The 47,366-nt window shown below is 64.7% G+C and carries 39 protein-coding genes and 1 pseudogene; 18 read left to right on the top strand and 22 right to left on the bottom strand.

Going from position 1 to position 47,366, the window contains the following annotated elements; all coding sequences use genetic code 11:
* The 12 genes from Q0D45_RS04105 to ndhC form a co-directional block, all read right to left on the bottom strand.
* Nucleotides 1–876 (bottom strand): NADH-quinone oxidoreductase subunit M (locus Q0D45_RS04105; RefSeq protein ID WP_293388917.1); only part of this gene is annotated, 876 nt, incomplete at its 3' end.
* Nucleotides 873–2,726 (bottom strand): NADH-quinone oxidoreductase subunit L, encoded by a 1,854-nt coding sequence (gene nuoL / locus Q0D45_RS04100; RefSeq protein WP_293388914.1) that lies wholly within the window; start codon nt 2,724–2,726, stop codon nt 873–875. The genes nuoL and Q0D45_RS04105, both read right to left, overlap by 4 nt.
* 139 nt (nt 2,727–2,865) lie before the next feature.
* Nucleotides 2,866–3,201 (bottom strand): NADH-quinone oxidoreductase subunit NuoK, encoded by a 336-nt coding sequence (gene nuoK, locus Q0D45_RS04095; RefSeq protein WP_022975638.1) that lies wholly within the window; start codon nt 3,199–3,201, stop codon nt 2,866–2,868.
* Nucleotides 3,202–3,237: 36 nt separating this feature from the next.
* Nucleotides 3,238–3,726, bottom strand: a complete 489-nt coding sequence (gene nuoJ / locus Q0D45_RS04090) for an NADH-quinone oxidoreductase subunit J (protein WP_293388909.1) — start codon at nt 3,724–3,726, stop codon at nt 3,238–3,240.
* A 15-nt stretch (nt 3,727–3,741) separates the two neighbouring features.
* Nucleotides 3,742–4,278 (bottom strand): NADH-quinone oxidoreductase subunit NuoI, encoded by a 537-nt coding sequence (nuoI, locus tag Q0D45_RS04085; RefSeq protein WP_293388906.1) that lies wholly within the window; start codon nt 4,276–4,278, stop codon nt 3,742–3,744.
* A 6-nt stretch (nt 4,279–4,284) separates the two neighbouring features.
* A complete protein-coding gene (gene nuoH / locus Q0D45_RS04080; protein WP_366946344.1) occupies nt 4,285–5,283 on the bottom strand; it encodes an NADH-quinone oxidoreductase subunit NuoH in 999 nt (332 codons plus the stop codon).
* Nucleotides 5,284–5,291: 8 nt separating this feature from the next.
* Nucleotides 5,292–8,042: an NADH-quinone oxidoreductase subunit NuoG gene (gene nuoG / locus Q0D45_RS04075; protein WP_293388901.1), complete on the bottom strand. Its 2,751-nt coding sequence runs from the start codon at nt 8,040–8,042 to the stop codon at nt 5,292–5,294.
* A gap of 121 nt (nt 8,043–8,163) precedes the next feature.
* Entirely contained in the window at nt 8,164–9,477 is a 1,314-nt protein-coding gene (nuoF, locus tag Q0D45_RS04070; protein WP_293388899.1) for an NADH-quinone oxidoreductase subunit NuoF, read from the bottom strand.
* Nucleotides 9,474–9,992 carry an NADH-quinone oxidoreductase subunit NuoE gene (nuoE, locus tag Q0D45_RS04065; protein WP_022975644.1) on the bottom strand — a complete coding sequence of 173 codons (519 nt, stop codon included), beginning with the start codon at nt 9,990–9,992 and terminating at the stop codon, nt 9,474–9,476. The genes nuoF and nuoE overlap by 4 nt, the downstream gene beginning before the upstream one ends.
* Before the next feature lie 28 nt (nt 9,993–10,020).
* The gene (gene nuoC / locus Q0D45_RS04060; protein WP_293388895.1) at nt 10,021–11,811 is read right to left on the bottom strand and encodes an NADH-quinone oxidoreductase subunit C/D; all 1,791 of its coding nucleotides are present in this window, start codon (nt 11,809–11,811) and stop codon (nt 10,021–10,023) included.
* Nucleotides 11,812–11,823: 12 nt separating this feature from the next.
* Nucleotides 11,824–12,486 carry an NADH-quinone oxidoreductase subunit B family protein gene (locus Q0D45_RS04055; RefSeq protein ID WP_366946342.1) on the bottom strand — a complete coding sequence of 221 codons (663 nt, stop codon included), beginning with the start codon at nt 12,484–12,486 and terminating at the stop codon, nt 11,824–11,826.
* Nucleotides 12,487–12,511: 25 nt separating this feature from the next.
* Nucleotides 12,512–12,961 (bottom strand): NADH-quinone oxidoreductase subunit A, encoded by a 450-nt coding sequence (gene ndhC, locus Q0D45_RS04050; protein ID WP_366946343.1) that lies wholly within the window; start codon nt 12,959–12,961, stop codon nt 12,512–12,514.
* 168 nt (nt 12,962–13,129) lie between these two features.
* Between ndhC and Q0D45_RS04045 the strand changes: the two genes are divergently transcribed.
* The 6 genes from Q0D45_RS04045 (at nt 13,130) to Q0D45_RS04020 (ending at nt 17,643) form a co-directional block, all read left to right on the top strand.
* Nucleotides 13,130–14,326 (top strand): class I SAM-dependent rRNA methyltransferase, encoded by a 1,197-nt coding sequence (locus Q0D45_RS04045; RefSeq protein WP_293388891.1) that lies wholly within the window; start codon nt 13,130–13,132, stop codon nt 14,324–14,326.
* Nucleotides 14,327–14,358: 32 nt separating this feature from the next.
* On the top strand, nt 14,359–15,168 hold the full coding sequence (lgt, locus tag Q0D45_RS04040) for a prolipoprotein diacylglyceryl transferase (protein WP_293388888.1): 810 nt from the start codon (nt 14,359–14,361) through the stop codon (nt 15,166–15,168).
* 4 nt (nt 15,169–15,172) lie between these two features.
* Complete coding sequence (locus Q0D45_RS04035; RefSeq protein WP_293388885.1) at nt 15,173–15,967, top strand: thymidylate synthase; 795 nt, start codon at nt 15,173–15,175, stop codon at nt 15,965–15,967.
* A 10-nt stretch (nt 15,968–15,977) separates the two neighbouring features.
* Nucleotides 15,978–16,823, top strand: a complete 846-nt coding sequence (locus Q0D45_RS04030) for an alpha/beta hydrolase (RefSeq protein ID WP_293388883.1) — start codon at nt 15,978–15,980, stop codon at nt 16,821–16,823.
* Nucleotides 16,820–17,317 (top strand): dihydrofolate reductase, encoded by a 498-nt coding sequence (locus Q0D45_RS04025; protein ID WP_293388880.1) that lies wholly within the window; start codon nt 16,820–16,822, stop codon nt 17,315–17,317. The genes Q0D45_RS04030 and Q0D45_RS04025 overlap by 4 nt, the downstream gene beginning before the upstream one ends.
* Nucleotides 17,318–17,385: 68 nt before the next feature.
* Entirely contained in the window at nt 17,386–17,643 is a 258-nt protein-coding gene (locus tag Q0D45_RS04020; RefSeq protein WP_293388877.1) for an acyl-CoA-binding protein, read from the top strand.
* A gap of 52 nt (nt 17,644–17,695) precedes the next feature.
* On the opposite strand, the gene Q0D45_RS04015 is transcribed toward Q0D45_RS04020, so the two are convergent.
* Together Q0D45_RS04015 and ilvB are read right to left on the bottom strand one after the other, a co-directional pair.
* Nucleotides 17,696–18,451 (bottom strand): ATP-binding protein, encoded by a 756-nt coding sequence (locus Q0D45_RS04015; RefSeq protein ID WP_293388874.1) that lies wholly within the window; start codon nt 18,449–18,451, stop codon nt 17,696–17,698.
* 13 nt (nt 18,452–18,464) lie between these two features.
* A complete protein-coding gene (gene ilvB / locus Q0D45_RS04010; protein ID WP_293388871.1) occupies nt 18,465–20,318 on the bottom strand; it encodes a biosynthetic-type acetolactate synthase large subunit in 1,854 nt (617 codons plus the stop codon).
* Nucleotides 20,319–20,475: 157 nt separating this feature from the next.
* Between ilvB and ilvN the strand changes: the two genes are divergently transcribed.
* From ilvN to Q0D45_RS03995, 3 genes are all read left to right on the top strand, one after another.
* Nucleotides 20,476–20,988: an acetolactate synthase small subunit gene (ilvN, locus tag Q0D45_RS04005; protein WP_293388868.1), complete on the top strand. Its 513-nt coding sequence runs from the start codon at nt 20,476–20,478 to the stop codon at nt 20,986–20,988.
* Between the two features lie 97 nt (nt 20,989–21,085).
* Nucleotides 21,086–22,102, top strand: coding sequence for a ketol-acid reductoisomerase (ilvC, locus tag Q0D45_RS04000; RefSeq protein WP_293388920.1), 1,017 nt, complete (start codon nt 21,086–21,088; stop codon nt 22,100–22,102).
* A gap of 131 nt (nt 22,103–22,233) precedes the next feature.
* Nucleotides 22,234–24,270: a hypothetical protein gene (locus tag Q0D45_RS03995; protein WP_293388865.1), complete on the top strand. Its 2,037-nt coding sequence runs from the start codon at nt 22,234–22,236 to the stop codon at nt 24,268–24,270.
* Between the two features lie 12 nt (nt 24,271–24,282).
* On the opposite strand, the gene Q0D45_RS03990 is transcribed toward Q0D45_RS03995, so the two are convergent.
* Nucleotides 24,283–24,987, bottom strand: coding sequence for a FadR/GntR family transcriptional regulator (locus tag Q0D45_RS03990; RefSeq protein WP_293388862.1), 705 nt, complete (start codon nt 24,985–24,987; stop codon nt 24,283–24,285).
* 118 nt (nt 24,988–25,105) lie between these two features.
* Between Q0D45_RS03990 and Q0D45_RS03985 the strand changes: the two genes are divergently transcribed.
* The 4 genes from Q0D45_RS03985 to Q0D45_RS03970 are packed head-to-tail and all read left to right on the top strand — an operon-like array spanning nt 25,106 to nt 30,080.
* Nucleotides 25,106–25,900 (top strand): (Fe-S)-binding protein, encoded by a 795-nt coding sequence (locus Q0D45_RS03985; RefSeq protein ID WP_293388859.1) that lies wholly within the window; start codon nt 25,106–25,108, stop codon nt 25,898–25,900.
* The gene (locus Q0D45_RS03980; protein WP_293388857.1) at nt 25,897–26,583 is read left to right on the top strand and encodes an LUD domain-containing protein; all 687 of its coding nucleotides are present in this window, start codon (nt 25,897–25,899) and stop codon (nt 26,581–26,583) included. Before Q0D45_RS03985 ends, Q0D45_RS03980 begins: the two co-directional genes overlap by 4 nt.
* Nucleotides 26,580–28,031: a LutB/LldF family L-lactate oxidation iron-sulfur protein gene (locus Q0D45_RS03975; RefSeq protein WP_293388854.1), complete on the top strand. Its 1,452-nt coding sequence runs from the start codon at nt 26,580–26,582 to the stop codon at nt 28,029–28,031. The genes Q0D45_RS03980 and Q0D45_RS03975 overlap by 4 nt, the downstream gene beginning before the upstream one ends.
* Nucleotides 28,032–28,091: 60 nt before the next feature.
* Nucleotides 28,092–30,080 (top strand): sigma-54-dependent Fis family transcriptional regulator, encoded by a 1,989-nt coding sequence (locus Q0D45_RS03970; protein WP_293388851.1) that lies wholly within the window; start codon nt 28,092–28,094, stop codon nt 30,078–30,080.
* 215 nt (nt 30,081–30,295) lie between these two features.
* On the opposite strand, the gene Q0D45_RS03965 is transcribed toward Q0D45_RS03970, so the two are convergent.
* Both Q0D45_RS03965 and Q0D45_RS03960 read right to left on the bottom strand, forming a co-directional pair.
* On the bottom strand, nt 30,296–30,958 hold the full coding sequence (locus Q0D45_RS03965) for a glutathione S-transferase family protein (RefSeq protein WP_293388848.1): 663 nt from the start codon (nt 30,956–30,958) through the stop codon (nt 30,296–30,298).
* 217 nt (nt 30,959–31,175) lie between these two features.
* On the bottom strand, nt 31,176–32,216 hold the full coding sequence (locus tag Q0D45_RS03960) for an AraC family transcriptional regulator (RefSeq protein WP_293388845.1): 1,041 nt from the start codon (nt 32,214–32,216) through the stop codon (nt 31,176–31,178).
* A 133-nt stretch (nt 32,217–32,349) separates the two neighbouring features.
* On the opposite strand from Q0D45_RS03960, the gene Q0D45_RS03955 reads away from it, so the two are divergent.
* Nucleotides 32,350–34,956: an alpha/beta hydrolase fold domain-containing protein gene (locus Q0D45_RS03955; protein WP_293388842.1), complete on the top strand. Its 2,607-nt coding sequence runs from the start codon at nt 32,350–32,352 to the stop codon at nt 34,954–34,956.
* Nucleotides 34,957–34,987: 31 nt separating this feature from the next.
* Nucleotides 34,988–35,476: a nuclear transport factor 2 family protein gene (locus Q0D45_RS03950; RefSeq protein ID WP_293388839.1), complete on the top strand. Its 489-nt coding sequence runs from the start codon at nt 34,988–34,990 to the stop codon at nt 35,474–35,476.
* A 185-nt stretch (nt 35,477–35,661) separates the two neighbouring features.
* Here the strand turns inward: Q0D45_RS03950 and Q0D45_RS03945 are convergent, their stop codons facing one another.
* From Q0D45_RS03945 to Q0D45_RS03925, 5 genes are all read right to left on the bottom strand, one after another.
* A complete protein-coding gene (locus Q0D45_RS03945) occupies nt 35,662–36,315 on the bottom strand; it encodes a heme-binding protein (protein ID WP_293388836.1) in 654 nt (217 codons plus the stop codon).
* A gap of 12 nt (nt 36,316–36,327) precedes the next feature.
* Nucleotides 36,328–38,073: a PQQ-dependent dehydrogenase, methanol/ethanol family gene (locus Q0D45_RS03940; protein ID WP_293388833.1), complete on the bottom strand. Its 1,746-nt coding sequence runs from the start codon at nt 38,071–38,073 to the stop codon at nt 36,328–36,330.
* Between the two features lie 56 nt (nt 38,074–38,129).
* Complete coding sequence (locus tag Q0D45_RS03935) at nt 38,130–38,744, bottom strand: Rieske (2Fe-2S) protein (protein WP_293388830.1); 615 nt, start codon at nt 38,742–38,744, stop codon at nt 38,130–38,132.
* A gap of 17 nt (nt 38,745–38,761) precedes the next feature.
* The gene (gene aldA, locus Q0D45_RS03930) at nt 38,762–40,198 is read right to left on the bottom strand and encodes an aldehyde dehydrogenase (RefSeq protein ID WP_293388827.1); all 1,437 of its coding nucleotides are present in this window, start codon (nt 40,196–40,198) and stop codon (nt 38,762–38,764) included.
* 130 nt (nt 40,199–40,328) lie between these two features.
* On the bottom strand, nt 40,329–41,180 hold the full coding sequence (locus tag Q0D45_RS03925; protein WP_293388824.1) for a transporter: 852 nt from the start codon (nt 41,178–41,180) through the stop codon (nt 40,329–40,331).
* A gap of 463 nt (nt 41,181–41,643) precedes the next feature.
* On the opposite strand from Q0D45_RS03925, the gene Q0D45_RS03920 reads away from it, so the two are divergent.
* The 3 genes and pseudogenes from Q0D45_RS03920 to Q0D45_RS03910 all read left to right on the top strand — a co-directional run.
* A complete protein-coding gene (locus Q0D45_RS03920; RefSeq protein WP_293388821.1) occupies nt 41,644–43,812 on the top strand; it encodes a TonB-dependent receptor in 2,169 nt (722 codons plus the stop codon).
* A 180-nt stretch (nt 43,813–43,992) separates the two neighbouring features.
* Nucleotides 43,993–45,801, top strand: coding sequence for a hypothetical protein (locus Q0D45_RS03915; RefSeq protein ID WP_293388817.1), 1,809 nt, complete (start codon nt 43,993–43,995; stop codon nt 45,799–45,801).
* Nucleotides 45,798–47,366: pseudogene (locus tag Q0D45_RS03910) on the top strand (hypothetical protein); the annotation flags it as partial. The gene Q0D45_RS03915 and the pseudogene Q0D45_RS03910, both read left to right, overlap by 4 nt.

Below are 47,366 nucleotides of genomic sequence, written 5' to 3'. Positions count from 1 at the left end.
GGCGATCTCGTGGGACGCATTCGGGAAGAACGGCACGGCGAAACGCAGCATGCCGTAGGCGGCGGTTTTCAGCAGGATGCCGGCGAGGTCGACCGAGCCGGCGGTCGGCGCCTGCGAATGAGCGTCCGGCAGCCAGGAATGGAAGGGCACCACCGGCATCTTCACCGCGAAGGCGACGAAGAAGCCGAGCATCAGCCACCACTCGAGCCGGGCCGACATCGCGCCGCTGCGCGTCCAGGTCAGCAGCTCCGGATAGCCGAAGGTGAGCACGTCTGTCGCGGCGTAGTGGGCGAACACCAGCGCCAGGATCGACAGCAGCATCAGCAGGCCGGAAGCCTGGGTGAACAGGAAGAACTTGGTCGCCGCGAATACGCGTCCCTTGCCGCCCGGGACGTTGTGGCCCCAGAGCGAGATCAGGAAGTACATCGGCACCAGCATCATTTCCCAGAAGAAGAAGAACAGGAAAAGATCCATGGCGAGGAACACGCCGATGACGCCGGCCAGATTCCACAACAGGTTCAGGTGGAAGAAGCCGACATTGCGCTGTACTTCATTCCAGGAGCAGGCGATCGCCAGTACGCCGATCAGGCCGGTGAGCGCGATCAGCACCAGCGACAGGCCATCGAGCGCCAGATGGAAGCTGATGCCGAGGCGCGGAATCCAGTTGGCCCGGAACTCCTCGACCCAATGCGGATTGCTGGTGCTCAGCAAGGTCTGCGAGTAGTCGCCGGTGACCCACAGATAGAGCGAGATGCCGAGCACCGTCGACATCGTGATCAGGCCGACCCAGCGCGGGAAGCCGCGACCGAAGCGTTCGCCCTGCCAGCACAGGAAGCCGCCGATGAACGGAATCGCCATCAACCAGACGAGGATCATGACAGCACCACCAGGGCGATGATCAACACCGCGCCGCCGGCCATGCTGGCGGCGTACCAGCGGATCTGGCCGGTCTGGGTGCGCGAGAACAGGCCATTGAGGGCGATCAGCGGAATGGTGACGCTCATGACGGCAATGTCGAAGATATCGTTACGAGTGATGTGGACGAAGTACTTGAAGGGTTTCACGAACAGCTGGTCGTACAGCCAGTCGAAGCCGAAGGCGCTGAACCAGAACCTGGCGATCATCGCGGCGGTCGGTTTCTTGCCGAGCCGGGTCACGAAGCGGCGCTCGCCGAAGAACAGCGCATAGCCGATGGCAACGCCCAGCAGCGCCACCGCGCCGGACACCAGCGCGATGTTGGTATGCACGCTGTGCTCGGCGTGATGGGTTGCCGGCAGCACCGCCTCGACTGGCGGATGGATGAAGCCGCCGACCAGGGTCGACAGCACGATCAGCACCATCAGCGGGATGTTGTAAGCCAGGCCGTGACCGGCATGGACATCGGCATGGCCGTGGTACTTGCCGAAGAAGGTGATGAAGATCAGCCGCGAGGTGTAGATCGAGGTCAGGAAGGCGCCAAACAGGGCAGCGAAGAACAGGCCCTGATGGCCACCAGCCCAGGCGCCGATCAGGATCTCGTCCTTCGAGTAGAAGCCGGCGGTCAGATAGGGCAGGGCGGCGAGCGCCGAGCCACCGATCACGAAGCTCCAGAAGGCCAGCGGCAGTTTTTTGCGCAGGCCGCCCATGTGGAAGATGTTCTGCTCGTGGTGGCAGCCGAGGATCACCGCGCCGGACGCCAGGAACAGCAGCGCCTTGAAGAACGCGTGGGTCATCAGATGGAAGATCGCCGCCGACCAGGCGCCGACGCCGACGCCGATGAACATGAAGCCGAGCTGGCTCACCGTCGAGTAGGCGAGCACCTTCTTGATGTCGTACTGGAAGAGGCCGATGGTCGCCGCGAACAGCGCGGTGAGCGCGCCGACGGTGGCCACGATCGTCATCGCGCCCGGCGACAGGATGAAGAGGACGTGGCTCCGCGCCACCATGTAGACGCCGGCGGTGACCATGGTGGCGGCGTGGATCAGCGCCGAGACCGGCGTCGGGCCGGCCATCGCGTCCGGCAGCCAGGTCTGCAATGGCAGCTGCGCCGACTTGCCGACCGCACCGCCGAGCATCAGCAGCGCGATCGCGGTGATCAGGCTCGGCTTGTCGGCGTAGTAGGCCGGTGCCGCCGCGAGGATCTGCTGGATATCCAGGGTGCCGAGATCGCGGAACAGCAGAAACAGGCCGATCGCCATGAAGGTGTCGCCGACACGGGTGACGACGAAGGCCTTGCGGGCCGCGGCACCGTTGGCGGCATCGGTGTACCAGAAGCCGATCAGCAGGTAGGAGGCCAGACCCACACCTTCCCAGCCCAGGTACAGGAACAGCAGGTTGTCGCCGAGCACCAGGAACACCATGCTCATCACGAACAGGTTCATGTACGAGAAGAAGCGGCCGTAGCCCTTGTCCTCGCGCATGTACCAGGACGCGAACAGGTGGATCAGAAAGCCGACGCCGCAGATCACCGAGATCATCGTCAGGCTCAGGCCATCGAGCCGCAGCTGCAGCTCAGGCTTGAAGCTGCCGACCGCGAACCAGGTCCACAGATGCTGGCTGTACACACCGCCTTCCGGCGGATGGGTCATGAACTGGAACACGCACAGTGCGGTGACCAGCGCCGAGATGCCGACCGAGCCGACGCCGATCACGGCGGCGGCGTTCTCGCTCCACTTGTCGCGTCCGAAGGACAGCAACAGGAAGCCGATCATCGGCGCGAGGAAAACCAGGAACAGGAGATCGAACATCAGCAGGTTTCCGCTTGTTTGTCAGACGGCGGCTTTGCCGTCCCTGGCGAGACGGCGGCCTCTTTCTGCGAGCACTGTCCGGCCATCCATGGCCGGGCGTTCGCAGCCACAGCGAGCAGTGCTCGCAAAGCGTGGCCGCTCACCCTTTCATCTCGGAAGCAGCGTCGGTATCCAGAGTCTGGAACCGGCGGTACAGCTGAAGGACGAGGGCCAGGCCAACACTGGCTTCGGCGGCGGCCAGCGTCAGGATCAGGATGAACATCACCTGCCCATCGGCCTGGCCCCAGCGGCTGCCCGAGGCCACGAAGGCGACGGCGGCGGCGTTCATCATCACTTCGATCGACATCAGCACGAACAGGATGTTGCGGCGGACAAGAATGCCGAGCAGCCCGAGTGAAAACAGGATGCCGGACAGGATCAGCGCGTGTTCCAGAGGAACCGTCGCTGCGGTGGTCGCGATTTCGGTAGTGGTCATGGTTTTAGTTTTGATCGCTGATGCGCACCTGGCGGATCAGTCGTGTCTCCCCATGTGGAAAGCGGCGACCAGCGCTGCGAGCAGCAGCATCGACGCCAGTTCCACGACCAGCAGATAAGGCCCGAACAGCGCGATGCCGACCATCTTGGCGTCGATCACCGAGCCGCCGATGCCGCCGTTCAGAGTTGGCGACAGCACGCGGATCATCTCGATCATCAGCACGCCGCAGAGGATGCCCGGGCCAAGCCAGGCTTTCGGCGTCAGCCAGCGACGCTCCTGATCGATCGCCGCCTGGCCGAGGTTGAGCATCATCACCACGAACACGAACAGCACCATGATCGCGCCGGCATAGACGATCACTTCCAGCGCACCGGCAAACGGTGCGCCGATCGAGAAGAACACCATCGCCACCGCGAGCAGCGAGGCGATCAGGTACAGCAGCGCATGCACCGGGTTGGTGTTGGTGATGGCAAACACCGTGGCGATGACGGCGACGGCTGCAGAGAGATAGAACGCAATTTCCACGATGATCGTCCGGGCTCAGGGCAGCAGCGATTTCACATCGACCGGCGGCGTCTCGTTCGCGGCAGCGCCCTTCGGCTTGCCTGCGATCGCCATGCCGGCCACGCGATAGAAGTTGTAGTCGTGATACTTGCCGGGACCGGCGATCTGCAGGTGTTCCTTCTCGTAGACGAGATCCTGGCGCCGGTACTCGCCCAGCTCGTAGTCCGGAGTCAGCTGGATCGCATTGGTCGGGCAGGCTTCCTCGCAGTAGCCGCAAAAGATGCAGCGCGAGAAATTGATGCGGAAGAATTCCGGATACCAGCGGCCGTCTTCACGCTCGGCCTTCTGCAGGCTGATACAGCCGACCGGGCAGGCCGCCGCGCACAGGTTGCAGGCCACACAACGTTCTTCGCCATCCGGATCGCGGGTCAGCACGATGCGTCCGCGGTAGCGCGGCGGCACGTAGATCGGTACTTCCGGGTACATCAAGGTGTCGCGCTTGCGCCAGCTGTGGGTGAACACCATCCACATGCTGCGCAGGTTGCTCCAGATACCGCCGAGGATTGCGTTCATGAGTCTTTACGGATTCGAGAGCACGAAGGCGCCAGTGACCAGCATGTTGATCACCGACAGCGGCAGGCAGAATTTCCAGCCGCCGGCCATCACCTGGTCATAACGCGGGCGGGGCAGGGCCGCGCGCAGCAGGATGAAGATCACCACGAAGAACAGCGTCTTGGCTGCGAAGTACGGGAAGGCGAGCCAGGGCATCGCTTCGACGCCAGGGCCGTGCCAGCCACCGAAGAACAGAGTCACCAGCAGGGCCGAGATCAGCACCACGCCCACGTACTCGGCAACCATGAACATGCCGAACTTCATGCCCGAATATTCGGTGTGATAGCCGGCCGCCAGTTCCTGCTCGGCTTCGGGGAGATCGAAGGGATGGCGATGGACCACGGCGATCGAAGCCAGCGAGAAGGTACAGAAGCCGAAGAACTGCGACACGATGAACCAGCCGTGCTGAGCCTGGTAGGCGACGATGTCGCTGAGCTTGAACGAGCCGGTCCACATCACCACGCCCATCAGCGCGATGCCCATGAACACTTCGTAGCTGACCATCTGTGCTGCCGAACGCAGGCCACCGAGCAGCGAGTACTTGGAGTTCGACGACCAGCCGCCGAGCATTACCGCGTAGACCTCGAGGCCGGCGATCGCGAAGAAGAACAGCACGCCGATCGACAGGTCCGGCGCCACGCCCCAGGTCGGCGTGATCGGGATCAGCATGAACGCCAGCATCAGCGTGCCCATGGCGATCATCGGCGCCATGATGAAGGTCGGCTTGTCGACGAACGGCGGAATCCAGTCTTCCTTGAAGAAGATCTTGACCATGTCGGCGACCACCTGCAGCGAGCCGAACGGACCGACGCGATTGGGGCCGTAACGGTCCTGCCAGAGGCCGAGCATGCGGCGCTCGATCCAGATCAGCAGTGCGGCGACGATGACCATGCCGAACAGGATCACCAGGCCCTTGAGGACCTCGACGATGATCGCAACGATCGCCGGAGCAGTCAGGAACTCGATGATCGCAGTCATGCGCGCGCGGCTCCGCTGATCCTGGCGTTGCCACCGGTGGCAGTGAACGGCACGCCCGGCAGGATCGGCATCGCGACAGTGCCGGCAGCGAGTTCGGCGCGGCGCTGCAGCGGCAGACGGATCGTCTGCCCATCGATCTGAACCTCGACCAGCACGCCATCGGCCAGACCGAGCGCCTCGGCATCGGCCGAGTTCAGCGCGACATGCGCAGCCGGAATGCGACTCTGCATCGGCACTGCCTTCGCCGACAGCTCGTCGCTGCCGAACAGATGCTGCGAGGCAACGACGAGGAACTCGCCCGCACGGGCCTTGAACGCTTCCGGTACGTGATTCGCGTACGCCGGCACCTTCGGCGCATTGGCGGCCGGTTCGATCAAGCGCACACCGGCATCACCGCCGAGCGAATGACCACCGACTTCGTCCTGATACTTGTTCCAGGACTGCGGCGAGTTCCAGCCGGGTGCCCAGGCGAATGGCGTCAGCGCAGCAGGACGTTCGCCGGCCTGCACGCCGTTGTGGCCTTCCATCGAGAACGCCAGTGCGGTATCGGCGTCCTGCGGCTGACGCGGTTCGTGCACCGACAGGTTGGCGCGCATCGCGGTGCGGCCGGAATAACGATGTGGTTCGCGGGCGATCTTCAAGCCACCGATGCGGAACTTGGCACTGGGTGCGGCGTGAACGATACCGGCCAGCACTGGCAGCACGGCGGCGACTTCGGCCGTCGCGTGGTCGAGCTGTTCCCAGACCGGCGAGGCGCCGAGCTGCTGGGCGCGCACGCCGTGCAGCCAGTTCCAGCTTTCGCGGATCTTGGTTTCCGGCTTGTAGTAGGCCGGGTCGTAAACCTGGAAGTAGCGCTGCGCGCGACCTTCGTTCGACACCAGGGTGCCATCGGCTTCGGCGAAGCTGCCCGCCGACAGCAGCAGTTCGGCGCGCTCGGCGGTCTCGGTCATCTGGTGATCGACGACGATCAGCTTGGCCTTGGCCAGCACGGCGTCGACACGAGCCTTCGGCGCGCGGCGATAGAGATCGTTCTCGAGCACGACCAGGGTGTCGGCCTTGCCCGATTCGATCGCCTTGAAGGCTTCGTCGATGCTCGGTGCCGCCATCAGCGCGGTACCGAGGCTGTTCGCTTCCGGCACGATCAGCATCAGCTCGACGATCTTGCCGCGGGCATGCAGCGCCCAGGCGACGTTGGCGGCGGCGTTGATCACCGATTCCGAACCGGCGCCGGTGCCTGAGACGATCACTGCCTTGGTCGAAGCGAGCAGGGTGTCGGCAATCCGCTGGGCGCGCTCGGCGGTCTCCGCATCGAGGCCGGCGACGGCGGGCGAGGCCGGGTCGATGATGTTGGCGACGGCATAGCCGAGGCGGGCGAGATCGGCCGGTGCAGCACGGACGGTTTCCTTCGCCAGTTCGTCGATGCGCGTGGCATCCGGCGTGGCGATGAAGATCGGATGCTTGTGGTGCTGGCCGATGTCGGCGATCGCGATCGCCTGCCATTCCGGGATGTGCTTCTCGGCGGCCATCTGCGTCGCCTTGCCGCGGGCGACCTGGCGCAGCGCCATCGCAACCCGGGCAGCGGTGTTCATCACGTCCTCGCCGAGCACGAAGGCAGCGTCGGCCGATTCGATGCCGCGCAGGCTGCCCGTCGGCACCGGGCCGGTGCGCAGTACTTCGGCAATGCGCTTGACCAGCACGCCAACGGCCGCGGCGTGGCCATCGAAGTAGTTGCCGGCGCCGACCAGCTGGCGCAGCGCGAAATTCGATTCGAGGCTGGCGCGCGGCGAACCGATGCCAATAACGCCTCCATTGGCACCCTTCGCCGTCTTCAGCAGGTTCGCGGCATTGAGCAGTGCGTCGTCGACGCTGATCGTCGCGAACTGGCCATCACGCTTCAGCATCGGCTGGCGCGGACGGTCCTTGTTGTTGACGTAGCCATAGCCGAAGCGGCCACGATCGCAGAGGAAATAGTGGTTGACGGTGCCGTTGTAGCGGTTCTCGATGCGGCGCAGTTCGCCGTAGCGTTCACCGGGCGAGATGTTGCAGCCCACCGAGCAGCCCTGGCAGATGCTGGGTGCGAACTGCATGTCCCACTTGCGGTTGTAGCGCTCGCTGTGGGTCTTGTCGGTGAACACACCGGTCGGGCAGACCTCGGTGAGATTTCCCGAGAATTCCGATTCCAGCACGCCGTCTTCGGCGCGGCCGAAGTAGACGCGGCTCGCCGAGCCATAGACGCCGAGATCCTTGCCGCCGGCGTAATCCTTGTAATAACGGACGCAGCGATAGCAGGCGATGCAGCGGTTCATCTCGTGACCGATAAACGGGCCGAGGTCCTGGTTGTTGTGGGTGCGCTTGGTGAAGCGATAGGTGCGCGCGGCATGGCCGGTCATCACCGTCATGTCCTGCAGATGGCAATGGCCGCCTTCTTCGCAGACCGGGCAGTCGTGCGGATGGTTGGACATCAGCCATTCGACGACGCTTTCGCGGAACGACTTCGATTCGGCATCGTCGATGGTGATGTAGGTGCCGTCGCTGGCCGGCGACATGCAGGACATGACGATGCGGCCGACGGTGTCGTTTTCGTCGCGATACTGTTTGACCGCGCACTGGCGACAGGAGCCGACGCTGCCGAGCGCCGGGTGCCAGCAGAAATACGGAATGTCGAGCCCGAGGCTCAGGCAGGCCTGAAGGAGGTTGTCTGCTCCGTCTACCGTGAATTCCTTGCCGTCTACGTGAATGATGGCCATCAGAAGCAGTGTCCAGTGGCTAGTGGCCAGTGGCCAGTGAAAGAAAAGCAGGGGATGAGGCGGGCAATCGGTTGCGCGTCGTTATCGACCACGGACCACCGGCCACTGGCCACTGCGGCACTCACGCTGCCACCTGCGGCGACTGCTTCCGGATCGTGGCTTCGAACTCGCCGCGGAAGAACTTCAGTGCCGATTGCAGCGGCTCCATCGCACCCGGCGCATGCGCGCAGAACGGGCGGCCGGGGGCCAGGAAGCGGGTCATCTTTTCGAGCATCTCGATGTCGCCCGGCCGTCCTTCGCCGCGCTCCATCGCAACCAGCGTCTTGTAGGTCCACGGCAGGCCGTCCCGGCAGGGCGTGCACCAGCCGCAGGATTCGCGAGCGAAGAAATCTTCCAGATTGCGGACCACGCTGACCATGTTCTGGCGGTCATCGACCACGGTCAGCAGGCCGGTGCCCATGCGCGATCCCGCCTTGGCGATGGTGTCGAAATCCATCGCCAGATCGAGATGTTCGGGCATCAGGAAGTCGGTCGAAGCGCCGCCCGGCAGCCAGGCCTTGAGCTTCAGTCCGTCCTTCATGCCGCCGGCGTGCACTTCGAGGATTTCCCGCGCCGTGGTGCCGATCGGCAGTTCCCACAGCCCGGTCTTCCTGGCGCGGCCGGAGACGCCGTAAAGCTTGGTGCCGCCGTCCTTGCTCTTGCCCTGATTGAGTCCCAGGAACCAGGCCGAACCGTTGTTGACGATGTGCTGGACATTGCACAGCGACTCGACGTTGTTGACCACCGTCGGCTTGCCCCACAGGCCGGCGATCGCCGGGAACGGCGGCTTGGCGCGCGGATTGGCGCGGCGGCCTTCCAGCGAATTGATCAGCGCGGTTTCTTCACCGCAGATGTAACGGCCGGCGCCGGTATGGACGTGCAGGTCCATGCTCCAGCCGGAGCCGAGGATGTCCTTGCCGAGAAAGCCGGCGGCGTTCGCTTCGGCAATCGCGGCATTCAGGTTCTTCGCCGCTTCGATGTATTCGCCACGCAGGAAGATGTAGGCGCGGGTGGCCTGGATCGCATAGCCGGCGACGATCATCGCTTCGACCAGCGAATGCGGATCGGACTCCATCAGCAGGCGATCCTTGAAGGTGCCCGGCTCCATCTCGTCGGCATTGCAGACCAGATAACGGCTGCCCGGCGATTTTTCCAGGCTCGGCACCAGACCCCATTTGACGCCGGTCGGGAAGCCGGCGCCGCCACGGCCGCGCAGATTGGCGTCCTTGACCGCCTTGGTGACATCGCCCGGCGCCATTTCCTTCAGCGCCTTGCGTACCGCGCGGTAACCACCGGCGGCCGAGTATTCCTTCAGGTTCAGCGGCGCCCGACCGGCAACGATGTTGGCGGTCAGCGGCTTGGTTTCGGCAAGATTACTTTGGGACGTGGCAGTCACTTGTACTGCTCCAGCAAGGCGGGAATCGTCTCGGGCGACAGGTTCACGACAGTGTCGTCGTTGATCATCGCGACCGGGCCCTTGTCGCAGGCACCGAGACAGCAGATCGGCAGCAGGGTGAAACGGTTGTCCGCGGTGGTCTGGCCGAGATTGATGCGCAGATGGGCGCTGATCGCTTCGCGAACTTCGTCGTAACCGGTCAGGTAGCAGGAAATGCTGTCGCAGATCTTGATCACATTGCGGCCGACCGGCCGGCGGAAGATCAGGTTGTAGAAGGTCGCAACGCCTTCGACATCGGCGGCCGGAATGCCGATCAGCTCGCCGATCTTGGCGATCGCGGCGTCTGGCACCCAGCCGTGCTTCTTCTGGACGATCTTCAGCGCGTCGATCGACGCGGCGCGGTTGTCGTCGTAGTGATGCAGGCAGTGCTCGATCTCGTGCCGTTCCTCGTCGGACATCACGTAGGGCGGCGTCGCCGGCAGGCTCTGGCCGGCCACGAGGTCGGCCAGCTTCATCACGGTAGGGCTGGAGCTGGGAGTCACGTTAGCGGTCGACATCGGCCATCACGAAGTCAATGGTGGCGAGCAGCATGATCAGATCGGGGATCATGGCTCCCTTGATGATGTAGGGGATCGCCTGCAGGTGCGCGAAGCTCGGCGTGCGGATGCGCGTGCGGTAGCTCATCGTCGAGCCATCGGACGTCAGGTAGTAGCTGTTGATGCCCTTGGTCGCTTCGATCAGCTGGCAGGACTCGTTCGCCGGCATCACCGGTCCCCAGCTGACGCCGAGGAAGTGGGTGATCAGGGTTTCGATGTCCTTCAGGGTCCGCTCTTTCGGCGGCGGACAGGTCAGCGGGTGATCGGCCTTGTACGGGCCGGCCGGCATGTGGCTCAGACACTGGCGAATGATCTTGCAGCTTTCGCGCATCTCGTTGATGCGGACGATCGCGCGATCGAAAGCATCGCCCTTGCTGCCGAGCGGTACTTCGAACTCGAAGTTCTCGTAGCCTGAATACGGCCGCTTCTTGCGCAGGTCGTAATCGACGCCGGTGGCGCGCAGACCGGGGCCGGTGATGCCCCATTCGATGGCTTCTTCGGCGTTGTACTGGGCGACGTTGACCGTGCGATTGCGCAGGATCGAGTTGTCGAGCGCGGCGCGCTGGTATTCGTCGAGCCGCTTCGGGAACCAGTCGAGGAATTCCTTGACCTTGCGATCCCAGCCCTGCGGCAGATCGTGGGCGACGCCGCCGATGCGGAACCAGGCCGGATGCATGCGGAAGCCGCAGATCGACTCGATCACGTCATAGGCTTTCTGCCGGTCGGTGAACATGAAGAAGATCGGCGTCATCGCGCCGACGTCCTGGATGAACGTGCCGAGGAACAGCAGGTGCGAGGTGATGCGGAAGAACTCGACCATCATCACGCGGATCGCTTCGACTCGCGCCGGCACCTTGATGCCCGCCAGGCGCTCGACCGCGAGCACGTAGGGCAGGTTGTTCATCACGCCGCCGAGGTAGTCGATGCGGTCGGTGTACGGAATGAACGTGTGCCAGGACTGGCGCTCGGCCATTTTCTCGGCACCACGATGGTGGTAGCCGATGTCCGGAACGCAGTCGACGATCTCTTCACCATCGAGCTGCAGCACGATGCGGAAGGCACCGTGAGCGGATGGATGGTTCGGGCCGAGATTCAGGAACATGTAGTCGTGGTCCTTCTCGGACCGCTTCATGCCCCATTCCTCGGGGTTGAACATCAGCGCGTTCTGCTCCTCGTCCTGACGACCGGCGGTCAGCAGGTAAGGATCGAACTCGGTCGCGCGCGCCGGGTAGTCCTTGCGCAGCGGGTGACCCTTCCAGTAACGCGGCAGCAGGATGCGCTGCAGGTTCGGATGGCCTTCGAATTTGATGCCGAACAGGTCCCAGGTTTCGCGTTCGTACCAGTTCGCGTTGGCCCAGATGTTGGTGATCGACTTGACCACCGGGTACTCGCCGATCAGCGCCACCTTGATGCGGACGTCGGAATTCCGGTCGATCGACAGCAGGTGATAGAACAGCGTGAAGTCCGATGCCGGCATGCCCTGCCGGTTGCGGCGCATGCGCTCGTCAACGGCGTGGAAGTCCAGCAGCATCTTGTAGGGACGCGACACGTGGTGCTTCAGGAACACCAGCACCTGGTCGCGAATTTCCAGCGGCACCCAGACGGTCGGGCAATCGTCTTTCGAAGCCTGGTAGACGAGGTTGGTTTCGCCGAAGCGATCGAACAGCTCGCGCACCACCGGTGGCAGCACCACCGGCGGACGGATGTTGGGGTTCTTCAGAGGGGCGTCGTCGGCCATCTGTATGCGACCTCAGACCGAATCGGGGCTGCGCAGAATCGTCTCCGCATTGCGGGCCGCCTGCTTGCGATCACGCTCGGCCGGCATCGGCTTGCGGTAAACGCCTTGATCCCCAACCACCCAGGACAGCGGACGCTGTTCGGCGGTGATCGAGTCCTGCAGTAGCAGCAGCGCCTGCAGGAAGGCTTCCGGGCGCGGCGGGCAGCCGGGAATGTAGACGTCCACCGGCAGGAACTTGTCGACGCCCTGAACCACGGAATAGATGTCGTACATGCCGCCTGAATTGGCGCAGGAACCCATCGAGATCACCCAGCGCGGCTCGAGCATCTGCTCGTACAGGCGCTGCACGACCGGGGCCATCTTCTGGAAACAGGTGCCGGCGATGACGATCAGGTCGGCCTGGCGTGGCGACGCGCGAATGACTTCGGAACCGAAACGGGCCAGATCGTGGACGGCGGTGAACGCCGTCGCCATTTCCACGTAGCAGCAGGAAATGCCGAAGTTGTACGGCCAGATCGAGTTCTTGCGGCTCCAGTTGACCAGATCGGACAGCTTGGTCAGCACGATGTTCTTGCTGACCTCGTCCTCGATGTAGCCCTCGCCGGAATTGACGCCGGGCGGGGTCGGGGAGTGAGTCTGGCCGTTCTTGTCGATGCGCTTTAAGGCGTATTCCATGGTCAATCGAAAGGGCGCTGGCTGGTCAATTCTTGACTGGCGGAGGGGGTACCACGACATCGGCAGGCGGATTCAGCTGCGGCAGGCTGCGGCGGCCGGCGAGCGTTTTCGGCGCCCAGTCCAGACCACCCAGACGCCAGACATAGGCGAGGCCGATCAGCAGCACGGCAATGAAGATGCAGGCCTCGATATAACCGGCCCAGCCGCTTTCGCGGATCGACACGGCCCAGGCATACAGGAACACCGCTTCGAGATCGAAGATCACGAAGAACATCGCCACCAGATAGAACTTGGCGGAAAAGCGCAGATGACCGCCACCGACGCCGACCACACCGGACTCGAACGCCTCGTTCTTCGCCCGGCCGTTGTTGCGGCTGCCGAGCACCGACGAAAGCCCGACCATCAAGGCGACGACGAACAGCACGGCGCCGACATAGAGGCCGAAGGCCCAGGTTTGGGGGGTGTATGAGCTTATGAATTCCACGCCCGCTCGCTCTCTTGCAAGATCGTTGGCACTAGCCCTAAGCGCGGTGTCGACTAGCGACAAAACACCGCGGGAGGGGTCTTTTTTCAGATGATCGGTATGATACGCAGAACACCTACCCGATGACACCCTGTCACGGGCTTTACCCGACCTCCTCCCTTGTCAAATTTAATCATCCGCCTGAAAACCCAGGAGGACCGTCGCCTGCGTGCGGGCCACCTGTGGATCTACTCCAACGAAATCGACACGGCCCGTACGCCGATCAAGTCGGTCACCGCCGGCAGCCTGTGTCGCTTCGAGGATGGTCGCGGCAAGCCGATCGGCGCCGGCTACATCAATCCTCAAGCCCTGCTCTGCGGCCGCCTGCTGACCGGCCAGTACGACGCCGTGTTCGACGCCGAATGGCTGTCGCGCAGGCTGCAGGCTGCGGCTTCGCTGCGCGAAAAGCTGTACAGCCAGCCGTTCTACCGCTTGGTGTTCGGCGAGGCCGACGGCCTGCCGGGCCTGGTCGTCGATCGCTACGGCGACGTGCTGGTGGTGCAGATCGGCACCGCCGGCATGGAGCACCTGAAACCGCGCCTGATCGAAGCCTTGCAGTCGACGTTCTCGCCGCGCGGCATCGTGCTGCGCAACGACAGCGCCTCCCGCGAAGCCGAGAACCTGCCTCTGTACGTCGAGGAAGTCGGCGACGTGCCGGAAACCGTGGTCATCGACGAATCCGGTGTGAAGTTCGAGATCGCGATGCGCGGTGGCCAGAAAACCGGCTGGTTCTTCGATCAGCGCGACAACCGTGATCGCATGGCCCGCTACATCAAGCCGGATTCCGCCGTGCTCGACGTGTTTTCCTATGTCGGCGGCTGGGCACTGCGCGGCCTCGGCCACGGCGCCGCGTCGGCAACTTGCGTCGATTCTTCGGCGCCGGCGCTGGCGGCTGCCGAACGCAATGCCGCGCTGAACGGCAAGAAGATCGAGACCATCAAGGGCGATGCGCTCGACGTCATGAAGCAGCTGGCCGTCGATGGCCGCCGCTACGATGTCGTGGTCGTCGATCCGCCGGCGCTGATCAAGCGCAAGCGCGATCACGAGGAAGGCCTCGGTCTGTACGGCCGCCTGAATCGCGCCGCGCTGAACCTGCTGACCCCGGGCGGCGTGCTGGTGTCCTGCTCCTGTTCGCACCATCTGGCCGCGGACGAACTGCAGCGCGTGCTGCTGCGCGAATCGCGGGCGGCGGCGAAGCGCCTGCAGATCCTGGAAACCCTGGAGCAGGGGCCGGATCATCCGGTCCATCCGGCGATCCCCGAAACCCGCTACCTCAAGGGTTTCGTGGCCAGCTCGATCAACGAGCAGTTCTCCTAGAATCTGCTCGCTCCCGTCGAACGGTCACCGGCATGCTGACGCACCCTGATTTCAACCCCATCGCGCTGGCGCTCGGGCCGGTCAAGATCCATTGGTACGGGATCATGTATCTGCTCGGCTTTGCCGGTTTCTACTGGCTGAGCTGCCGGCGCGGCCGTTACGACTGGCTGAAATTCTGGACGCCGGAACGGGTGTCGGATGTGCTGTTCTACGGCGTGCTCGGGGTGATCCTCGGCGGTCGTATCGGCTACACGTTCTTCTACAACGTCGACAAGGCCGGCGAGCTGATCTTCCTCAAGGATCCGCTGGTGATCTTCCGGATCTGGGAAGGCGGCATGTCCTTCCACGGCGGCCTGATCGGCGTGCTGGTAGCGATGCAGGTCTACGCGATCCAGCACAAGCTGAGTTTCTGGACGGTCACCGACTTCATCGCGGTGACCGCGCCGTTCGGTCTGCTGACCGGCCGCATCGGCAATTTCATCAACGGCGAGCTGTACGGCGCGCCGACCACGCTGCCCTGGGGCATGATTTTCCCGAAGCTTGGTGACGGCCTGCCGCGCCATCCGAGCATGCTCTACGAAGCCGGGCTCGAAGGCCTGGCGATGCTGCTGATCCTGTGGTGGTTCGGCTCGAAGCCGCGTCCCCGGATGGCGATCAGCGGCCTGTTCCTGATCCTTTACGGCACGTTCCGTTTCGCCGTCGAATTCGTTCGCGTGCCGGACAGCCAGCTGGGCTACCTGTACGGCACTTCGTGGTTCACGATGGGGATGCAGCTCTGCGTGCCGATGCTGCTGGCCGGCATCACGCTGATGATCGTGGCCTACCAACGAAACAAGGTTTGAGACGATGCGCCAATACCTCGACCTGATGCAGCGGGTGCTCGACACCGGCACCGAAAAGACCGACCGCACCGGCACCGGCACTCGCTCGGTGTTTGGCCACCAGATGCGTTTCGATCTGGCCCAGGGCTTCCCGATGCTGACGACCAAGAAGCTGCATCTGAAGTCGATCGCCGTGGAGCTGCTCTGGTTTCTTCGCGGCGACACCAACACCGCGTTCTTGAAAGAACACGGCGTCTCGATCTGGGACGAATGGGCGGACGAGCAAGGCGAGCTCGGCCCGGTCTACGGCCGCCAGTGGCGCAGCTGGCCGACCGCCGACGGCCGCCATGTCGACCAGATCAAGCAGCTGCTCGAGCAGCTGAAAAAGACGCCGGACTCGCGTCGTCTGCTGGTCTCGGCCTGGAATGTCGGCGAGCTGGACAAGATGGCGCTGATGCCCTGCCACGCGCTGTTCCAGTTCTATGTCGCCGACGGCAAGCTCAGCTGCCAGCTTTACCAGCGCAGTGCCGACATCTTCCTCGGCGTGCCATTCAACATCGCCAGCTATGCGCTGCTGACCTTGATGATCGCCCAGGTTGCAGGACTGAAGCCGGGCGATTTCGTCTGGACCGGCGGCGATTGCCACCTGTACTCGAACCATCTCGATCAGGCGCGCCTGCAGCTGAGCCGCGAAACGCGAGCGCTGCCGACGATGACGATCAACCCGGCGGTCACCGATCTGTTCGGCTTCAAGCTGGAAGATTTCACGCTCAGCGGCTACGAGCCGCATCCGCATATCAAGGCTCCCGTTGCGGTCTGAGAAGAAATCCATGCGCTTCGGACGTTGGATCGTTGCCTGCAGTCTGCTGCTGATCAGCGCTGCGGTTGCCGCGAAGAATCCGCCGTATCCGATGGGCTCGGTCGACGAGCTGTTTCCGCAGCCACCGAAGCCGGTGGAACACAGCTACCAGATCGACGATCGGACCATCCATTACTGGCAGATCGGCAACGGCCCGGCGCGCATCCTGTTCCTGCACGGCACGCCGGGTGGCTGGAAGGCCTGGGCGCACTACATGGCCGATCCAGAACTGCAGAAGCGGGCGACGATGATCTCCGTCGACCGTCCCGGTTTCGGCGCTTCCGATCCCGGTCGTGTTGCGCCGCAGATGGCCGATCAGGCGCGCCTGCTGGCGCCGCTGCTGGCCGGCCCCGGCGCGCCGACCCTGCTGGTCGGCCATTCGCTGGGCGGGCCGATCGGCGCTGAACTGGCGATGCGCTATCCCGAACAGGTGCGCGGCGCGGTGCTGGTGGCGCCGTCGATCGACCCGAATACCGAGCAGCCGCGCTGGTACAACCTCGCAATGACCCTGTGGCTGGTCAAGCTGATCGCGCCGAATGATTTCGTCGCATCCAATCAGGAAATCATGCCGCTGGTGGGCGAACTGGAAAAGCAGACGCCGCGCTGGGCGAACCTGAAGATGCCGATCACCGTCATCCAGGGCGCCAAGGACGAACTGGTCGATCCGCGCACGGCGGCCTATGCCGAGAAGGTGTTGCCGAAGCCGAGCGGCAAGGTCGTCGTCGTGCCGGACCAGGGCCATTTCGTGCTCTGGAACCGGCCGGATCTGGTAGTCAAGGAAATCATCGACGTGCTGGACCGCACTGCCAAACCATGAACAGCGAGCTGACCCTGATCGCCGCGCTGGCGCAGAACAGAGTGATCGGCCGCGACGGCGATCTGCCCTGGCGGCTGCCGGATGATCTGAAGCGCTTCAAGCGCCTGACCGTCGGCAAGACCGTGCTGATGGGCCGCAAGACCTGGGTATCGCTCGGCCGGCCGCTGCCGGATCGCGACAACTGGGTGCTGACCCGCGACGCCGCGTTCAAGCCGACCGGCGCAACGGTATTCGCGAGCCTCGATCAGGCGCTGAATGCCGGGCAGGGACGGGAGCTGGTGGTGATCGGCGGTGCCGAGCTGTATCGCCAGACCTTGCCGCTGGCGACTCGGCTGGAGCTGACTGAAGTGCTGGCCGAAGTCGACGGCGACACGCTGTTTCCGGCGATCGATCTCGCCCAGTGGCAGACCATCACTAGCGAAGCCCACCCGGCCGACGAGCGCCATGCTCATGCCTTCCGCTTCGTCAGCTTGCAGCGCCTCGAAAACGATTGAGTCTCGACGCCTGAGGCTGCTATAAAGCCGCCTCAGAACAATTGTTCACATAACCTCGAGAATCCGACATGGCCGACCTCAAAGCCGCCTTTGCCCAAGCCCAGATCGACGTCAAGACGCTGACCAAGCGCCCGAGCAACGAAGACCTGCTGACGCTCTACGCGCTGTTCAAGCAGGGATCGTCTGGCGATGTCAGCGGTGATCGGCCAGGCATGCTGGACATGGTCAATCGCGCCAAGTACGACGCCTGGGCCAAGCTCAAGGGCACCACGACGGATGCGGCGATGACGCAGTACGTTGCCAAGGTGAAAGCGATGCTGGGCTAGTAAGGCTGTTCTCCTTCCCCGGTTTACGGGGGAAGGAGCAAAGAAAACAGTCTCAGGCTTTGCCAGCAAAATCCCGAGCAAACTGCTGCGCAACCCGCCCCGAGCGCGAAGCGCGATTCAGCGCCCAGCGCTGCGCCAGCACTTTCAGTTCGTCGTTCCAGCCCGTCACGCCGAGCCGCGTCAGATGCAGGCGCACGGCGTCGATGTACTGAACCTGGCTGAATGGCTGGAAGCTCAGCCACAGGCCGAAGCGCTCCGACAGCGCGACCTTTTCCTCGGTCGATTCGCCGGGGTTCAGCTCATCATTTTCCCAGCGATATTCGGCGTTGTCGGACTTAAGCGCAGGCGTCAGATGCCGGCGATTGCTGGTCGCGTAGATCAGCACGTTCTCGGCCGGTTCCTCGATGCCGCCATCGAGCGCCGCCTTCAGCGCAGTCAGCGCCGAATCATTGGACGCGATCGAGAAATCGTCGACGTACAGGACGAAACGCTCCGGCCGTCCTCGCAGCGGGGCGACGACATCCGGCAGATCGACCAGGTCCTGCGGGTGAACCTCGACCAGCCGCAGGCCGCGCGGCGCGAACTCGGTCAGCAGCGCTTTCACCAGCGAGGATTTGCCGGTGCCGCGCGAGCCGGTCAGCAGGATGTGGTTGGCGGGCTTGCCGGCGACGAACTGCTCGGTGTTCTGCACCGCCGCCGCTTTCTGGCGATCGATGCCGAGCAGATGGTCGAGCTGCACCGTCGCCGGGAAGGCGATCGGCTGCAGCGCGCCATTGCGCCAGCGCCAGGCGAGTGTCTCCGCGTTCATCTCGGGCGCCCGCTCAGAACAGCTGGGTCTTGCTGACGTCGAGCACCTTCGGCGGTTCGCGTGACGCGATCCAGTCGCCGGTGATCATCTCCGCGTAGCTCATGCCGGGGCCGACCATCGGGTAGACGCCGGCATCGCGGTCGATGACCACTTCGAGGAAGGCCGGGCCGGGGAAGGCGACGAACTCGCCGACCACGCGATCGATGTCCGCCGGGTTCGACAGCTGCACGGCGTACTCGAAGCCATCGGCCTGCGCGGCTTTGACGAAATCCTTCTTGTGCAGCGTCTTGTCGCTGCCCGAGAAGCGGCTTTCATGGAACAGCTTCTGCCACTGGCGAACCATGCCGTCGCCGGAATTGTTCAGCACGACGACCTTGATCGGCAGGCCGTAGTTGGTGATCGTTTCCATCTCGCCGATGTTCATGCGCACCGAGGCATCGCCATCGATATCGACGACGATCTTCTTCGGGTTGGCGAACTGCGCGCCGATCGCTGCCGGCAGGCCGAAGCCCATGGTGCCCATCGAACCGGAGGTCAGCCACAGGCGTGGCTGCCTGAAATCGAAGTACTGCGCGGCCCACATCTGATGCTGGCCGACGCCGGTGGCGATGATCGCGTCGCCCTTGGTGATGCGGTTGATCGCTTCGATGATCGCGTACGGCTGGATGGTCACCGAGGCGCGGTCGTAGTTCATCGCATGGACGCGCTTCAGCTCGGCCACGTGGCCGTGCCATTCGCTGTAGTCCGGCTTGAAGTTCTGCGCCCGGCCATGCGCCAGCACCTGGGTCAGCGCGACCTTCAGATTGCCGACATGCGACCAGGTCACCCGCTTGACCTTGTTGATCTCGGAGGCATCGACATCGAAGTGCAGGATCGCCTTGGCGTTGCGGGCGAACTTCGACGGCACGCCGGCCACGCGATCGTCGAAGCGGGCGCCGATCGCGATCAGCAGATCGCAGTCGTCGATCGCGTAGTTCGCGTAGGCGGTGCCGTGCATGCCGAGCATGTGCATCGACAGCGGATCGGTGGTGTCGTAGGCGCCGAGACCCATCAGGGTCATCACCGTCGGGATGCCGTACTCGTTGGCGAAGGCGCGCAGCTGCTCGGCCGCTTCGGCGTGGATGACGCCGCCGCCGGCATAGATCATCGGCCGCTTGGCAGCCTTCAACAGCTCGTGGAAGTGGGCGAGGGAAGCCTCGTCGATGCGCGCTTCGTCGCTCACCCGCAGGCGGGCGCGGTAGCCCGGCACCGGCAGGCGGCCGAGCACGTCGCGACGACCGGTGAACACGCCCTTCCAGTTCTGCACGTCCTTCGGCACGTCGACGACCACCGGGCCCGGACGGCCGGTGCGGGCGATCTCGAAGGCGGTGCGCACGGTGGCTTCGAGCTTGCTCGGATCGGTGACCAGGAACACGTGCTTGGCGCAGGCGGCCATGATGTTGCTGATCGGCGCTTCCTGGAACGCGTCGGTACCCATCGCGCTGGTTGGCACCTGGCCGCAGATGACCACGATCGGCGTCGAATCGGCCATCGAATCGCGCACCGGGGTGACGGTGTTGGTCGCGCCCGGGCCGGAGGTGACCAGCGCCACGCCGACCCGGCCCGAGGACCGGGCATAGCCGGCCGCCATGAAGCCGGCGCCCTGCTCGTTGGCAGGCACGATCAGCGGCATCGGGTCTTCGCCCGCAGCACTCGGGTTGGCGGCGTTGAAGCGGAAGATCGCATCGTAGGTCGGCAGAATCGCGCCACCCGAATAGCCGAAGACGACATCGACACCCTCATCGGCCAGGACCTGGACGATGATGTCGGCGCCGCTCATCGTCTGGCCGGCGAGGGGGTGCGTGTCGTGCTGCAGCGGTGCGTTCATCGGATCAGTCACTCTGGTTGATGCGGGGGCGATGCCCTGTTGGGGCGCAATTAGCGCTTTGCAGCGCTAAAAGGGGCGCTTTTATAGCATGTCCGCACCGTTTCCGGCCCGTTCCCGTCTTGCGTCCGACGCGATGTGCGGCTACCGTGCGCGCCCTATGCGTCAAGATCAAAGACATATCGTTTCCATCCTGCTTCAGAACGAAGCAGGCGCGCTGGCGCGTGTCGCCGGCATGTTCTCGGCCCGCGGCTACAACATCGAGTCGCTATCGGTCGCGCCGACTCACGATCCCAGCCTGTCCCGGCTGACGCTCGTGACCTACGGCAGCGAAGCGGTCGTCGAACAGATCATCAAGCAGTCGCGCAAGCTGATCGAAATCGTCGAGATCGTCGATCTCGCCGGCCGCGATCACATCGAGGCCGAACTGCTGATGCTCAAGGTCCGGGTCGATGCGATGAATCTGCAGCCGGTCGTCGACTGCGTGGTTCGCCATCACGGCCAGATCCTCGACGAGACCGAAGCCACCCGCACCGTGCAGCTGACCGGCACCGGTGCGGAGGTCAACGACTTCGTCGCCGAGATTTCCGGCCTGGCCCGCGTGCTCGAACTGGCCCGCAGCGGCACCGCGGCACTGGCGCGCGGCACCACCGTGCTGGCCGCGCCGGTCTGAATACGTCGGTCCGAAGAAACGAGCTGCAAATAACGATCCGATCCACCGAAGACGCATTCGCGCTTCATCCGTCCCACGAGAGGGAACCGCTGTGAGCATTTCCGTTTACTACGATAAAGACGCCGACCTTTCGATCATCCAGTCGCGCAAGGTCACGATTCTCGGCTACGGCTCGCAGGGCCACGCCCATGCGCTGAACCTCAAGGACTCCGGTGTCGACGTTACCGTCGGCCTGCGCAAGAGCTCCAAGAGCTGGGTCAAGGCCGCCAACGCCGGCCTGAAAGTTCTGGAAGTCGCCGATGCGGTGAAGACCGCCGACGTGGTCATGATCCTCGCCCCGGACCAGGACCAGCGCCTGATCTACGAGCAGAGCGTGGTCAACAATCTGAAGGAAGGCGGCGTGCTCGCCTTCGCGCACGGCTTCAACATCCATTTCGGCCTGATCCAGCCGCGCGCCGATCTCGACGTGATCATGGTCGCGCCGAAGGGCCCCGGCCACACCGTGCGCTCGACCTACACCCAGGGCGGCGGCGTGCCGAGCCTGATCGCGATCCACCAGGACGCTTCCGGTTCCGCCAAGCAGATCGCGCTGTCGTACGCCTCGGCGAACGGCGGCGGTCGCGCCGGCATCATCGAAACCAACTTCCGCGAAGAGACCGAAACCGATCTGTTCGGCGAACAGGCGGTGCTCTGCGGCGGCGCTTCGGCGCTGGTGCAGGCGGGTTTCGAAGTACTGGTCGAAGCCGGCTACGCGCCGGAAATGGCCTACTTCGAGTGCCTGCACGAACTGAAGCTGATCGTCGACCTGATGTACGAAGGCGGCATCTCGACGATGCGCTACTCGATCTCGAACACCGCCGAATACGGCGACTACGTGACCGGCCCGCGGATCATCACCGAAGAAACCAAGAAGGAAATGAAGCGCGTCCTCGCCGACATCCAGACCGGCAAGTTCGCTCGTGACTTCGTCCTCGAGAACCAGGCTGGCCAGCCGATGATGCAGGCGCGTCGTCGCATTGCTGCCGAGCACCAGATCGAAACGGTCGGCGCCGGTCTGCGCGCGATGATGCCGTGGATCTCGAAGAACAAGCTGGTCGACAAGACGAAAAACTGATTCTTCGGATCAGGTTGCACGCTTGAACGATCAGGGCGCTTCGGCGCCCTGATTCGTTTCCGTCGGCGGAAGCCATAAGGCGGGTTATCCTTCGGCCGACTTTCTGCCATGAAACGGTTTCCCGGAGTTCCGTGAGTCGCCCCTCGTTACTCCTCGAACTGCAGCGCCGCAACGTCCATCGCGCGGCCCTGTTCTATGCCGGCGCGGCCTGGCTGCTGGTGCAGATCGCGACCCAGGTGTTTCCGTTCTTCGACATTCCGAACGAGACGGTGCGCATCGTCGTCATCGCCGTGGTCATCGGCTTTCCGTTCGCGATGCTGTTCTCGTGGTTCTACGAGTGGACGCCGCACGGCATCAAGCTGGAAAGCGAGATCGACCGTAGCGAGTCGGTCACCCGGCAGACCGGCAAGACACTGGATCGCTGGATCATCGCGGTGCTGGCGCTGGCCGTGGTGTTGCTGCTCACCGACCGGCTGGCACTGCGCAAGCCAGCCGCCGCCTCTGCCGACAAGTCGATCGCGGTGCTGCCGTTCGAGAATTTGTCCGCGGATGCGGAGAACGCCTATTTCGCCACCGGCATGCAGGACGAGATCCTGACCCGGCTGGCCAAGGTCGGCGCGCTGCGCGTGACCTCGCGGACCTCGACCGCCGAGTACAGCGGCCATCCCGGCAATCTCAAGGAGATCGCCGCCCGACTGGGCGTCGCCCACATCCTCGAAGGCAGCGTCCAGAAGGTCGGCAACAAGGTTCGGATCAACGTGCAGCTGATCCGCGCCGCCGACGACAGCCATCTGTGGGGCGAAATCTACGATCGCGGCACCGATGACATCCTCGGCGTGCAGGGCGAGGTGGCCACCGCCATCGCGCAGACGCTGGACGCCCGTCTCAGCGGTGAAGAACGGCAGCAGCTGGCACGCAAGCCGACCTTGAACCCCGCCGCCTACGACGCCTATCTGCGCGGTCTCGAAGGCCACAAGGCGGCGTTTTCGCCGGTGCTGCTGCGCGCTGCCTCGGTGAATTTCGCCGAAGCCGTGCGCCTGGACCCCGGCTTCGCGCAGGCCTGGGCCTACAAGTCGATCGTCGATGGACTGATCCACTTCAACAGGCTGGATCTCGACGGCGGGCGGCTCGAAGCGTCACGCAGCGAGGCGGCCAAGGCGATGGAGCTGGCACCGGAGGCCGCCGAAAGCTGGCTGGCACGCGGCTATCTGCTCTATCGCACGCTCGATTTCGATGGCGCGCGCACAGCGTTCGCAGAAGCCGGCCGGTTGCTGCCGAACAGCGCCGAAGTGTTCAGCGCACGTGGGCTCGTGGAGCGTCGCGCCGGACATTACGAGCGATCGGTCGAACTGTTGCAGCAGGCGATCGCGCTCGATCCCGGCAACATCTCCTTCCTGTCGATGCTCGTCCAATCGCTGTCCATTCTCGGCCGCACAGCGGCCTCCCGAATCTGGCTCGACCGTGGACTCGCGCTGAATCCGGGCAATGTCGTTCTGATCTCCCAGAAGGCCGGTAGCTATCTGGACGAGGGCGACATCGAGTCGGCAGGTCGCATGATCGATTCACAGCCGCTCGACATCGAAAGCGGTTGGATGATGAGCGTCAAGCTGTCGCTGGCGACCGTTCGCCGTGATTTCTCCACCGTCATCGCGGGCTACCGGGCGGCGCTGGCGGCACCGGATTTCGAACTCGACGGTGGCACCCTGGATTACTACCCCTTACTCGGCTGGTCCCAGCGCTGGCAGGGGGATGAGAAAGCGGCAACGGCCACCTTCAAGGAAGGCCTTGCCCGGAGTACCGCCTTGCGCGAGCGCCTGGGTGGCGACAGTGTTCTGCAGGCCAGTCTGGCGATGGTCGAAGCCGGCCTCGGTGATTCCGAAGCGGCGCGGCGCGACGCCCGGATCGCGGTCGAGGCGGCTGGCAACGATCAGATCGCGCGCTTCGCGACGCGCGACGCGCAGGCGAGCATCCTGGCGCTGGCGGGCTTGCGCGACGAAGCACTCGACGCTCTGGGCGCGCTGGCCGACGATCCCGCGGCACAGAATCTGGCCGACCTGCGGCTGTCGCCGATCTGGGATGGCTACCGCGACGATCCGCGCTTCAAGCAGGCGCTGGCGAAGGCCGAGGCAAAGATCGGCCGGCAGAATCAGGCCGTCGTTGCGCCCTGACGCCGCGGCGGCTCAGGAGACGCTGCGCAGATCGTTGAGCTGCACCCGCACGTAATCCATGTGCCGGCCGGCAGCACGGCCGGCCGCGGCAACGTCACGGGACAGGATGGCGTCGATCAAGGCCTGATGCTGTGCGCGCAGCTGCCGTGACGGTTCCGTATCTGGTTGCAGGCCGGCGATGCTGAGCTGGACGTGGTCGTGCAGCAGGTTCAGCAGCGAGCCCATCAGGTAGGAAAACACCGGATTGTGGGCGGCGTCGGCGATCGCCCGGTGATAAGCCACGTCGGCCTCGATCTGCGCCCGTCGGTCACTGGCACCGTAAGCGGCATCGACGTCGCGTGCCACCTGCTGCAAGCGCCGGCGATCGATAGCGGTATGTCGTGTCGCCGCCAGTTCGGCCGTGCGGCATTCCATCATCGTGCGGAACTCGATCAGGCTTTCCTGCAGCCGCGGATGCCGCTCGACCATGTCGGACCAGATCTCGGCCGTGCGCCGATCGGTGTCGTCATTGATGAAGGTGCCCGAGCCTTGCCGGCGGCTCAGCAGGCCGCGCGCCACCAGCTTGCCGATCGCCTCCCGAACCGTGCCGCGCGATACCCGATAGCGCTCGGCCAGCGCCCGCTCGGGCGGCAGCCGGTCTTCGAACTCGCGCGCCACGATCGCCCGCTCGATCGCTTCCGCGACGGCATCGCCACGCTGCAACAAGGGTTCGCTCATGACAGGGGTTTCCGAATTGGTCCGACCAATATCACAGGCGAGCTGCCGATGACCAGACTCGGCCCAACGACAACATGAATGCGCTGGGCGAAAGCCGGAAGCGCTCCAGGAGGAGGCCATGTCCCCAACACCCGCATCCACACCCGCATCCGCTGCCCGCGACGGCAAACGGAACGTCTATTTCTTCGCCACCTGCGTCATCGACATGTTCGCGCCGGAGGCCGGTTTCGATGCCATCGACGTGCTCGAGCGCAGCGGTGTGCAGGTGCACTTTCCGGTCCGGCAGACCTGCTGCGGCCAGCCGGCGTACACCACCGGCTTTCCCGAGGAAGCGGCCAAGGTGGCCGCCGCGCAGCTCGATCTGTTTCCGGAGCCCTGGCCGATCGTCGTGCCCTCCGGTTCCTGCGGCGGCATGCTCAAGCATCACTGGCCGAAGCTGTTCGCGAATGATCCCGTGAAGCTGGCGAAGGCCGAAGCGATCTCCGCGCGGACCATCGAATTCACCGATTACCTGTTGAACGTCGCCGATCTGAAACTGGACAGCGCCAGTCGCCGCCCGCTGCGCGTGGCGCTGCACACGGCCTGCAGCGCGCGCCGCGAGATGGGCACCCTGGAATGCGGGCGCGAACTGCTGAGCCGTCTGCCCGGCGTGGAACTGGTGGAGCACGCCCATGAATCCGAGTGCTGCGGTTTCGGCGGCACCTTCTCGGTCAAGCATCCGGAAATTTCCGCGGCGATGACCTCCGACAAGCTCGACGCCATCCGCGCCACCGATTGCGACGCGATGGTCAGCGCCGATTGCGGCTGCCTGCTGAGTCTGAACCTGATGCTCAAGAAGCGCCGCGACCTGATGCGCGGCCAGCACATCGCCAGCCTGATCCGCGAACGCCTCGACGGCGGGGAAGCTCAGTGAGCGCGTCCGCCGAGTCGCTGCGTGCGCGCAGCGCGATCTTCGAACGTCTGCGCGCGGCAACGCGTGATCCGCAGAACACGCCGCTGGATGTCTCCGCTGCTCTGTTGCCACTGCTGGCCGATCCGGTCGGGGAGACACGCACCGAGCGCTTCATCCGCCACGCCCGAAGCTGGCGTGCCGAAGTCATCGAAACCACGCAGGCCGACTGGCCTGAAGCCCTGCAGGCATTGCTGCGCGCGCGGGCGCCACGGCAGTTGTTTGCCGGGCCTGGCAGCGAGATCGCCGCCACGCTGGCGGCCTGCGTGCCGCCGCAGCAACTGCGCTGGTTCGATCGCGAGATCGCCGCACTCAAGCCCGAGCTGTTCGCCGCTGACGCTGGCATCACCACCACGCTCGGCGGCCTTGCCGCCAGCGGCAGCCTGCTGGTGATGCCGACCATCGCGGAGCCGCGCACGCTGTCGCTGGTGCCGCCGCTGCATATCGCGCTGCTGCATGAAAGCCAGCTGCAGGACTCGCTGCTCTCGGCGATGTGGCACTACGGCTGGGCGAGTGCGATGCCGAGCAATCTGCTGACCATCACCGGTCCGTCGAAGACTGCGGACATCCAGCGCATGCTGGTCTACGGCGCCCACGGGCCGCGCGAACTGGTGATCCTGCTGGTGCAGGACGGAGTCCGCTCATGAGTGGCGCAATGGCCATCAAGCTGGCCGATTTCCAGGCCAATGCCCGCGCCGCGCTGAAGGACCCGAAGCTGCGCGACAGCTTCACCGGCGCGATGGATTTCCTGATCGATCGCCGTGCGAGTCAGTTCCCGGATCTCGAGGCTTTCGAGCGCCTGCGCAAGGTCGGCGAAGCGGTGCGTCAGCAGGCATTGTCGAAGCTGCCGGAACTGCTGGAGCAGCTGGAAAACAAGCTCACTTCGCTCGGCGTGCAGGTGCATTGGGCGGAGACGGCGGCCGACGCCAATCGCATCTTCCTCGACCTGGCGCGGCGCCACGACGCCAGCCTGATGGTCAAGGGCAAGTCGATGGTCAGCGAGGAAATCGAGCTGAATCACGAGATGGCGGCGCAGGGCATCGAGTGCGTCGAGACCGACATGGGCGAGTACATCCTGCAGCTCGATGGCGATCGCCCCAGCCACATCATCATGCCGGCCATCCACAAGACCAAGCAGGATGTCGCCGAGATTTTCCACGAGCACATCAAGGGCGCGCCGCTCACCGATGACGTCAACGAACTGATCGCCATCGGCCGGCGCGCACTGCGCGACAAATTCTCGGCGGCGCGCATCGGCGTGTCCGGCGTCAACTTCATGGTTGCCGAGACTGGCTCGCTGGTGCTGGTCGAGAACGAAGGCAATGGCCGGCTCTGCACCTCGGTGCCGGACGTGCACATCGCCATCACCGGCATCGAGAAGGTCATCGAGAAGCTGGAGCACGTAGCACCTTTGTTCGCGCTGCTGACCCGCTCGGCCACCGGCCAGGCGATCACCACCTATCTCAACGTGATCACCGGCCCACGCCGTGCAGGCGAGAAGGATGGCCCGCGCGAGATGCACCTGATCCTGCTCGACAACGGCCGCACCCAGGCTTATCGCGAGGAACGCTTCCGGGCAACCCTGCAGTGCATTCGCTGCGGCGCCTGCATGAATCACTGCCCGGTCTACACGCGGGTCGGCGGGCTGAGCTACGGCACCACGTATCCGGGGCCGATCGGCGCCATCATTTCGCCACATCTGCAGAACCTGAAGGAAACACGGCATCTGCCGACCGCATCCAGCCTCTGCGGTGCCTGCGGCGAAGTCTGCCCGGTGGGCATTCCGATCCCGGACATGCTGATGCGCCTGCGCGAGGCCGGCCGCCACAGCGTCGCCCAATCGGCCACGCCTCCGCAGCAGGCGCTGCGCGGGCAGGGCGAAGTGCGGCAACTGGCCGAAGCGCTCGCCTGGAAAGCCTGGCGGTTGCTCTACAGCCATCCGGCGCTCTATCGGCTGCTGGTCTGGTTTGCCGCGCGCCTGAACTGGCTGACGCCGCCCTGGCAGGGAGGATGGACGCAGGCGAGGGCGCCATTGAAGCCTGCGTCGAAATCCTTGCGTGATCTGCTGGCGGAGCGGCAGCGCAAACAGAATTAACAGGCGGCTTCAGATGCCGTGAGGTCATGACGGCACTATGGAATTCAGGAGGGGAGTGCAATGAACGCATCGCAAAGCCACATCAACACGGTGATGAACATCGTCGGCCGGCACGCCGCCGTGCCAGCACTTGCCGATGACAACCCGATCCACCGATCTTGGCTGCGCTGCTACAACGACTACGGCCTCAATCCCTCTAGCCGTCATCGCATGCAGGTGGAGTCCTCCGGCAAGCTGCGCGAGCGTCGCGAGCAGCACGCGCGCTATCTGCGCACCGCGCGGGCCGGCATGGAGCAGCTGTACGCGCAGGTGGCCGATCTCGACTACGTGCTGATGCTGGCCGATGCCGATGGCATCGCGCTCGATTTCCTGGGAGCCCAGGCCGCCGATTCGCCGATTCGCGCCGGCCTCGTCGCCGGTGCCAACTGGCACGAGCAAAGAGCGGGCACCAACGGCATCGGCACCTGCCTCGCCGAGCGCCGCACGCTCACCTGTCACAGCAGCGATCACTACTACGCCGGCAATCTCGATCTCAGCTGCGCGGCCACGCCGCTCTACGATCCGGAAGGCGAGCTGATGGGCGTGCTCGACCTGTCGACCGTCACCACCACGCAGTCGCGCAGCAACCAGCAGCTGATCAGCCGCCTGACTGCGCTGTACGGCCGGATGATCGAGGACGCCAACTTCATCCGCCATTTCGGCAACCGCTGGATCCTCAAGATGAGCCGCAATCCGGCGCTGGTCGACGTCAACGCCGAAGCCATGCTCGCCTTCGATGCCGATGGCGTCATCGTCGGCGCCAACAGCGGTGCCCGCAGCCAGTTGCAGCTGACAGTCGAAGGCGTGGTGCGCGGCAGCCTCGTCGGCCACAGCCTCGCCGCGGTGTTCCGCAACCGCGCCGGGGACATCTGGCGTCTTGCGCGTGGCACCGAGGCCGACGACTGCGGCCTGCTTGAAACCTGGACCGATCAGGCCTACTACGGCACGGTGCGCGGGCCGCGCCGTGGCACGGCGTCCACGTCGACCAACAGCACGCCGGCCGTGCCCGGCAACGTCGCCGAACTGGAAGCGCTGGCCGACAACGATCCGCAGATGAGCCAGCTGATCAGCCAGGCCAAGCGTCTCGCCAGCCGGCCGTTCAACCTGCTGATCCAGGGTGAAACCGGCACCGGAAAGGAAGTGCTCGCCAAGGCTTTGCACCAGGCCAGCCCGCGCGCCGCCAAGGCCTTCGTCGCGATCAACTGCGCGGCGCTGCCGGAATCGCTGATCGAGAGCGAACTGTTCGGCTACCAGCCCGGCACCTTCACCGGCGCCCGTAGCCGCGGCATGGTCGGCCTGATCCAGCGCGCCGATGGCGGCACCCTGTTCCTCGACGAGATCGGCGACATGCCGCTGCCGCTGCAGACACGACTGCTGCGCGTGCTGTCGGAAGGCGAGGTGCTGCCGCTGGGCGCCGACAAGCCGATTCCCTTGAGCCTCACCTTGATCGCTGCATCGCACCGCAAGCTGCGCGAACAGATCGCCTCCGGCCAGTTCCGCGAAGACCTCTATTACCGCCTCAGCGGCGCTACGCTGCACCTGCCGCCGCTGCGCGAACGCCAGGACCGCGCCTACCTGATCCGCCGCATCCTGCGCGACGAAGCCGGCGCACTCGGCACCTCCGACTGGATCGCCCCGCAAGCGCTGGAACTGCTGCTGCACTACCGCTGGCCCGGCAACATCCGCGAACTGCGCAATGTGCTGCGCTATGCGCTGTCGATGGCCGAGACGCGCGGCATCGAGATCGCCGACCTGCCAGCCGAAGTCCGCGACGCGGCCGTCAGCGCTGCGCTCACTGTCGATACAACACCGTCAACTGCGACAGCGACTGCGGTTCCCGACGAAGACCAATGCGAAGCCAGCGGCGGCGAGGACCAGCATCTGCTCAGCACCTTGCGCAGCCATCACTGGGTGATCAGCGAAGTCGCCCGCGATCTGAACCTGTGCCGGGCGACGATCTACCGGCGGATGAAGCGCTATGGGATTGTGGTACCGACGCAGTTTTGCTGAGTGCTTCGGTCGTTTCGTATTTTGAAACAGCTTGGTACTTAGCTGCGGCACGTAAGGAACGCGGAGACGTCATCGAATCGTAGGGCGGGAAAGCGGCCGGCTGTATGGCCGTGCATCCCGCCACGCAGTAGCTCGCATCGCTGCGGAAGGCGGGATGTGCCTGCGGCTTTCCCGCCCTTGGGCTCGACCGCAGGAAGCAGCGGCTTGACTGCTGATCAGGCGTTCATCACCAACTCGGGCGAGATTCCGGCTGCGATCGCCGCACGCTCCTGTGCAGCTATCGCGCTGACGAACCCTTTCCGCGCGCTCAGACGATCCCAGTATTCGCCCACGCCCTCCGGGAACTGTGGGCGCAGGCCCAAATTCTCGGCCAGCAGCAAGGCGTAGCCCACCGAGATGTCCGCGGCGGTGAACAAGTTGCCGCACATGTAAGGGCGCATCCGCACGACTTCGCCGATGCGTCGCAGCCGCGAGAGGAACCACTTGGTGTAGTCCTCGACGATCTGCGACTGGCGGCGATCCTTCGGCTCGAAGCGGCCGTATCGCAGGATCAGCGTCTGCGGGAAGGTCAGCGTCGCCTCGCCGAAATGAAGGAAATTGAGGTAGTCGCCGTAGTGCGGCGAGGTCTTGTCGACCGACAGCCCGCCGGTGGGATTGCGATCGGCCAGGTACTGCGAGATCGCTGACGACTCGGTCATGAATACCTCACCGTCGCGGAACGCGGGCACGGTCCCCAGCGAGTTCACGGCCAGGTATTCCCTGGAGATCGCGCGAGGCGGAAAAGGCAGCACGATCAGTTCATAGGGCAGCTGCAATTCTTCAAGTGTCCATAGCGGACGGAACGAGCGTGCGCTCATGCAGTGGTAGAGCGTCATCATCGGAGTGGCCGGCGGATGGGGGGACATCGGTCATTCTGGCGGATTTCGACCCTGAATCGCCCCCACTTTCTCGGAGGCTCCTTCTTCGGCAGACCAACGAGCACGAGCAAGGCGGGATGCGCCTGCGGCTTTCCCGCCCTGCGCTGGCTGAGGAAAACAGATTGCCGTCAGACCGCAAGCTGCCTTTCGAGACCGCGACATCGCAGGTCGCCTCCGATCATTGCGGGGCGGGTCGCGGAAGAATCTTCGCGTTCATTTTCAGAACACGTTGCTGACTGCGCGCGGAAGTGCCGTGCCAGCGGCGGAAGGAACGGCTCAGCGAGGTCGGGTCGCCGTATCCGAGTCGCGCCGCCACCTGGGTGACGTTCAGACCGGAATGCTTCAGGTATTTCTGAGCGAGATCCGCGCGAACGGAGTCCTTGATCGAGCGGAAGCTTTGTCCCGCCTGGTTCAAGTGCAATTGCAAGGTGCGCGTCGAAATCCCCAGGGCTTGGCTCACGTCGTCTGCGGAGCACGATCCGTAAGGCAGCAGCGCGCGGATCAAACCCTCCACCTGAAGTTCGATCGGAGCAGCCGAGGATCCCTCGTCGTCGCGCAGCACCTTGTGCACGAGGGATCGCACATGCGGCTCGGCGGCCGAATGGGGGCGGCGCAGGATCGCGGCATCCAGTTCGATGGCGTTGTGTTCGCCGTTGAAGTGCAGATGGGGGCCGAAGATCCGCCGGTGCAGCTGCAGGTCCGCAGGCGCTTCATGCCGGAAATGCACGCCCGGCGGCGTCCACCCCGGCGGCCCGTGCATGCGGATTTCGCCGAGTATCGTGGCGACCGCGAACTCCGACATCTGGACTTCGCTCTCGCCGGACCCGGTGGCGGCCGACCAGTGGAGGAAGCCGCCGGATTTCGTCGGCTGATAGGTCATCACCGCGGCGCTGCTGTAGAGGTAAAAGTGCTTCGCCATGTCGACGCACATCTGCTCGACGGTCAGCGCGTTGCGCAGCAACACCCACAGCGGTCCGATCACCGCGCCCAGGTGGGCGCCTGCCGACATTTCCAGGCCGAAGGTTCGGCGCCGGCAGGTCGCGGCCACCAGTTCGAAGAACGTCATCACGGCGCGGCCGCTCACCAACAGGTCCGGGTCGGACAGGGCGGCCATCGGAATGCCTGCCTTGCGGGCGATCGCACCAGGCTTGCGTCCGTACTGGCGAATCTTCTCGGCTGCGCCGCTCAGGATGACGCTGCGGATCAAGGGTCCGGCCATGTTCGGGCGCTCCAGAAGCCTGCGGAATCTGCCAGGTTATTTGCGGATTCTGCCAAGTCCTGAGCAGCGTTGCCGGACATCCTAAGCTCAAGCTCGCTCCTTAGAGGCGGGTCATACGAGTGAGGAGACCAGCATGAACCAGCAGTTCGACGTCGTCGTCATCGGAGCCGGCTTCGCCGGTCTGTACGCCACCCACCGCCTGCGTGACGATCTTGGACTCAATGTCCTCGGGCTCGACGCCGCGGGCGGCGTGGGGGGCACCTGGTACTGGAACCGTTATCCCGGTGCGCGTTGCGACATCGAATCGGTCCACTACTCGTATTCGTTCTCCGACGAGATCCAGCGCGAGTGGCAATGGTCCGAGCGCTACGCCGGTCAGCCGGAGATCCTGCGTTACCTCGAATTCGTGGCGGACAAGTTCGATCTGCGCCGCTCCTTCCGGTTCGGACGGCGCGTCACCTCGATGGTCTGGAGCGAAGCCGATGCGCGCTGGACCGTGAGCACGGACACCGGAGAGACCATCTCCGCGCGCTTCGTCGTTGCCGGCAGCGGCAACGTGACGGTGCCCAAGTCGCAGGCCGAATTTCCGGGCTTCGAGCGCTACAAGGGGCCGGTGTACTTCACCGGCAGCTGGCCGCACGAGGGCGTCGACTTCACCGGCAAACGCGTTGGCGTCATCGGCACCGGATCGAGCGGCATCCAGCTGATTCCGCAGATCGCCAAACAGGCCGCGCAGCTCACCGTGTTCCAGCGCACGCCGAACTACGCGGTAGCGATGCACAACAAGAAGCTCACTCCCGAGCAGCAGCAGTGGAACGCGCAGAACGCGCAGCAGCTGCGCGGCAAGTCGCGGCTGCGCTTCCTCGGCGTGCCCTACCAGAACCCCGCACCCAGCGCGCTGGAGGTCAGCCCGGAAACGCGGCGTGCGCGCTACGACGAGCTGTGGGAAAGGGGCGGCTTCAACCTGCTGGTCTCGAGCTACGGCGACCTGCTGACCGACGAGCGCGCCAACGCAACCGTGGCGGAATACGTACGCGGGAAGATCCGCGAGAAGGTCAAGAACCCTGTGCTGGCCGAGATCCTGTGTCCCACGGATCATCCTTATGCAACCAAGCGGCCGACCGTCGAAGAGGATTACTACGAAACTTTCAATCGCGAAAACGTCAGCTTGGTCGACCTGCGCGCCACGCCGCTCGAGGAAGTGACCGAGAAAGGCATCCGCATCAACGGCAAGGAGCACGAGTTCGATGCGATCGCGCTGGCCACCGGTTTCGACGCCGTGACCGGCGCACTGTTCGCGCTCAACATCGTGGGCCGCGACGGACTGCGTCTGCAGGATCGCTGGGCGCATGGTCCCCGGACCTACCTCGGCATCGCGAGCGCCGGGTTCCCCAACCTGTTCACCATCACCGGTCCGACCAGCGCCGTCATCCTCTACAACAACCCGCTGGCGATCGAGGATCACGTCGACTTCGCGGCCAACGCGATTCAGCACGTGCTCGACAAGGGTGCGAAGACCTTCGAGGCCGACGAAGCTGCGGAAACGGCCTGGTTCAAGATGGTCAGCGACACCCTCAACATGACGCTGTTCCCGCGCGCCAACTCCTGGTACATGGGCGCCAACATTCCCGGCAAGCCGCGCAGCGTGTTCATGTTTGCTGGCTCCGCACCGCTGTACCGCGAAATGTGCAGGGACGTGGTGGACCACGGCTATGCCGGCTTCCGCATCGACGGTGCACCGGCGGACCGGGTGCCACCGATGGTCCGCATCGACGCTGGTGCGGCACTCGTGGTGGGCGCCATGTTGATGGAGGAAACCAAGTCGCTCGAGGATTGCTCGGTCGAAGAGGCACGCGCCGTGGTCGAGAGCTTCATCGGTCTGCAGAAGCCGGTGCCGGCGTCCGTCGAACGGATCGAGACCACCTATCCCGGTCCTGCCGACGCGCGGCCGGTCTACATCTATCGACCCCGGAACGCGAAAGGGCCGCTGCCGGTGATCGTCTATCTGCACGGCGGCGGCTTCATCGCCGGCAGCATCGACATGTGTGCCGGCGTCTGCGGCTGCATGGCCGACGATCTGCAGGCGATCGTGGTCGCACCGAGTTACCGGCTGGCACCCGAAGCGCCATTTCCGGCGGCGACGGACGACAGTTTCGCGGCCCTGAAGTGGACGGCTGCAAACATCGCCAAGCACGGCGGCGATCCCAAGCGACTCGTCGTGATGGGCGAGAGTGCAGGCGGCGCGCTCGCCGCCGTCGCCGCTCAGCGCGCGCGCGATGAAGGCGGTCCTGCCCTGAGCGGCCAGGTGCTGATCTATCCGACCATCGACGCTGAAGCGAACACGCGCTCGAGAGTCGAGTACGCCAACGGGCCGGTGTTGAAGACCATCGCTGCGCTGGGCATGTGGGGCGCTTACCTCGGCGATATGGCCAAGGCAGCTTCGCCACTGGCGTCCCCGGGACGTGCGAAGTCGCTGGCCGGTCTTGCACCCGCGTTGATCCTGTCTGCGGAGTGCGATCCGACCTGCGACGAAGGCGAGGACTATGGCCGTGCGCTGCAGGCGGCTGGCGTTCCCGTGCGGATCCATCGCCTGGAGGGACTCGTTCACGCGGTGTTCTACATGTCCCGCTATGTGCCGCGGGCCGCCGAGATCACCGAGCAGATTGCCGCGTTCCTGGCATCACTCCAGGTGGAAAGCGCGGTGAAAGGCAAAGCGCCCGTAGCCGAGACGCTGGTCTGAGCCGCTGCTCCTCTGGACGGAGAATCCTGTCATGCCGAACACCCGCGTTGAAGACGAACTGGCGATTACCCGCACGATCCAGTTGGTGGCGCGTGCCTACGATCACAAGCGGCATCGCGAATTGCTTCCTAAGGCATTCGAGCCGAACGCCCGGCAGCACTATTACCTGCTGGGCCAGTTCGTCGAGTTTTCGATGTCGGCAGGCATCGATGTCGCCATGTCGTTCCACGAGCGCTGTTATGCGACGCAGCATCTGGTCTCGCCTCCGGTCATCGAATTCGAGAGCGATGGCCAGCTCGCGCGCACGACCAGCACCGTGCACGCGGTGCACGTGCAGATCCTGAAGGACGGAACGCGCGCCAACTGGATTCTGGGCGGCTACTACCACGACCTGCTCGCGCGTCATCCCGAGGGTTGGCGCATCCGCGAGCGGACGGCCATTGGCAGCTACGAGGAAGGCCAGTTCTTTGAGGATGCGCAGGTGTTTCCGGCGCTGGCCGACTACACCAAGCCACTTTGAAAAAGTAATGCCGGGGGCATATCGACAGGAGGCCGTGCCGCCGAGCATGAATGTCGTGATCAGGCCGCATTGACCTCGTGCATATCGATCGCGCATCCCGCCACGCAGTCAATCTGCAGGGTTACCGAAGGCGGGATGCGCCTTCGGTTCTTCCGCCATACACGGGCTCACGTCGAGACGCGGATTTACTTCAGCAGACTCTTCGCCGCATCAAGCCCAGCCTGAGCACAGATCTCGTCGTTGTCCGGCATGCTGCCGCTGACTCCGACGCCGCCAACCAGTGCTTCACCCGCCTTGATCGGCAGGCCGCCGGGGAAGGTGACGAAGCCGGGTAGCGTGGCGAGGCCCGGCAGCACGCCGCCCTTGTTGTCCTTGCCCCAGGTCAGCTCGCCGAACATGCGGGTGGAGCCGCCCATCTTTGCTGAATGCACCGACTTGAGTTCGGCGTGTTCGATGGAGCCGAGTGCGGCGTCGTCCATGCGTTCGAACAGGACCGGATTCGCGCCGCTGTCGACGATGGCGATGTTCATCTTCCAGCCCATCTCGATGGCCTTGGCGATGCAGCCCGCGGCGATCTTGCGGGCGGCTTCCAGCGAGAGGACCGGCTTTCTTTCCAGCGCGTTGGCGCCATCGCTGAAACAGATTCCTGCGAGCAGGACGAGCATGGCCGCGCTGCGTGCAGCTGGCGCGAAAAATTGAGATGCAGTCATGAGAGAAACCCTCAGGCGTTGTTGCGAATGTGGTCCGCTGCCTGGCGCAGCGGAGCTGGAAACGAATCGGGCCGCCCGGCCTTCCCGAGAGAAGACTGCGGCGGCCCGACGTTCAAGCGATGGGCTCAAGCGAGCCTGGGATCAGTTGCCGAGTGCAAACACCCAGACGCTGCCGCCTTCGGGAACCTTCTCGTCCCAGCCAGCCAGGCCATGCATCTTTCCCTGGATCCACTGGGCATCGACGCCGTAGCCGGACACCACGGCGATGTACTGCTTGCCGTCGATCGAGAAGCTGCTGGGCGGCGAGATGATGCCGGACGGGGTGGGGAACTCCCACAGCAGCTTGCCGGACTTGGCGTCGTAGGCGCGGAACATCTTGTCGTTGGTGCCACCGGCGAACAGCACGCCGCCGGCGGTGGTCAGGATCGAGCCCCAGTTCCACGAATGCGGGTACTTCTCGCGCCAGACTTCCTTGCCGGTGTTGATGTCCCAGGCCTGGATGCCGCCGATGTGGTCGAAGCCCTTCTTCACCGACAGGTCGAGCTTGTTGATGTCGACACCCGCTGACCAGGTGCCGGGGATGACTGGCTGGATCATGCCGGTGAGGGTCAGGCAGTGGTTGTCGTTGTACGGGATGTAGAGCATCCCGGTGTCCGGGTTGTAGGCTTCGAACGGCCAGTCCTTGCCGCCCCAGAGGCTCGGGCAGTAGGTGTGGGTTTCGTTGGTGTGCGGCTTGGCGTCCTTGTTGTAGGTCGGGCGGCCGGTCTTCGGATCAATGCTGGTGAACACCGTGTTGGTGACGTAGGGCTCGGACTTGTTGTAGGTGATCTTGCCCTTGGCGTCGCGGTCCAGCCAGTAGATGCGGCCGTTGCGCTGGGCGCTGACCATGCCGGTCACTTTCTTGCCGTTCTTGGTGTACTCGACCAGGGTCGGCGCGTTCATGCCGGCCCAGTCCCAGGAGTCATTCCAGTGGTACTGGAAGTGACTCTTGATGTCGCCGGTGGCCGGATCGAGCGCGAGCACCGAAGCCAGATACAGGTTGTCGCCCGGACGCTGATCGCCCAGCCAGGGCGCACCGTTGCCGACGCCCCAGTAGATGACGTCGTTCTTCGAGTCGTAATTGCCCGGCATCCACATGGTGCCGCCACCTTTCTTCCAGGCGTCCTTCCACTCGCCGGTCTGCGGCCAGGTTTCCGAGCCCTTGTCGCCCGGCGCCGGCACCGCGTAACGGGTCCAGGCCAGCTTGCCGGTTTCGGCATCGAAGGCCTTGAGGAAGCCGCGCACGCCGAACTCGCCACCGGACGGGCCGATCAGCACCTTGCCCTTGACGATCAGTGGTGCGGAGGTGATGTAGGCGCTCTCGGTTTCCCAGTCGCAGACCTGCGCATCCCAGAGCAGTTTGCCGGTCTTGGCATCGAGCGCGCTGAGCATGCAGTCGACACTGCCGACATAGACCTTGTCCTTCCACAGCGACACGCCGCGGTTGGTGCGATGCAGGGCGCCGATGCCTTCCGGCACCTCGCGCTGGAAGTGCCACAGCGGCTTGCCGGTCTTGGCGTTGTAGGCGAACACGTGGTTGTGCGGCGTGGCCACGAACATGTATTCGCCGTTGACGATCGCCGGCGCCTCGTGGCCGGAGTTGACGCCGGTGGCCGATGACCAGACGGGCTTCAGCTTGGCCACGTTGTCGGTGGTGATCTGATTGAGCTTGCTGTAGCTCCAGCCCTCGTAATTGCCCTTGGTCAGCAGCCAGTTCTCTGGCTCCGGATTGGTCAGCCGGGCATCGGTGACCAGCTTGTAGTCGGGCAGTGTGGTGACGGGCGCAGCAGCGAATGCTGCGGATGTGATGACTGCGGTGAACGCAGCCGTGATCAATGACACTTTCATCGTTATTTTCTCCTCCTGGTGAAGCTTTTGATGGGTGCGTGCTTGTTGGAACGGAATCAGGTCGGCGGGCCCAGAGGGCCATCGAACTTGCCGGTGACCACCACCGCGCCGTCCTTGATCGCCAGCGGCAACATGGCCAGCCGACGCTGAGCCGGGCCATTGCTGACCACGCCGCGATCGGCGGCGTTGAACACCGAGCCGTGGCAGTTGCAGACGATCTGCGTCTGGCTCGGATGCAAGGTGGTGATCGGGCAGCCGTAGTGCGTGCACAGCGACGAGTAGGCGACGATGCCGTCGGCGGAATTCGCAGCACTGGCAGGCTTGAGGTCGTCCGGCTTCAGGCGGATGACGGTCAACATGCTGGCCTTGGCTACCAGCGCCTTGCCGGTGGTCGGATCCAGCGGATAGGCCAGGGTCGGCGGCTCGCCGAACTGGATATCCGCCGGCAGGATTTCCTGGCCGGCCTTCGGGCCGAGCATGAAAGCCAGCTTGTCGCCGGGCTGCGGTTTCAGGCTGCGGGCAGCGGTGGCGTCCTGTGCCATCGCTGGCAGGCTGGTGGCGGCCAGTGCTGCCAGGCTCAGTGCGCCGGTCAGCATCTGGCGGCGACCGCTGTCGGTCGGCAGGTCAGTCGCGCAGCAGGCGCAGGCATCGTGTGGGCTCGGTTTGCTCATCGTGATGAGTCCTCGGTTCAGGACGTCTGCAGATAGACGACGTGGGTTTCGGTGAACTCGAGCAGGCCGTGATGGCCGTCGGCGCCGCCGATGCCGGATTTCTTGCGGCCGGCGTGGAAGCCCTGCATCGCTTCGAAGTGCTCGCGGTTGATGTAGGTCTCGCCGAACTGCAGTTCGCGGACGGCCTTCATCGCGGCGTTGATGTCGCGCGTGAAGATCGACGAGGTGAGCCCGTAGTCGGAGTCGTTGGCGCGGGCGATGGCTTCGTCGAGGTCGTCGACGATCTGCAGCGGCAGCACCGGGCCGAAGATCTCGTCACGCATGATCGCCATGTCGGACGTGCAGCCGGCGACCACGGTCGGCAGGTAGTGATAGCCGCGCGGCAGATCGGCACGCGTGCCGCCGGTGAGCACTTCGGCACCTGCGGCTCGAGCGCTGTCGACCAGCTGCTCGACCTTTGCTAATCCGACCTGGTTGACCAGCGGGCCCATGTCCAGCGTCTCGTCGGCCAGCGGATCGCCGAAGCGCGTCGCCGCCATCCGCTTCACCAGCTTTTCGGTCAGTGCTTCGGCGATGCCACGCTGCACGTAGACCCGCTCGACGCAGTTGCAGACCTGCCCGGTATTGATCACCCGCGAGGCGACCAGAGCTTTCGCGGCCAGATCGAGATCGGCATCGTTGAGCACGATCGACGGCGCCTTGCCGCCGAGTTCGAGATTGACTCGCGTCAGGTTCGGAGCCGCAGCCTGCATGATGCGGATGCCGGTGCCGACGCTGCCGGTGAAGGTGATCAGGTTGATGCCCTTGTGCGCGGTCAGCGCTGCGCCAACGCTGGCACCACTGCCGCAGACCAGGTTGAACACGCCGGGCGGCAGATCGGTCTCGGCCAGCAGCTTGGTGAACGCGAAGGCGTTGAGCGGCGTTTCCTCGCTGGGCTTGATCACCACGGTGTTGCCGGTGATCAGCGCCGGCGCCATCTTCCGGGCGATCAGGAAGAACGGGAAATTCCACGGCAGGATGCCGGCGGCCACGCCCAGCGGCTTGCGCAGCAGGAAGATGTGCTCGCCGACTCTGTCGCTGGTCAGCACCTCGCCATCGAGGCGGCGCGCCCATTCCGCCATGTAGTCGATGTAGTCGGCGGTGAAGTTCACCTCGACCCGCGCCAGCGGCATGACCTTGCCCTGCTCGCCGGCGATGATCGTCGCCAGCATCTCGACGTTCTCGCGCAGCTTCGCGGAGATCTTGCGCAGGTAGCCGGCACGCTGGATCGCCGGCAGCTTTTCCCAGGCCGGCTGCGCGCGCCGGGCGGCGGCCACGGCTTCGTCGACGACGTCGGCACCGGCGTCCGGCACCCGGGCGATCAGCTCCTGGGTGGCGGGGTTGTGGACTTCGATGGTGCCGCCGCGATGGGCGACGAAACGGCCGTCGATGTAGTTCTGATACTCGCTGGACATTTTTGGGAGTTCTCCTAAGTGAGGGGTTGGCCGTCAGGCGCGGCAGTCAGCCGGACGCCGCAGGGGCAGGGCGCTGTCCTGTCTGCGGGGTTCGGGAAAAGCCGGATCGGGAGCGGGCAAGTGCCCGGGTTCACCAGACGTAGACGTACTTGAGGTTGAAGCTGTCGTTCTGGGAATGGCTGGCGCCGTCGACGGTGGTCGAGTAGCGCAGCGCGATCGACTGGTTCTCGAAGGTGTGCAGCACCACGCCGGCACCGGCATCGAAAGCCCAGCTCTTCGGCGCGCCGTTCTTCGCAGCGGCGTACTCGTAGTCCAGGCCCAAGAACGGTTCGAGGTACTTGCTGATGCGGTAACCGAAGCGGTTGTTGGTATGCCAGTTCACCGCTGGCTTGACGCCGTTGGTGCGCTCGCCCTGCCAGACCAGGCCGCCGTTGCCGGTGACCTGGAACTTGCCGCCCTTCCAGTTCCACAACAGGCTGGTCAGGTTCTTCCAGTTGGTGTCGGCGACCGACTCATTGCCGACCGGCACGACGAGGAAAGACTGGATGCCGAAGGTCGAGCTATCGGTCGGCCGATACCAGGCCGCGAAGCCGGTCAGCGGATCGCCGAGGCCGCCGACATAGGAGCCGCCCGCCTCGTTGCGGACGCCGATCTCGGGCACGATGATTTCGTAGGCGAGGCCGATCTTCCGGTTCCAGTCCGGCGACCAGAAGCGCACGTACTTCGACAGTCCGACGATCTGCTGGCTGCCATCGCCGTCGACCTTCTTGCCGTTGGCATCGCGAACCTTTTCGTTGTCCTGCACGGTGGCGTACTGGACGAAGACGTTGAACGGTTTGAAGTCCACCGGCAGGTCGTACTCGCCTGGGCCGATGACGTCGAAAGTGATCGCCGTAGCGGAACCCGAGGCACACAGCGACAGCAAGGCCGTGGCGATTGCAGTGGAAAGCCGCGACAACCGGCGGTTGAGAATTCTGGACATCGTGTTGCTCCTCCTTCACGTTTTTTATGGACGCCCCTGAGTTCAAGAACCTAGGGGCGTGCCGTCTGGCGGCGTCATAAAAGGGCAACCGATGTGCCATCGCTGACGGCGGCAGTGACAGTCGGTTCGGCCGCTGACAAGTGCTTGTCGGATATGAATTTATTCGGGACGTGAGGCGAGACAGTGGTCGCCTTCGAAAGCGACAGGTGTCGCTGCTGCAGGCACTTGTCGCGATGTCGCAGACGCGGGCTGCGACAGTTGTCGCAGGCGCTGTCGCGACGAAGGCCACATGCTGCGCGGGGGAGATGTCGCGGAGTGTCGAGCTGCGCAGGCGCAAGTCCGCGCTGCGGCTCGACATTCCGGCGAAGTGCAGCGCGATGTGGAAGCGGCAGCCGATGGCGGCATGTCGCTTGCGCTAGGGGCAGGCATTCGGCTGAACAAACAGAACAACAAACGGGGCGACATGGACAAGCAACAAGAATCCGGCGAGCGCTCGGCGCGGGCTGCAGCGGCGTTCACCGCGCTCGCACTGCTGGCAGGCGGCGGCGCGGCGTTTGCCGAGGAAGTACCGCATGAAGTGCTGACGGAACAGGGCGAGCACGTCGAACAACTGCCGGCCGTCGTCGTCACCGGCACCGGCACGCCACGGACGGAAGCGCGGACAGCGGCGGCAGTCGGCGTCGTCGATGCATTGATGCTCAAAAGCGGCCGGCCGCAGATCAATCTCGCCGAGACGCTGAATAGCGTGCCCGGCGTCGATGTCCGTGATCGCCAGAACAGCGCCCAGGATCTGCAGATCCAGATTCGCGGTTTCGGCGCCCGTTCGACCTTCGGTGTCCGCGGCATCCAGCTACGCGCCGACGGCGTGCCGCTGACCGCGCCGGACGGGCAGGGTGCGGTGTCGAACCTGCTGATCGGCTCGCTCGATCGCATCGAAGTGCTGCGCGGGCCGATGGCCTACCAGTACGGCAACAGTTCCGGCGGCGTGATCGCCGCATACAGCGCAGCGCCGCCGGACAAGCTCGGTGGCGAAGTCACTTTCAGCGGCGGCAACAACGGCAGCTGGCGCGAAGCGCTGGCGATCGGCGGGCGAGTCGCCGATCAGAGGCTCGGCTACCGGGTCGATCTCGAACGCTACGACACTGACGGCTATCGCGATCACAGCAAGGCGCAGCGCAATGTCGGCGCGCTGAACGCCCGTTACGACCTCGGCGGTGGCCAGCAACTGCGCTTGCTGGCCGGCGCACTCTGGGGCGGCGACGCCCAGGATCCGTTGGGTCTGACCCGGCAGCAGTTCGAGCAGAACCCGAAGCAGGTGGCGGCTGCCGCCGAGACCTACAACACCCGCAAGAACACCGACGACTGGCGCGCCGCGATGGGCTACAGCGGCCCGTGGTCGCCGAATGCCGACTGGGACCTGATCGTCTACGGCAGCGGCCGCCGGATCGAGCAGTTCCTGTCGATCCCGAAAACGGCGCAGGCATCCCCTGCGCGAGCTGGCGGTGTCGTCGATCTCAACCGCAGCGGTGTCGGCTTCGATGCCCGCAGCAACTGGCGGCTGGGCGATCTGAGCTTGAGCGCCGGCCTACAGTACCAACTGGCCGATGAACGTCGCCGTGGCTACGAGAACTTCATCGGCGACACGCTAGGTGTGCGTGGTGCCTTGCGCCGCGACGAGGGCAACGACCTCTACAACTTCGATCAATACCTGTTTGCCGAGTACGCGCTGTCCGAACGCTGGCGGCTGAGCGGCGCAGTGCGCCACAGCCGAGTCGCCTTCAAGTCCAAGGACGACTACATCCGCGAAGGCAATCCGGACGACAGCGGCTCCACCGATTTCTCGGCGACCCTGCCGGTCGCCAGCCTGGCCTTCGAGCAGGCCGAGGGGCGCTTGTTCTACTTGAGCGCCGGCATCGGCTTCGAGACGCCGACCTTCAACGAACTGTCCTACCGCAGCGATGCCGAAGGTGGCCTCAATCTCGATCTCGATGCCTCGCGCAGCCGCAGCGTCGAACTGGGCATGAAGCAGCAGCTCGGCTCGCGCGGCTTGCTGACGCTGGCGGTGTTCAACATCGATGCCGACGACGAGATCGTGCCGGCCGCCACCATCGACGGCCGCGCCAGCTTCCAGAACGCCGGCACCACGCGCCGTCGTGGCGCCGAACTCGGTCTTGCCTTCAGCCTGCCGGCCGACCTGCGCCTGCAAGTCGCCGCGAATCATCTCGACGCCAAGTTCACCGAGGCTTACAGCTACAGCAACGGCGCCAGCACGGTCCTGGTGGCGGATGGCACGCCGATTCCCGGTGTCGCCAGCAACAGCGTCTACACCGAACTGAGCTGGCACCGCGGCCGGCCGGGCTGGGCCGGCGCGCTCGAAGCGCGCTACTCGGACGAGGTGCCGGTCAACGATGTCGCCAGCGATTCGGCACCGAGCTACACGGTGGTCAACGCCAGCATCGCCTACCGCCTGCTGAGCAGCCGCTGTGACCTCGAAGCCTTCCTGCGCGTCTACAACCTGTTCGACCAGCGCTACGCCGGTTCGGTGATCGTCAACGACAGCAACGGCCGCTATTTCGAGCCGGCGCCGGACCGCGGTTTCCACATCGGCGTGACCTGGCGCTGGGGTTCCTGAGGCAGCGCACAGAGTGCCCAGAGGTCGGTCGCCGACAATCCAATCAACACGATAAACTCGCCGGCGACGCCATCGGCATCAACGCCGCTACCGTCGCGACCGCGTTTCCAGGCAAGTAATCCAACTGCCGAAGAGCCACGATCCCCACTACCAGAAAGCCAGTACCGGGACGCCGCCGAGATGCCGCTGAAGTCGACTTTTCTGGGCGAACTCCAGCGCCGCAACGTTCACCGGGCCGCGATGTTCTACGCCGCAGCGGCCTGGCTGCTGGTGCAGATCGCGACGCAGGTTTTTCCGTTCTTCGACATCCCGAACAGCACGGTTCGCATCGTCGTCATCGCGGTGGTGATCGGCTTTCCATTCGCGATGCTGTTCTCGTGGTTCTACGAATGGACGCCGCAGGGCATCAAGCTGGAAAGCGAGATCGATCGCAGCGAATCGGTCACCCGGCAGACCGGCAAGACGCTCGATCGCTGGATCATCGCGGTGTTGGCGCTGGCCGTGGTGGTGCTGCTCGCCAACGTGCTGATCGGCCGTCACACCGAGCCGGTCGAGCTCGACCGCTCGATCGCCGTGCTGCCGTTCGTCAACATGTCCGGCGATGCCGCGAACGAGTATTTCTCCGACGGCATCAGCGAAGAAATTCTCAACGTGCTGGCGCGCGCACCGGAGCTGCGCGTGGCGGCCAGAACCTCGTCCTTCTCGTTCAAGGGCAAGACCCTGGAGATTCCCGACATCGCCCAGGCGCTCGGCGTGCGCATGGTGCTGGAAGGCAGCGTCCGCAAGCAGGGCGAGCGCGTGCGCATCACCGCGCAGCTGATCGACGCCAGCAATGGCTTCCACGTCTGGTCGCAGACCTACGACCGCAAGCTCGAAGACATCTTCGCGATCCAGGACGAGATCGCCACGGCGATCGGCAAGGAACTGGAAGTGAAGCTCGGCAATCCGGAGCAGACCGGTAGCCGTTCGACGGGCACCAGCAACGTCGCCGCCTACGATCTCTACCTGCGCGGCATCGCCCTGTGGCACGCGCGTCGCCCCGATACGTCGTGGCAGGCGGTCGATCTGTTCACGCAGGCCACGGTCACCGATCCGACATTCGCCGCCGGCCATGCGGGACTGGCACTGGTCTACTCGGTACTGCCGGCCTATAGCGCGCGCATGAGTTTCGACGAAGGATTGAAGCTGTCGACCGATGCGGCCCTGCGCGCCCTGGCGCTTGATCCTGCGCTGCCCGAAGCCTATGCCGCCTTGGGCAACAACTCGGCAAACAGCCGGCAGCGCCTGACCTCCGATGCACTGCTCCGCCGCGCCATCCTGCTGCGACCGTCGTTCGCGACGGCCCATCAATGGCTGGGGATCAACCAGTTCACCAGCGGACAACTCGCTGCCGGGCTGGAGGCGCTGGAGCGAGCGACGCTGCTCGACCCGCGTTCGCCGGTGATTGCCGAGAACCACGCCTTCTCGCTACTGACCCTGGGCAGAGTCGCCGAGGCCTCGCAGCGCTGCGAGCAGTTGCTGGCGTTCGTTCCCAACCATCCGTCCTGCCTGCAGTATGTGGGTCTGGCCCGGCTGATGCTGGGTGATCTCGATGCCGCGAAGTCGGCGTTCGAACGAATGGAAGCGGCCCAGGCGCGCAGCGGCCAGACGCAAGCCTTGATCGACGCATTTGCCGGCCGCGCCGATCGTCATGCGCTGGCCGTGAAGATGGCCGCGCTGCCGTTCAATAGTCAGGCCGACCCGGCCAGTGGCAATACGCTGGAGGATCAGGTGATCGCAGCGCTGCTGATGATGCTGGGCGAGCCTGGGCTTGCGCTGGACTACATCGAGCGCATCGCCGGCGAAATCGGCGCCAGCATGGACTGGGCGGTGATGCTGCCGGCGATGGATCCGATCCGCTGCGAGCCGCGTTTCGCGGCGGTCATCCAGGACCTGAGAACGCATGATCCCTACGCTTCGAAGGTTTGCGCGGGGAAGGGCGAACCGTGAACTTTATTGCCGAACTGCAACGCCGCAATGTCCATCGCGCGGCGCTGTTCTATGCCGGCGCGGCCTGGCTGCTGGTGCAGGTCGCGACCCAAGTGTTCCCGTTCTTCGACATCCCGAATGCAACGGTGCGCATCGTCGTCATCGCGGTGGTGATCGGCTTCCCCTTCGCGATGCTGTTTTCCTGGTTCTACGAATGGACGCCGCAGGGTATCAAGCTGGAAAGCGAGATCGACCGCAGCGAGTCGGCCACCAAGCAGACCGGCAAGACGCTCGATCGCTGGATCATCGCGGTGCTGGCGCTGGCCGTGGTGTTGCTGCTGACCGACCGGCTGACGTCGAGCAAGGCAACTGCCGGGCTGGCCGACAAATCGATTGCCGTGCTGCCGTTCGAGAACCTGTCGGCGGAACCGGCGAACGCATTTTTCGCCAACGGTATCCAGGACGAGATCCTGACCGGCCTGGCCCGGATCGGCGATCTCAAGGTCATCTCGCGGACCTCGACGCAGCGCTATGCGAGCCGCCCGGGCAATATCGCCGAGATCGCCAAAGAGCTTGCCGTGGCCCACATCCTCGAAGGCAGCGTCCAGAAATCGGCGAACCGCATCCGCGTCAACGTCCAGTTGATCGATGCGGCGACCGACAATCACCTCTGGGCCGAAACCTACGATCGTGAACTCGACGACGTGTTCGCCGTGCAGAGCGAGGTTGCGCAGAAGATCGCCGCGTCCTTGAAGGCGAAGCTGACGCCTGCCGAGCGAGTGGCCCTGACCACGTCACCGACAGCCAATCCTGCTGCTTATGCGTTGTACGTGAAGGCACGCGCATCGAGCGGGCAGATGAGTCGGCAGGAGATCGACCAGAAGATCGCCATCTACCGGGAAGCGGTGGCACTGGATCCCGACTTCGCACTGGCCTGGGCGGAACTTTCGCGTTACGCGAGCCTGGCGGTCTGGGGCGGATACGGCGATGGCCAGCTGGCGCTCGAAGGCCAGGCAGCGCTCGATCGCGCCACCGCGCTGGCTCCGGAACTGCCGCAGGTCGCCAAGGCCCGCGCAGTGTTCCTGTACTACGGACGCCGCGATTACGACGGGGCGCTGGCCACGCTCGAGCCGGTCAAGAAAGCCTTGCCCGGTGACTTCGACGTCTGGCTGCTGTCGGGCCTGCTCGAGCGCCGTCTGGGCTTGTGGCAGCAGGCGGTTGCCGATTTCGAGCGCGCCCGGCTGCTGGCACCCAAGGATGATTTCGTGATCTTTACTGTGGCTGCCACTCAGGCCCTGATCGGGCACTACGACGCAGCACTGGCTCTGCTGGCCGAGACCCGGCTCGGGCTCGATGCTGACGTTCCCGGCGCGCTGTGGATCAGGCCGCAGTGCCTGTGGGTCCTCGGCCGGCTTGACGATGCCGAGCGAACGCTGGCGCAGATGCCGTCTGGTCTGCCTGCCGTGCAGTCCTTGCAGGGCTTGCAGGCGCTGTATCGGCGCGATTATCCAGAAGCGATCGAACAGTTTCGAAAGGCGGTCGCCAGCAAGGCCGATCTGGACTGGGATCTGAGCTTTTCCAGCTAT

This window comes from Nevskia sp., assembly GCF_023266035.1.
Classification (GTDB): Bacteria; Pseudomonadota; Gammaproteobacteria; order Nevskiales; family Nevskiaceae; genus Nevskia.
Note: the sequence above shows the minus strand (reverse complement) of the source record. Positions and strands in the feature narration are given on the sequence as shown.

Bases quoted from the DNA above. Each gene is read 5' to 3' on its own strand.
- Q0D45_RS03985 (WP_293388859.1), top strand. From the start codon at position 25,106: ATGTCCCCAACACCCGCATCCACACCCGCATCCGCTGCCCGCGACGGC.
- Q0D45_RS03975 (WP_293388854.1), top strand. From the start codon at position 26,580: ATGAGTGGCGCAATGGCCATCAAGCTGGCCGATTTCCAGGCCAATGCC.
- Q0D45_RS03950 (WP_293388839.1), top strand. From the start codon at position 34,988: ATGCCGAACACCCGCGTTGAAGACGAACTGGCGATTACCCGCACGATC.
- nuoC (WP_293388895.1), bottom strand. From the start codon at position 11,811: ATGGCCGACGACGCCCCTCTGAAGAACCCCAACATCCGTCCGCCGGTG.
- lgt (WP_293388888.1), top strand. From the start codon at position 14,359: ATGCTGACGCACCCTGATTTCAACCCCATCGCGCTGGCGCTCGGGCCG.
- nuoE (WP_022975644.1), bottom strand. From the start codon at position 9,992: ATGAAGCTGGCCGACCTCGTGGCCGGCCAGAGCCTGCCGGCGACGCCG.
- Q0D45_RS04020 (WP_293388877.1), top strand. From the start codon at position 17,386: ATGGCCGACCTCAAAGCCGCCTTTGCCCAAGCCCAGATCGACGTCAAG.
- Q0D45_RS04035 (WP_293388885.1), top strand. From the start codon at position 15,173: ATGCGCCAATACCTCGACCTGATGCAGCGGGTGCTCGACACCGGCACC.
- nuoI (WP_293388906.1), bottom strand. From the start codon at position 4,278: ATGAACGCAATCCTCGGCGGTATCTGGAGCAACCTGCGCAGCATGTGG.
- nuoG (WP_293388901.1), bottom strand. From the start codon at position 8,042: ATGGCCATCATTCACGTAGACGGCAAGGAATTCACGGTAGACGGAGCA.
- Q0D45_RS04015 (WP_293388874.1), bottom strand. From the start codon at position 18,451: ATGAACGCGGAGACACTCGCCTGGCGCTGGCGCAATGGCGCGCTGCAG.
- nuoK (WP_022975638.1), bottom strand. From the start codon at position 3,201: ATGACCACTACCGAAATCGCGACCACCGCAGCGACGGTTCCTCTGGAA.
- Q0D45_RS03960 (WP_293388845.1), bottom strand. From the start codon at position 32,216: ATGGCCGGACCCTTGATCCGCAGCGTCATCCTGAGCGGCGCAGCCGAG.
- ilvN (WP_293388868.1), top strand. From the start codon at position 20,476: ATGCGTCAAGATCAAAGACATATCGTTTCCATCCTGCTTCAGAACGAA.
- Q0D45_RS03965 (WP_293388848.1), bottom strand. From the start codon at position 30,958: ATGATGACGCTCTACCACTGCATGAGCGCACGCTCGTTCCGTCCGCTA.
- Q0D45_RS03915 (WP_293388817.1), top strand. From the start codon at position 43,993: ATGCCGCTGAAGTCGACTTTTCTGGGCGAACTCCAGCGCCGCAACGTT.
- Q0D45_RS04055 (WP_366946342.1), bottom strand. From the start codon at position 12,486: ATGGAATACGCCTTAAAGCGCATCGACAAGAACGGCCAGACTCACTCC.
- Q0D45_RS03990 (WP_293388862.1), bottom strand. From the start codon at position 24,987: ATGAGCGAACCCTTGTTGCAGCGTGGCGATGCCGTCGCGGAAGCGATC.
- Q0D45_RS03920 (WP_293388821.1), top strand. From the start codon at position 41,644: ATGGACAAGCAACAAGAATCCGGCGAGCGCTCGGCGCGGGCTGCAGCG.
- ilvB (WP_293388871.1), bottom strand. From the start codon at position 20,318: ATGAACGCACCGCTGCAGCACGACACGCACCCCCTCGCCGGCCAGACG.
- Q0D45_RS03970 (WP_293388851.1), top strand. From the start codon at position 28,092: ATGAACGCATCGCAAAGCCACATCAACACGGTGATGAACATCGTCGGC.
- Q0D45_RS04025 (WP_293388880.1), top strand. From the start codon at position 16,820: ATGAACAGCGAGCTGACCCTGATCGCCGCGCTGGCGCAGAACAGAGTG.
- Q0D45_RS03925 (WP_293388824.1), bottom strand. From the start codon at position 41,180: ATGTCCAGAATTCTCAACCGCCGGTTGTCGCGGCTTTCCACTGCAATC.
- Q0D45_RS03935 (WP_293388830.1), bottom strand. From the start codon at position 38,744: ATGAGCAAACCGAGCCCACACGATGCCTGCGCCTGCTGCGCGACTGAC.
- Q0D45_RS03940 (WP_293388833.1), bottom strand. From the start codon at position 38,073: ATGAAAGTGTCATTGATCACGGCTGCGTTCACCGCAGTCATCACATCC.
- aldA (WP_293388827.1), bottom strand. From the start codon at position 40,198: ATGTCCAGCGAGTATCAGAACTACATCGACGGCCGTTTCGTCGCCCAT.
- Q0D45_RS04030 (WP_293388883.1), top strand. From the start codon at position 15,978: ATGCGCTTCGGACGTTGGATCGTTGCCTGCAGTCTGCTGCTGATCAGC.
- Q0D45_RS03955 (WP_293388842.1), top strand. From the start codon at position 32,350: ATGAACCAGCAGTTCGACGTCGTCGTCATCGGAGCCGGCTTCGCCGGT.
- nuoL (WP_293388914.1), bottom strand. From the start codon at position 2,726: ATGTTCGATCTCCTGTTCCTGGTTTTCCTCGCGCCGATGATCGGCTTC.